Source organism: Actinomadura rubrobrunea NBRC 15275, assembly GCF_001552235.1.
Classification (GTDB): Bacteria; Actinomycetota; Actinomycetes; order Streptosporangiales; family Streptosporangiaceae; genus Spirillospora; species Spirillospora viridilutea.
The window spans coordinates 1-57,671 of the sequence record NZ_BCQU01000032.1 but is presented as its reverse complement, the minus strand read 5'-3'; the positions used below and the strand labels follow the sequence as shown (position 1 = coordinate 57,671).

At 73.4% G+C, this 57,671-nt stretch carries 35 protein-coding genes, 1 other RNA gene and 1 CRISPR repeat array (1 of these 37 running past the window's edge); of the genes, 8 read left to right on the top strand and 28 right to left on the bottom strand.

Annotation, left to right across the window (positions count from 1 at the left end; genetic code table 11):
* From AR3_RS12710 to AR3_RS12695, 4 genes are all read right to left on the bottom strand, one after another.
* Positions 1-386, bottom strand: partial view of an MmpA family trehalose lipid delivery protein gene (locus AR3_RS12710; protein WP_067913493.1) — the 5' end (the start) only. Its footprint begins 1,315 nt before the window's first position; 386 of the gene's 1,701 nt are visible here — the first part of the coding sequence; the start codon lies at positions 384-386; its stop codon lies off the left edge, out of view.
* Positions 387-389: 3 nt separating this feature from the next.
* Positions 390-2,513 carry an acyl-CoA dehydrogenase family protein gene (locus AR3_RS12705; RefSeq protein WP_067913491.1) on the bottom strand — a complete coding sequence of 708 codons (2,124 nt, stop codon included), beginning with the start codon at positions 2,511-2,513 and terminating at the stop codon, positions 390-392.
* Between the two features lie 97 nt (positions 2,514-2,610).
* Positions 2,611-3,840 carry a hypothetical protein gene (locus AR3_RS12700; RefSeq protein ID WP_106258106.1) on the bottom strand — a complete coding sequence of 410 codons (1,230 nt, stop codon included), beginning with the start codon at positions 3,838-3,840 and terminating at the stop codon, positions 2,611-2,613.
* 53 nt (positions 3,841-3,893) lie between these two features.
* A complete protein-coding gene (locus tag AR3_RS12695) occupies positions 3,894-4,787 on the bottom strand; it encodes an EI24 domain-containing protein (protein ID WP_227022934.1) in 894 nt (297 codons plus the stop codon).
* A 143-nt stretch (positions 4,788-4,930) separates the two neighbouring features.
* Between AR3_RS12695 and AR3_RS12690 the strand changes: the two genes are divergently transcribed.
* Together AR3_RS12690 and AR3_RS12685 are read left to right on the top strand one after the other, a co-directional pair.
* Positions 4,931-7,048, top strand: coding sequence for a hypothetical protein (locus AR3_RS12690; RefSeq protein ID WP_146150158.1), 2,118 nt, complete (start codon positions 4,931-4,933; stop codon positions 7,046-7,048).
* Positions 7,049-7,619: 571 nt separating this feature from the next.
* Positions 7,620-7,982 carry a cupin domain-containing protein gene (locus AR3_RS12685; protein ID WP_067913481.1) on the top strand — a complete coding sequence of 121 codons (363 nt, stop codon included), beginning with the start codon at positions 7,620-7,622 and terminating at the stop codon, positions 7,980-7,982.
* An 18-nt stretch (positions 7,983-8,000) separates the two neighbouring features.
* On the opposite strand, the gene AR3_RS12680 is transcribed toward AR3_RS12685, so the two are convergent.
* The 12 genes from AR3_RS12680 to grpE all read right to left on the bottom strand — a co-directional run bounded on the left by AR3_RS12680 (position 8,001) and on the right by grpE (position 27,694).
* Positions 8,001-8,453 (bottom strand): cysteine dioxygenase, encoded by a 453-nt coding sequence (locus tag AR3_RS12680; protein WP_067913479.1) that lies wholly within the window; start codon positions 8,451-8,453, stop codon positions 8,001-8,003.
* A gap of 252 nt (positions 8,454-8,705) precedes the next feature.
* Positions 8,706-9,374, bottom strand: coding sequence for an RES family NAD+ phosphorylase (locus AR3_RS12675; protein WP_067913476.1), 669 nt, complete (start codon positions 9,372-9,374; stop codon positions 8,706-8,708).
* Position 9,375: 1 nt separating this feature from the next.
* A complete protein-coding gene (locus tag AR3_RS12670; RefSeq protein WP_067913475.1) occupies positions 9,376-10,053 on the bottom strand; it encodes a hypothetical protein in 678 nt (225 codons plus the stop codon).
* Positions 10,054-10,073: 20 nt separating this feature from the next.
* Positions 10,074-11,690 (bottom strand): Hsp70 family protein, encoded by a 1,617-nt coding sequence (locus AR3_RS12665; RefSeq protein ID WP_067913474.1) that lies wholly within the window; start codon positions 11,688-11,690, stop codon positions 10,074-10,076.
* A gap of 10 nt (positions 11,691-11,700) precedes the next feature.
* The gene (locus tag AR3_RS12660; RefSeq protein ID WP_067913470.1) at positions 11,701-15,930 is read right to left on the bottom strand and encodes a CHAT domain-containing protein; all 4,230 of its coding nucleotides are present in this window, start codon (positions 15,928-15,930) and stop codon (positions 11,701-11,703) included.
* Positions 15,927-17,135 (bottom strand): VWA domain-containing protein, encoded by a 1,209-nt coding sequence (locus AR3_RS12655; protein ID WP_067913458.1) that lies wholly within the window; start codon positions 17,133-17,135, stop codon positions 15,927-15,929. Before AR3_RS12655 ends, AR3_RS12660 begins: the two co-directional genes overlap by 4 nt.
* A gap of 144 nt (positions 17,136-17,279) precedes the next feature.
* Complete coding sequence (locus AR3_RS12650; RefSeq protein ID WP_067913457.1) at positions 17,280-18,938, bottom strand: TRAFAC clade GTPase domain-containing protein; 1,659 nt, start codon at positions 18,936-18,938, stop codon at positions 17,280-17,282.
* Positions 18,939-19,003: 65 nt separating this feature from the next.
* Positions 19,004-21,394: a GTPase-associated protein 1-related protein gene (locus AR3_RS12645; protein ID WP_067913448.1), complete on the bottom strand. Its 2,391-nt coding sequence runs from the start codon at positions 21,392-21,394 to the stop codon at positions 19,004-19,006.
* Position 21,395: 1 nt separating this feature from the next.
* Positions 21,396-22,604 carry a TRAFAC clade GTPase domain-containing protein gene (locus AR3_RS12640; protein ID WP_067913441.1) on the bottom strand — a complete coding sequence of 403 codons (1,209 nt, stop codon included), beginning with the start codon at positions 22,602-22,604 and terminating at the stop codon, positions 21,396-21,398.
* The gene (locus tag AR3_RS12635; protein WP_067913439.1) at positions 22,604-25,312 is read right to left on the bottom strand and encodes a SaeA-related protein; all 2,709 of its coding nucleotides are present in this window, start codon (positions 25,310-25,312) and stop codon (positions 22,604-22,606) included. Before AR3_RS12635 ends, AR3_RS12640 begins: the two co-directional genes overlap by 1 nt.
* A 56-nt stretch (positions 25,313-25,368) precedes the next feature.
* Positions 25,369-26,994: an Hsp70 family protein gene (locus AR3_RS12630; RefSeq protein WP_067913438.1), complete on the bottom strand. Its 1,626-nt coding sequence runs from the start codon at positions 26,992-26,994 to the stop codon at positions 25,369-25,371.
* 49 nt (positions 26,995-27,043) lie between these two features.
* Positions 27,044-27,694, bottom strand: coding sequence for a nucleotide exchange factor GrpE (grpE, locus tag AR3_RS12625; RefSeq protein ID WP_067913436.1), 651 nt, complete (start codon positions 27,692-27,694; stop codon positions 27,044-27,046).
* Between the two features lie 176 nt (positions 27,695-27,870).
* Between grpE and AR3_RS12620 the strand changes: the two genes are divergently transcribed.
* Positions 27,871-28,899, top strand: a complete 1,029-nt coding sequence (locus AR3_RS12620) for a macro domain-containing protein (RefSeq protein ID WP_067913433.1) — start codon at positions 27,871-27,873, stop codon at positions 28,897-28,899.
* A 10-nt stretch (positions 28,900-28,909) separates the two neighbouring features.
* Here the strand turns inward: AR3_RS12620 and AR3_RS12615 are convergent, their stop codons facing one another.
* Entirely contained in the window at positions 28,910-31,036 is a 2,127-nt protein-coding gene (locus AR3_RS12615; protein WP_067913431.1) for a WD40 repeat domain-containing serine/threonine protein kinase, read from the bottom strand.
* A gap of 838 nt (positions 31,037-31,874) precedes the next feature.
* Here AR3_RS12615 and AR3_RS12610 point away from each other — a divergent pair.
* The gene (locus tag AR3_RS12610) at positions 31,875-33,125 is read left to right on the top strand and encodes an MFS transporter (protein ID WP_067913428.1); all 1,251 of its coding nucleotides are present in this window, start codon (positions 31,875-31,877) and stop codon (positions 33,123-33,125) included.
* A gap of 209 nt (positions 33,126-33,334) precedes the next feature.
* Positions 33,335-34,896: direct repeats of the CRISPR family, unit length 28 nt; unit sequence GGAGCATCCCCGCGTGCGCGGGGCCGAC.
* A 328-nt stretch (positions 34,897-35,224) separates the two neighbouring features.
* On the opposite strand, the gene ssrA is transcribed toward AR3_RS12610, so the two are convergent.
* The 6 genes from ssrA to ftsE form a co-directional block, all read right to left on the bottom strand.
* Positions 35,225-35,596, bottom strand: a transfer-messenger RNA (tmRNA) gene (gene ssrA, locus AR3_RS12605).
* A gap of 345 nt (positions 35,597-35,941) precedes the next feature.
* The gene (locus AR3_RS12600) at positions 35,942-37,882 is read right to left on the bottom strand and encodes a penicillin-binding transpeptidase domain-containing protein (protein WP_227022933.1); all 1,941 of its coding nucleotides are present in this window, start codon (positions 37,880-37,882) and stop codon (positions 35,942-35,944) included.
* Between the two features lie 93 nt (positions 37,883-37,975).
* Positions 37,976-38,449 (bottom strand): SsrA-binding protein SmpB, encoded by a 474-nt coding sequence (gene smpB, locus AR3_RS12595; RefSeq protein ID WP_067913425.1) that lies wholly within the window; start codon positions 38,447-38,449, stop codon positions 37,976-37,978.
* Positions 38,450-38,453: 4 nt separating this feature from the next.
* Positions 38,454-39,689 (bottom strand): S41 family peptidase, encoded by a 1,236-nt coding sequence (locus AR3_RS12590; protein ID WP_067913422.1) that lies wholly within the window; start codon positions 39,687-39,689, stop codon positions 38,454-38,456.
* Between the two features lie 84 nt (positions 39,690-39,773).
* Positions 39,774-40,679: a permease-like cell division protein FtsX gene (gene ftsX / locus AR3_RS12585; protein WP_174545445.1), complete on the bottom strand. Its 906-nt coding sequence runs from the start codon at positions 40,677-40,679 to the stop codon at positions 39,774-39,776.
* 171 nt (positions 40,680-40,850) lie between these two features.
* Positions 40,851-41,540 carry a cell division ATP-binding protein FtsE gene (gene ftsE / locus AR3_RS12580; protein WP_067913419.1) on the bottom strand — a complete coding sequence of 230 codons (690 nt, stop codon included), beginning with the start codon at positions 41,538-41,540 and terminating at the stop codon, positions 40,851-40,853.
* A gap of 834 nt (positions 41,541-42,374) precedes the next feature.
* On the opposite strand from ftsE, the gene AR3_RS12575 reads away from it, so the two are divergent.
* On the top strand, positions 42,375-42,557 hold the full coding sequence (locus AR3_RS12575; RefSeq protein ID WP_067913416.1) for a hypothetical protein: 183 nt from the start codon (positions 42,375-42,377) through the stop codon (positions 42,555-42,557).
* A 258-nt stretch (positions 42,558-42,815) separates the two neighbouring features.
* Here the strand turns inward: AR3_RS12575 and AR3_RS12570 are convergent, their stop codons facing one another.
* A complete protein-coding gene (locus tag AR3_RS12570) occupies positions 42,816-43,895 on the bottom strand; it encodes a DUF8094 domain-containing protein (protein WP_106258104.1) in 1,080 nt (359 codons plus the stop codon).
* 195 nt (positions 43,896-44,090) lie between these two features.
* On the opposite strand from AR3_RS12570, the gene prfB reads away from it, so the two are divergent.
* Together prfB and AR3_RS12560 are read left to right on the top strand one after the other, a co-directional pair.
* Positions 44,091-45,224, top strand: a complete 1,134-nt coding sequence (gene prfB / locus AR3_RS12565; RefSeq protein WP_067913414.1) for a peptide chain release factor 2 — start codon at positions 44,091-44,093, stop codon at positions 45,222-45,224.
* Between the two features lie 90 nt (positions 45,225-45,314).
* Positions 45,315-46,283 (top strand): DUF8094 domain-containing protein, encoded by a 969-nt coding sequence (locus AR3_RS12560; RefSeq protein ID WP_067913411.1) that lies wholly within the window; start codon positions 45,315-45,317, stop codon positions 46,281-46,283.
* Positions 46,284-46,411: 128 nt separating this feature from the next.
* Here AR3_RS12560 and AR3_RS12555 read toward each other — a convergent pair whose 3' ends face one another.
* Together AR3_RS12555 and AR3_RS12550 are read right to left on the bottom strand one after the other, a co-directional pair.
* Positions 46,412-51,250 carry an NAD-glutamate dehydrogenase gene (locus AR3_RS12555; protein ID WP_067913408.1) on the bottom strand — a complete coding sequence of 1,613 codons (4,839 nt, stop codon included), beginning with the start codon at positions 51,248-51,250 and terminating at the stop codon, positions 46,412-46,414.
* 273 nt (positions 51,251-51,523) lie between these two features.
* Positions 51,524-53,248, bottom strand: a complete 1,725-nt coding sequence (locus AR3_RS12550) for a serine/threonine-protein kinase (RefSeq protein ID WP_067913405.1) — start codon at positions 53,246-53,248, stop codon at positions 51,524-51,526.
* 388 nt (positions 53,249-53,636) lie between these two features.
* Between AR3_RS12550 and AR3_RS12545 the strand changes: the two genes are divergently transcribed.
* Positions 53,637-54,308 carry a C40 family peptidase gene (locus AR3_RS12545; RefSeq protein ID WP_067913401.1) on the top strand — a complete coding sequence of 224 codons (672 nt, stop codon included), beginning with the start codon at positions 53,637-53,639 and terminating at the stop codon, positions 54,306-54,308.
* Positions 54,309-54,579: 271 nt separating this feature from the next.
* Here the strand turns inward: AR3_RS12545 and AR3_RS12540 are convergent, their stop codons facing one another.
* A complete protein-coding gene (locus AR3_RS12540) occupies positions 54,580-56,571 on the bottom strand; it encodes an acetoacetate--CoA ligase (RefSeq protein WP_067913398.1) in 1,992 nt (663 codons plus the stop codon).
* Between the two features lie 169 nt (positions 56,572-56,740).
* On the bottom strand, positions 56,741-57,442 hold the full coding sequence (locus AR3_RS12535) for an HAD family hydrolase (protein WP_067913395.1): 702 nt from the start codon (positions 57,440-57,442) through the stop codon (positions 56,741-56,743).
* Positions 57,443-57,671: the final 229 nt, after the last annotated feature.

Here is a 57,671-nt window from a genome sequence, read left to right as displayed (position 1 = left end):
CACTGCCCCAACAGCAGCCGCTCGGCCACGAACGGGTTCCAGGCGTAGCACACCCCGGCCGCCAGCCGCGGCAGCGTCCGCCGCGAGGGGACGAGCGAGGCCGCCGACGTGCACGCCATCACGAAGACGGCGAGCAGGATGAGCTTCTGCGCCGCGTCGTCCGGCAGCACCGCGGCGAGCGCCGCCGCGAACGCGTCGCTGGGGACGTGCCGGGGCACCGTCCCGACCGCGCCGAACGTCACGGCCGTGAACGCCGGGTCCGGCACGAACACCATGTCGTACGACAGGACGAACCCGGGCGCGAGCCCCGGCCCCAGCGCCAGCAGCCCCAGCGCCAGTCCGGTCGCCGCGGGAACCGGCCACCCCGCGCGCCAGGCCGTCGCCATCGCTCAGTCGCGGGGAAGGCCGAGGATGCGTTCGCCGATGACGTTCAGGTTCACCTCGGTCGTCCCGCCGCCGATGGTCATCGCGCGGGACGCCAGCAGGTGGCGGGTCCAGCGGCGCCGCAGGTCGGACTTCCAGCCGCCGGTCAGGGCGCCCTCGTCGCCCAGCAGCGTGAACCCGTACTCGGTGACGCGCTGGCCGTGCTCCATCGCCACCAGCTTCCGGACGTTGGCCGTCGCGCCCGGGTCGGTCCCCGAGATCTGCTTGAGGGTGGCGCGCAGGCCGAGCAGCGCGAACGCGTGCTCGTCGCAGGCGAGGTCCCCGAGCGCGTCCCGCACCACGGGGTCGTCGGCCACGCCCAGCTCGCGCGCCAACTGCACCAGCCCGGGCAGGTCGCCGCCGAGCTGGAAGGTGGTGGTCAGCCCGACCCGTTCGTTGGCCAGGGTGGTGCGGGCGACCCGCCAGCCCTCCCCCGGCTCGCCCACGACCAGCTCGTCGGGCACGAACACCCCGTCCAGGAACACCTCGTTGAAGACGGCGTCACCGGTGCATTCGCGCAGCGGGCGGATGTCGATGCCGTCGGAGGCCATGTCCACCAGGAAGTAGGTGAGGCCCTGGTGCTTGGGACGGTCGGGGTGGCTGCGCGCCAGGCAGATGCCCCACTGCGCGTCCCGGGCGAGCGACGTCCACACCTTCTGCCCGGTGATCCGCCAGCCGCCCTCCGCCTTCTCGGCGCGCGTGGACAGTCCGGCCAGGTCCGACCCGGCGCCCGGCTCGCTGAACAGCTGGCACCAGACGATCTCCCCGCGCAGCGTCGGCGGCAGGAACCGCTCCTGCTGCTCGGGCGTGCCGTACTGGACCAGGGACGGCACCACCCACGCCGCGATTATCAGCGGGACCGGCCGGACGCCCGCCGCCTTCAGCTCCTGCCGGATGACGAGCTGCTCCACCGGACCGGCGTCGCGGCCCCACGGCCGGGGCAGGTGCGGGACGACCCAGCCGCCCTCGGCCATCGCCGCGCGCTGGGCCTTCTCGTCCATCGCCGCCATCTCGGCGATCCGCGGCCGGACCTGCGCGCGCACCCGTTCGGCCTCCTCCTCGGGCAGGTCCACGTCGACCGGGCGGCGCACGCCCGCGACCGCCAGCTCCGCGACCCGCGCCCGCGCCGCGCTCGCCCGCCCGAGCAGCGCGCGCAGCGTCAGCGCCCGCCGGTAGATGAGGTGCGCGTCGTGCTCGAAGGTGTAGCCGATGCCGCCGTGCACCTGGATGTTGCCTTCGGCGCACGTCACGGCGGCGTCGGCGGCCAGCGCGTCGGCGACGCCCACCGCGTAGCCGCGCTGCTCGGGCGCGTCGGCGCCGGCCAGCGCGCGGGCGGCGTCCCACACGGCGGCCCGGGCGCGTTCGACGGCGATGAGCATCCGGGCGCAGCGGTGCTTGACGGCCTGGAACCGCCCGATGGGGCGGCCGAACTGCTCGCGGGTCTTGGCGTAGGCGACGGCGTCGTCGAGCGCGCGGCCCGCGACGCCGCACGCCTCGGCGCCCAGCAGCACGACGGCGATGGCGTGCACGTCCACGCCGGGGGCGAGCAGGCGGTCGTCCGGGACGTCGGCGAGCCCGGCGGCGGCCGCGACCTCCGCGACCGGACGCGTCAGGTCCAGGCACTCCGTTTCCCGCACCTCGACCTGGTCGCGGTCGAGGACGGCCCACCGGTCGCCCGCCGGCACGACGAGCACGTCGGCGGCCGCCGCGCCCAGCGCCGGCCGGCCGAGCCCGCCCAGCGCCACGCAGCCGGCGAGCGAGCCGTCCGCCAGTCCCGGCAGCAGCGCGTCCTTGAGCTTCTCGGAGCCGGCCGCGTCGATGACGGCGGACGCCAGCACGGTCGGCAGGTACGCGCCGGGCGCCAGCGCCCGGCCCAGCTCCTCCAGCGCCACGGCCTGTTCCAGCAGGCCGAAGCCCTGGCCGCCGTACCGTTCGGGAAGGTGCAGGCCCGGCAGGCCCTGCGCCGCCAGGGCCGCGCGCAGCCCGCTGTCGTCGGCGTTCCGCACCGCCTGGGACGAAAGGTGCCGTCCGACGACCCCGCGGACGCTCTCCGCGAGCCGTTCGTGCTCCTCGGTCAGTCCGATCGCCATGCCCGACCCCTCTCCTCGGCGTCGGCCACAGCCTAAAAGAACGCCATTCGGTTGCCGAGGGGTCGCGGACGAACGGCGGCGCGGTCCGCGCGCACGGTCAGGCGGTGCCGGTGCGCGGCACCGGCTTCAGCCCGGACAGGAACTGATTCACGTCCGGCCACAGCTTGCGGTGCGTGTTGGGGATCGACACGAACACCACCGCCGGGGCGGGCCTGCCCGTGTCGATCACGGCGGTCGCGACGACCTCGCCCGTCGCCCGCACGCCCGCCCGCTTGTAGGTCAGGTAGGAGGCGATCAGCCAGCCCTTGCGTCCGCCCACCGGCAGCGCCTGCGACGCCAGCGGCGCGGTCTTGTGCGGGAACTGGTAGTAGACGGCCTCGTGGTTCTTGGCGGCCAGGCCCGCGACGGTCTTGACGCTGTCCGGCCCGTCGTAGGCGCCGCGCAGCGCCGGGGCGAGCGTGCCGGTGAGCAGCTGCCCGTACCAGATCCGCCCGCCGGTGCGCTCGGTGACGAGGATCTGCTGGCCCGACCAGCCGGGCACCGCCAGCCGGTTCTGCTTGGTCGGCACCTGCCACGGCCGCGCCAGCCGCGGGTACGACAGGCCGGCGTGGGGGTCGGCGACCTGCGCCAGCACCTTGCTGGGACGGCCGGGGAAGCGGCGCAGCGGCCGATCCGGGGGCAGGGCGACCGCGGGCTCCTCCACGCCGCGCGTCGTCGCGCCCTTCTCCGCGCCGGACTCGGACTCGTCGCCGCCCCGCTGCTTGACGTAGTAGACGGCGCCCGCCGCGAGCAGCGCGAGGGCGAGCAGCCCGACCCCGCCGTACAGCACCAGCTTGGACCGGCCGCCCTCGTCGTCGGCCGCGTCGGCGGTGCCGTGCAGCTTGGCGTCGGCGCTCTGCTCGTCGGCCATCCAGTCCGGCATCCGCCAGTTGCCGCTGCTGGGCCGCCCCGGCTTGGCCGGGCCGCTCGCGCCCGACGTGGGCGCCTCGTACCGCGGGTCGGCCGCGCCGCCCGCGTCCGGCCCGGCGCCGTCGAACAGCTCGCCCTCCCACCGGTCGCCCTTCTCGGCGCCGTCGGTCGCCGCCGGCCGCTCCGCGGTGTCGCCCACCGCCGCCTGCTCGGCGGTGTCGGACACGGCCGCCTGCTCGGCGGTGTCGGTCACGGCGGGCTGCTCGGCGGTGTCGGTCCCGGTGGCGGCCGGGGCGGAAGGAACGGGCGCGACCTTGACGTCGTCGGCCTCCGGCGGCGTGGCGCCGGAGCGCTCTCCCTTCTCGCTACCGTCGCTCATCTCGGTCCAGCGCGCGTCGCGCTCCCCCTGATCGGACATGCGGCCCACGTTACGCGAAGATCAACACGGTGCACTCCGGCACCTCATCACACTCAGGACACAATCAGTCTCTCGCGCACCATGAGCGTGGCCCCGGCCACGGCCGGGGGCATCATCACCACCGCCGCCAGCGGCACGAGGAACACCACGAACGTCGCCACGCCGAATCCCAGGACCAGCGGCCGGTGCCGGCGCAGCACCGCGAACCGGTCCCGGCGCAGCAGGCCGCGGCGCTCCAACGCGATCGAGGTCAGCTCACCGGCCAGCAGGCAGCCCGACACGCAGGCCGCCGCCACGGGCACGACCGTCTGCCCGGCGACCGGGATGAACCCGCCCGCGAAGAAGACCACGCCGAACAGCAAGGCGATCAGGCCCAGCACGACCGCGTCGCCGATCGCCCGCCCGATCTGGGTGGGCAGCGGCACGTCCGGCTCCGGCGGGGCGCCGCCCTGCGACTCCTCCACCCGCACCGAGATCGCCTCGTAGAACGGGTCGCCCACGAGCAGGGTCACGGCGGTGAACGTCACCACCGCCAGGAACAGCGCCGACCCGTAGATCGCCACACCGGCGATCACCCGTGCGGCGTCCCGCAGCCCGGACGACCAGTCGTCGGCGAACGGCGTCGCCCAGCGGGCCATGTCGCCCAGGTTCCACGCCAGCGCGATCAGCCCCGCCGCGTAGACGGCCAGCACGATCAGCGCGGGGACGAGCCCGAGCAGCCACTGCGCCGGGTGCCGCGCCGCCCACGCCAGCCCCCGGAACAGGTAGCCGACCCCGTTGAACAGGTCCTTGAACCACGACGGGCGGGGCGCGTCCGCGCCGCCCGTCGTGTCCATCTGGCCCATCGGCCCCTGCGGGCCTGCCGGGCCGTGCGGGCCCGCCGACACCGGTCGCCCCGTCCGGCCGGGGGTCGCGCCCGGCCCGTGCTGCTCGTACGGCTGAACCACGCCCCCAAACTAGCGGCCTCGGGATCACTCCGCGATCGGGGCGTCGCGCTGCGCCGTCGACCCGCGCTCGCGGAGGCGCCCCCGGGGGACTTATGCGATCATGGTCTGAATCACATCTCCCCGCGCCGTTGAGGGTGATGCGCATGTCCGGCGCCCTGGACCGACGTCTTGAGTCGCCCTCGGTGGCGTGGGCGGTGGTTCTCACCGCACTCGCGTTCGCCGTGTTCGGGCTGGGTCAGGCGGTCCGCGAGCACCGCGCGGCCGACCGCGCCGCGGCCGGTGACGGACGCGCGGGCGTGTTCGTCGCCGACTCGCAGAGCTGCGGTCGCGACGGATGCCACTGGTACGGGACGTTCACTCCCGACGGCGCCCCGCAGGACGGCGCCTCCGGCGTCCGGCTGCGCGGCGTGGACGCGGACGCCGTCGCCCGCGGAGACCGGATCCCCGCCCTCGACGTGGGGGCACCCGACTCCGTGTACGCGGCGGACGGCTCCCCGGAGCGGGGCGAGGCCATCTCGGCACTGGTGTTCGGGCTGCTGTTCGGCGCCATCAATCTCGTCGCCGCGGCGGTCCTGGCCGTGCGGACGCCGTGGGCCGAGCTGCCCGGGCGCCTGCGGGCCGTCGACCCGGCCGCCGCCATGCGCACCTGGGCGCGTGAGCTGTTCACCGCGGACCGCTGGAGCTGGAGCGCCCGGGGACCGTCCGCGGTGCCGGTGAAGATCGTCCGAGCGCCCGCGCGGACCTTCGGCTGGGCGCTCGCCTACCCGTTCGTGCTGCTGGCGGCGATCGGCTCCGCCGGGACGGGCACCGAGCTGCTGCTGCACGACGACCCCGCCGGTTTCGACGAACTGCTCTTCAACCTGTTCCTCGCCGCCGCGCTGGCGGTGCCCGTCACGTCGGCGGTGCAGATCGGCCGGATGCTGCTGCTGCGGCCGAGGCTGCGGGTGCGCGACGACGAGATCGTCATCCGTGACAGCGTGCTGCTGTGGAAGACGGCGCGGATCCGGCGCGCGGACATCGCCGCCGTCCGGGCGACCGGCGGGAACCCCGGCGGCCGCCTGGGCGCGGACGGGCACGCCGAACTGACGCCGTTCCGGGAACCGCTCAACCTCGACCTTTTGCTCCGCACCGGCGTGCGCCTGCCGGGACGGCGCCGCAGATGGGGCAACTGGACCTGGCTGATCAGCTGGGGCACGGACCGGCGCCTGGCCGACCGCCCCCGGCTGCCCCGGCGCGGCGAGCGGTACCGCCGGATCTCGTTGCGCGTCAGCGACCCGGAGCGGGTGGCGGACGACCTGCGCCGCTGGCTGGGCGTCCCGGAGACGCCGCCCCGCCAGCCGGGCTTCGAGCCCGCCGACCACTTCCTGGACGGCAGGCGCGCCGTCCTCACCGGCACCGGCGACCGGTCCCTCACGATCAAGGAGACGTCGGCACCGCAGCCCGTGCTCGCCGAGATCGCCAACGACGGCGCCGCCCGTGTGCGCGTCCTCGCGGGCCGCTCCGGCCTGCGCGCGGGGGCGCCGCTGGCGTCGGTCCCCGGCGGCGGGTCCGCCCGGTTCGTCGTCGACGGCGGGGCGCGGCTGCGGGTCAAGGCGGCGGGCGCCTGGACGGTGGCGTTCGGCGGCCCGGAAACGGCCCGCGCGTTCGACCGGACGATCTCCGGCCGCGGACGCGACGTGGTCAGGTACGAGGGGCCGCCCGGCATCGGCATCCTCACCGAAGGCGAGGCCGACGAGGTGCTCCTGCGCGGCCCCGACCTGGCCCTCCGGCACAGCGTGGGGCAGGTCGTCCCCGTCGAGCGGCGGGGACCGCAGCCGGCCGCGCTCGCCTCCGTCTGCTCGTTCGCCGTCCCGGCCGGAGCCGTTCTGGAAGTGCGCGCGGACGGCGCCTGGACCATCGACATCCTGCCGCTGTGGCAGATACCGGGCACCCCGGACCTGCTGGACGGGCCGGGCACGGACCATGTGCACCCGTTCGGCCTCTTTTCCGTGCAGGGCGCCCACCCGGCGGTGCTGTTCTACACCGGCCCGGCGGCGCGTCTGGAGACGTCCTTCCTGGGGAAGGGCGGCATCGCCGTGCACCGCCTCACCGAAGGGCTCGCGCCGGCCGCCGACGGCGACGCGCCGATCGACCTGCCGCCGTGGACGCTGCTCCAGGTCAGCACCAGCGGCTCCGGCCGCTGGCGGCTGCGCGCGGCCGTCACGGCGGGCACCGCCCGCCCCGCCGCCTCACAAGCCCGGGAGGACGCGCCCGCGCGGTGATCCGCGCCCGCCGAGCCGGAGCGCGTCACCGGGTCACCACTGCTCGGCGCGCTCCTCGGCCGGCAGCGGGGCTTGGCGATGCGGGCCCGGTAGGGGGCCAGAAGGGCGTTGATCCGCATGGCTCCGTCCCGGTCGTCGAGGTCGCGGCCCGTGGCGTAGCCGTCGCCCAGGACGCCGCCGGGCACCGGTCGCCGAAGAGGACCAGGGCGTCGCGGCCCCCTTTGCGCTCGGAGGGCCAGATCAGGCCCTGCGCCGCGGGCGCCTGGTTCAGGGCGTTGATCGCGGTGTACGGGGCGGCGACAAACGGATCCGCGAACCTCGACCGACGGGCGTCCCGCACGGCCGCGCCGCCCGGGACCGCCCCACCCGCCGGGCCGCCCGGTCCCGGCATGCGCTGCTCGTATGGCCGAACCACGCCCCCAACTGAGCGTCCGACGGCATCGCCCCGCTATCACCGAGGTGCACCGGTTGCCGCGTCTATGTTGACCTGCACAAACATGACCGAGATGACAACTGCCCTCCGCACCGTGCGGACATAGCCTGAAAAAGCGACGGCATTCGGGGGGCCATCATGACGGGCATCGAGGTCAAGAGTTTCGACAAGCCGGACGAAACTCGCATGTTCGAGAGCAAGGGCTACGTCGACATAGTGACGCTGGCGGGCCGTCCCGTCGGCCGCGCGGTGTTCGAACCCGGCTGGCGGTGGTCGGCCGATGTCAGGCCGATCGCCGGCACCGAGCGGTGCGAGGTGTCGCACCTGGCCTACTGCGTGTCCGGGCGGATACGGATCCACATGGCCGACGGCTCCGAGCAGGACGTGACCCCGGGCGAGGCCGTGGCCATAGCGCCGGGCCACGACGCCGAGGTGATCGGCGACGAGGCCTGCGTGATGCTGGACTTCGGCGAGATCTCCCAGTACGCGCGGCGCGGCTGACGGTCGGTCACCGGCCGGTCACCACTGTTCGGCCCGCTCCTCGGCGAGGCGGACCAGTCCGGCGCCGGTGAGCTCGTAGCGGTTCATCACGGCCAGCGGCGGCGAGTACACGTGCACGCTCACGGCGGGCGCCGTCGAGGTGTTGCGCACGTCGTGGATGTAGTCGGGGCCGAACGCGCGCGTCTGCCCCGTGCCGACCCGCCGCGTGCCGCCCAGGTCGTCCTCCTCCAGCTCCCCCAGGGCGACGGCGAACGCGCCGCGCGAGCCTCCGTGGTCGTGCAGGCCGGTGGACTGGCCGGGCAGCCAGCTGATCAGCCACACCTCGTGGTCGTCGTCCCGGTGGAGGCGCTCGTACCACCGCCCGTCGGGGTTCAGCCGCACCCGGCGCAGCCAGTCGTCCGGGGCGGCGGCCAGGGCGCCGGCCATCTCGGCCAGCCTGTTCTCGGCGGGCGCGGTCGTGCTCACGGTCATCTGCGTGCCGTCCTTTCCCTCGTCGCTTCGGCTCGGCTCAACGTCGCTTCGGCTGGCTCAACGCTGGGCTCGGCGACACAGGTCGCTCGCCTGCCGCCCGAAGTCGACGTGCAGGCGCGACCAAAGGGAAGGCCCGGGACGCATGGCGACCAGCATACCGTCTTCCCGACTAAGTCGGTATGGATAGTCCACTACTGTGCGCCCGTCCTCCTCCGCGCGTCCGGAATCACCAGGAATCCCTGGTGAAGGCGGCTATCGCGACGCGGTGTTCCGGGGCTTGGCGATGCGGGCCCGGTAGGGGGCGAGGAGCGCGTTGATCCAGACGGCTCCCTCCAGGTCGTCGAGGTCGCGGCCCGTGGCGTAGTCGTCGGTCAGGACGCCGTCCGGGCACCGGTCGCCGAAGAGCACCAGGGCTTCGCGGCCGCCCTCGCGTCGGGAGGGCCAGATCAGGCCCTGCGCCGCGGGCGCCTGCTCCCTGATCCAGCTCGCCCAGCGCCGGGTGGCGTGGTAGTCGGCCGGATCGGCCTGGACGAGCCAGGTGTCCTGGGCCACCGCGGCCAGCGCCTCCCCCGAGCACAGGTCGACCAGCGTCAGGTCCTCGGTGGTCTCGACGACGCTCGCGCGGCGGTCCTGGACGGAGGCGCGCCTGATCGTCCGGTACCCGCGGTCGTTGAAGGGCACGCCGCGCAGCAGGGTCTCCGCCAGCGCGGTCCCCGCCTCCAGGGCCGCGTAGTAGGTGGAGTAGGGGTCGCGCTCGGTGCCGTCGAAGCGTCCGCCGCCGAAGTTGGGGTCGGCCAGGCGGGGGTTGAAGTCGGTCGCCTTGTGGTTCCGATGGTGCACCCGCCACAGGCGCGTGCCGGCCGGGAGCGTGCGCAGGCGCGGGGTGGCGCGAAAGCGCGTCGGAGGCGGGACCTTGGGCATCTCAGACCTCCGCCTCCGCGCGCGCCGCGGCGATCAGCCGCTCGTCCGGAACGCTGCCGATCAGCCGCGCGGGCACGGCGCCCAGCCATCCGTTGGCGCCCAGCCACCAGTCGGCCGCGCCGAAGGGGTCGCCGGAGGCGTCCAGGATCCGGTTGACGGTCCGGACGACCGGCGGCACGGAGCCGTCGGGGGCGAACTGGAAGTCCGGCCAGCGGACGGAGCCGTCGGCGGCGTCCAGGCGGATCAGGTCCGGATCGCCCGGGTCCTGCCCGCCCGCGCGCAGCTCGTCGGCGCCGAGCGCGGGGACGGCCAGCAGCCGCTCCGCGGCCGCGCGTTCCACCTCGTCGGCCGTCGGCGGCGGATCGGCGCCGACGAGCCGCGCCCGCAGCGGCTCGGCGAGGCGGAACCAGGCGGCCAGGTCCGCCGCGCGCCGCGCCCGGTCGGGCGCCAGGCGCTCCTCGCGTCCGCGCAGGGCCGCGAGGAACGGATGGTCCCCCGGAAGCAGGTCGCGCAGCAGGTCGGCGATCTCCTCGGCGATCTCCTCCGAGGCCGCCCGGTCGCCCTCCCGGGCAAACTCCTCGACCAGGGCGCGCACCTCGGCGACGTCCTCGGCGGACAGCCGGTCGCGGATGTCGTCCCACTGCTCGGCGAGCACCGTCAGCGCGTGCCGCAGTCCCATGCCTCTCCTCCGCCGGTCGGTCAGGAAATGATCTCGTGCCGCGCCACCGCGGCCTTGGCCTTGTCGACGTCTTTGCGGTCCATGCCGCCGATCTGCAGGTCGAAGCGGACGTTGCGGCCCGACCGGGGTTCCACCGCCGCCACGGTGAGCAGCCCGGTCTCGTTCATGGAGAAGGTGATCTGGATGGGCGTGCCCTTCGGCAGCCGCGGCGGCAGGTCGCGCAGCTTCCCCCGCCCGATCAGCGTGTTGTCGGCGAGCTCCTCCGAGCTCTCCGGCCCGTTCTGCTCCCACACCTCCACCTCGAGGCCGGGCTGGTTGTCGAACGCGGTGAAGAAGGTGACCGGCCCGGTGTCGGCGGGCAGCGGCGTGTCGGCCGGGAGGAGATGGACGATGTAGTAGCGCGCCCGCATCGGATCGGTGGCCGCGCGCGGGTCGTTGTGGTCGATGACCTTCACCCCGAAGCCGCGGGGGACCACGGTGGTCACCCGGCGGTTCCGCATCGACTCCGCCTGGGCGGCGGTGATGCCGAGCCTGTCGGCGACCTGTTCGGCGGACCGGTCGGCGCCCTCCTTCTGAACCCGTCTGATCATGGCGAACAGGGCCGCGCCGCGGGCGACCGCCAGGTCCGGCTCGTGCCGCCAGGGCTTGGTGCCGACCAGTTCCTCCAGCCGCGCCGCCACCGCCGGCATCCGGGACATGCCGCCCACCAGGATCACCTCGTCGATCCGCGGCGCCCCCTGGGCGCGCGCCTTCTCCACCGTCCGCTCGGTGATCGTCAGGGTGCGCTCCAGCAGGTCGGCGGTGAGCTCCTCCAGGCGCTCGCGGGTCAGCTCCACCTGGGCGACGGCGCCGGCGAAGCGCAGGTTGCAGCGCCGGGACACCGCGGTGCTCAACTCCCTTTTGATCTTCTCCGCCTTGATCCACACATCCTGCATGAACTCCTCGTCGGCCGTGGGGTCGAGCCGGGGATGGCGTTCGGTGAACGCGCCGACCAGGTAGTCGCGGACGCGGGCGTCCCAGTCGGCGCCGCCGAGCTCCCGGTCGCCGCCGGTGCACAGCACCTGGACGTCCTCGCCGTCCATGCGGATCACGGTGGTGTCGAACGTGCCGCCGCCCAGGTCGTACACCAGCACGTGCCGCGCGCCCTCGACGGGCTTGTGGTCCTGGCGGGACAGGGCGGCGGCGACCGGCTCGGCGAGCACGTCCAGCACGGTGAGCCCGGCGATCTCGCCCGCCCGGCGGGTGGCCTCCCGCTCGGCCACCCCGAAGTACGCCGGCACGGTGATCACCACGTCCTCGACGGGACGGCCGAGGCGGCGGCGGGCGCCGTCCGCCAGCTCCTTGAGGATGAGGGCGGAGACGGTCTCCGGGGTGTAGGTCTCGCCGTGGAAGGGGTACGTCACGTCGTCGCGGCCCATCTGCCGCTTGACCAGCTGCACCGTCAGGTGCGGCGCCAGCAGCGCCGCGTCCTTGGCGGCGTCGCCGACGACGACGCGGCCGCGCCGTTCGAAGTAGACCACCGACGGGGTGGTGTTCTCGCCGACGGCGTTGGGGACGACGACGGGCCGTCCCACCTCCTCGTCGACGTAGGCGATGCAGGAGTTGGTCGTGCCGAGATCGATGCCGAACGCGGTCAACAGGGCCCCCTCAACGGCCTTGGTAGGTGAACGCCGCCCAGGTCTCCGGCTCCGCCAGCGCCGCCGCGTCCAGCCCGGCCAGATCCGCCTCCACGGACGCGGGGACGGACCGCCGCGGGTTGAGCATCCACGACTGGGCCGCGCGCAACGCCACCGCCGGATCCGCGTAACCGGCGTTCAGATAGTGGTGGAACATGGTCATGAACAGCAGGGTCGGCAGGTCGTCCACGGGCCAGCGGGCGCCGACCACGCCCACCGCGCCGGCGGCCGCGAACGCCGTCGCCAACGTCAGCGCCTCGTCGTGGTGGCGGCCGGTCAGGTCGCTGCCGCACGCCGCCAGCACCACCAGGCCGCCCGCGGCGCCGGGCGGACGGGACCGCGCCTGCCGCAGGATCTCCGTCATGCCGAGCACCTCGTCGCCCGCCAGCCGCAGATGCGAGTCCACCGGACGCGGCGCCGACCACGCGTGGCACCCCAGATGCAGCAGCGACGCCCCGGCCGACTCCGGCCCGGGCAGCAGGGCCAGCACATTGGCCGCCGTGGCCGGCCGCGAACGGCGCCCCGACGCGCGGCGGCGGCCGCCGAGCAGCTCCCCGTCCGCGTAATGCCGCCGGTGGATCTGCTCGACCTCTTTCGACGACCAGTACAACCCGCTGCCGCCGACGCGCACCAGCGCCGGAGCGCTCCCCCACGGGCGCGGCTCGGCCCGCCGGGCCTCGACGAACTGCCGCGCCGACGCCGCATACGTGATCAGGGCGTCCTGGCAGGCGTGGCGCGGTGCGCCGTCCGCCACCGTCCGCCGCGCCGCATGCCACGGCACCGCCCCCAGCTCCCCCACCGGCACCAGGACCAGCCGGGGTGCGCGGCCGGGAGCCTCGACGACCGCGTCCAGCAGCGGCTGCATCGCCGCCGTCCACGCCCAGTCGCACAGGTCGCCCAACGCCGAGCGCCACCGGTCGCGGGCCCGCCTCCCTTCGGGCGACTCCGGATCGGCCTGCCAGCGGTCGCGCTGCGCCTCCACGAACGCCTCGACCCGGCTGCCCGGCCCCGTCGCCAGCCGCGGCAGCGCGATCCGCCGCGTCCGCCCGCCGGCGTCGACCACGAGCGCGAATCCGCCGCTTCCGTCTCCGTGGGGGACGAGGTACGCCAGCGCGGCCGCCCCCGCGCCGCGCAACGCCGCGGCGATCTCCGCGGGCACGGCGGGGCTGAACAGCCGGCGTTCCAGCCGCGTGCCCTCGATCGCCGCCATGACGCGTTCCCGCAGGTCGCTGGGGATGGGCGCCTCAAGCAGGTCGCCGAGGGGCGGCCCGGCGAGTCCCGGGGCGAGGGTCTCCCACGGTGCGGGGACGGGCTCGGACGACGCCGCCTCCCACTCGTCGGCCAGGTCGTGCAGGCCGCCTTCGCGCAGCAGGGCGGGAAGCCCCACGTCGGTCGTCGCGGTGTGCAGCACCATGGCCCGGCCCCATTCGAGCGCCTCGACCGCCGTCTCGGCGAGCCCGTCGTCGACGAGGAACCGGGCCACTTCGGCCGCCTCCCCGGAGGCGGCGACGGCGGCGTCGAAGGCGCGTTCGGTGCTGCTCTGCAGCATCACGCCCCGGGCGCGGGCCCGCAGGGAGGCCAGCCCCGTCTCGGCGGCGCGGCGCCGGTCGTCCAGGTTCGCGTCGCCCCGCAGGTGGTAGGCGTGGGCCAGGGAGTTGAGGATGAGCGGCGTCGCGGTGCCGAACATGCTCGTCTCCTCGGACCGCAGCGCCTCCTCCAGCCGGTCGATCGCCCCGTCCAGGTCGGCGCGGTCGCCGCTGAGCGTGTACCGCATGAACAGGCAGGTGCCGAACGTGAACAGCAGCTGCGACCGCAGCGGGGACAGCGCGTCGGCCGCCCGGTACGCGTCGGCCGCCATCGCCAGCCCTTCGTCGACGAGTCGCATGTTCCGGCTTGCGATGCCGTGGAGGACCTTCGCGTTGCCCGCGGCGCTGAACTCGGCGGCATAGAACGGGCTTTCCGGGGAGGCGTTCCGCGCCGAGAGCAGGGCCTCGGTGTGCTCGGCGAGGCGCTCCGCTTGGATCTGGACGGACCGCCCATGCAGACCGAGGCCGTGCGCCGCGGCGTCGACGAGGCGGCGCCAGGACGCCAGCGCGCCGGCGTCGCGCTCGACCCGGTGCCGTATCTCGTCGTCCTCCGGGAGACTCGCGGCGAGCCCTTCGAGCGCCTCGGCCGCCTCGCCTATCCGGTCCGGCTCCGGCAGGTACTGGGCCTTGAACATCGGCGAGGCGGCGAGAAACCACCGCAGGGCGTTCTTCCATCCGCCGTCCTCGGCCAGGTCCTCGTCCTCGACCATCCTGCGCGCGTAGTAGACCGCGGCGTCGAGGTTCTCCAGGCCGCCGCGCCGCGAGAACCGCTGGGCCAGCAGGGGCGTCAGCAGTCCCGCGGCCATCCGGCGGAGCTGGTGACCCGGCGGCAGCAGGGACGAGACCCGCTTCACCCTCTCGATGAGGTCGTTCATCGACGGGGCCTCGTCGCCGCCGAGCATGCTCTGGAAGGCGTCCACGAGGATCAGCAGGAACTGGTTGACCGCCTCGTTCTCCCGGTCCGCCGCGGGACGCGCGACCGCCTCCCGGAGCAGCTCGCGCACCGTGCGCAGCCGTTCCGGGGAATACCGGTGCTCCAGGTTCCGCGCCAGGGTGACGCTCAGCTGCAGCAGGATGAAGGCCCGGTCGGGATGGTCTTCGGGAAGCTCCCGGAGAACGTGCTCCAGGAGCTCCAAAGCGGCCTCGCGGTCCTCCGGGGCGACCGCGTCCGGGGTGGGGCGCGTGGTGGAGGCTCTGTCGAGGAGTTGGGCGGTCACTCCCCGCAGGGCCTCGCGGACCGGGTGCCGCTCATCGAGCGCCTCAACCGTCTGCATGATCCTCTCCGCCGCCGCCTTCAGGTTCTCCGGGCCCCCGTGCCGGATCGCCTGGACGGACCGCAGGAGGTCTCCCAGCCCCCGCAGCTCGTCGGCCCCGTCCTCCTCGCCGGCGACCCGGTCCAGGTGGGCGACGGCCTGGGCGTAGTGCTCGTCGGTCAGCTCCGTGCCCCCGGCCGCCAGCGTGGCCATGGCCCGCAGCGACGGCGCCATCGCGCGGAACATGGGGTCCGATTCGGTCACCTGCTCCAGATGCTCGAGGGCGACGCGGGCCTCCTGCGGGTCGGTGACGCCCCCCGCCGCCAGGACGCGGGCGACGTTGCGGAGGTCGGGCGCATGGCCCCCGCGCCGGAACTCCGCGGGAGCCGAACGGTAGAGCCGGAGGAAGGCGATGAAGAGGTGGCACGCGTTCGCCGCGTCGCCGTCGCACTCCGGTTGGTCGAGCAGGGCCTCCAGCCCCTTCAGCGCCGCGTCGCGGTCGTCCTCGCCGGCGCCCAGGTGGAGGAAGCGGAGCGCGTGCGTCATCGCCTGCCAGTACCGCACCAGCGGCCGGTACGGATCGTCGGCGGGCATGTCCCGCAATCCCTCGTCGAGGGTGTCGAGCACGGCGGCCGAACGGTCGGCCAGGTCCCGCCACGCCTGCTCGTTCCCGGGCGTGACGGGGTCGAGGTCGCTGATGTCCTCCTGCACGCCGGCGGCGAGCACGATCCCGAGCCTGCCGGTCAGCAGGCCAGCGGCGGGGTGGCCGTCGGGCAGCAGGGCGACCGACCGCCGCAGCGCCTCCTCGGCCAGACGCACCTCCGCGCGGGACTCCGCCGGGACGCGAAGGGACCGCAGGAAGTGGCTGATGCCCAGAGTGCAGTACGCCGAGGCGAGGCGGGCGTCGGGTCTGTCCGGCTGCGGCAGCTCGGCGAGGGCGTCGCGCGAGTACCGGATGGCCGCCTCGAGGTCGTCCACGCTCCCGTCGCGTTCGCCGCGGTCCGCCAGGAGCCTGGCGAGCTCCAGCCGGGCCCAGGCGGGCTCGGCTTCCGGGGGAGCGGGCGCGTCGTCGGCCATGCGCAGAGCCGTGATGGCCTCGTCGCGGTCGGCGGCGTCGCCGTCCCGGGCGTACCGCGCGGACAGCAGCGCGCCCAGCTCGACCAGCGCGGCGAAGCGGTGCTCCTCGGGGAGCCCCTGCTCCACGAGCGCGCGAAGCTCGTCGATGAGCTCGTCGATGAGCTCGTCGGGGTCCTCGACGGGCTCGTCGGCCGCGACGCCGTCCTCGACTCGAACGTCGTCGGCTTCGACGTCGTCGCGTGCCGGGCCCACGGCGCCGGGCGCCGGGTGGTCCGCCGCGTTCATCGGCGCTCCAGCCGCTGGCCGGTCAGGGCGGCGAAGACCGAGCCGTAGATCAGGCCGAGCTGGTCGGCGTTCCGGAAGCTCCGCACGGCGGCGTGGCGGAACCACGCGTGCCCGTCCAGCATCGGCGGATGCTCTTCCTCCGGCACCACGAGGGAGATGTGCCCGTAGTGGGCCCGCCAGATCAGCGCGTCCAGCTCGCGGGGCGGGTCGAACAGCTCCCCATCGCTGATCACCATCAGGCCGCACGCCTCGGGCGGGACGGGGGGCCGCTTCGCGCGCAGCCGCATCAGCAGATGGAGCGCCGGCGCCAGAAGCGTGCCCCCGCCGACGTCTCTGGCGGGGCGGTCGGTGACCCGGCGCAGCTTACGGACGTCGACGGGCGGCACCAGCACCGCCGCCCTGTCGGCGAACGCCACCGACGTCAGCAGGTCGCCGGCGGCCATCTCGCGGCGCGCGAAGTCGCGCAGGGCCGCCAGCGCCGCCCGACGCAGCTCGGCGTACCGGTACATGGAGCCGGACAGGTCGACCGCGACTTCCAGGCTGACCGGGCCGCGCGCCGTCCGCTCCCCGACCAGCCGGGCGGACGCGAGGTTCGCCGGGGGCAGCCCCCGGACCGGCCGCTTCCTGGCAGGCTTCGGCTCCCCAGCGGGCTTCGACGTGCCGTCCGGGGCGGCTTCCGCGGCCGTCTTCGAGCCGTCCGACGCTGGCTTCTCGGCGGGTTTCGGACGGGCGAGGGCCGCGCGGCGGCGATGGTGGTCGAGCGCGGCGGGACCGAGCGTCCGGGCGATGGCGGCCTCGTCGGCGAGACCGTAGCCGATCTCGCGGAACCACCAGCCGTCCGCGCGCCGGTAGCACTCGCCGAGCAGGTGCACCGGGTCGGGGCTGTTCTCCCCCGCGGCGGCGCCGGACAGCACGGCCAGGTCGGAGCCGTCGTCGCCGCGGACCGCGCAGCGCAGCCCGCGGACCGCCGACACCGGCCCGTCGGCGACCTCGACCGCCAGGACGACGCGGTCGGTCCCGGCGGGCGCGTCCGCCAGGCCGATCAGGAGCCCGCGGTCGTCCGCGACCGTCGCCAGGCACCGGCCCTCCGCGTCGAGGAACACCGCGACGAGCGACGCGCGGCCGGAAGGGTCCAGCTCGAACGCCGCGGTCGACGTGCGGGAGAGCGGCACGTTCTGCGCCTTGCGCAGACCTGTCCCCGGCATCGCCTCCTCCTCAGGTCACGAGGGACAGCACGAACGACAGCAGCAGGAAGGCGACGTAGAGGGCGGCGACTCCGCAGACCACCGCGAAGATGCCGAGCCGCCAACTGCGGTAGGGGTCGGGCTGCATGAGGGCTCCTTCCACGGTCATGCGGAGTGGTGGACGCGCAGGCCCTCTTTGACGAGGATCCAGCCGGACAGGTCCAGGACGCTGTCGGGTATCTCGCCGTCCGTCAGCCACGACGAGGTCCGGAAGAACCGCACCTCGTCGAAGGACCGGCGCATGGCGCGGACCATGCCGTCGAGCCCGGCCGGGCCCTCCAGCCAGCGGCGGATCTCGTCGCTGCCGTCGCCGACGTCCTCCAGCACCGGGCAGGCGCGCACCAGGTCGTCCTTGGTGAGGGCCACCGCCAGGCGGGCCCGCCCGGTCTGCACGCCGAGGCCCTCGATGTTCTGCACGATCTGACCGAACACGAAGTCCGGCGCCGCGTCCGAGCGCAGCTGCGCGAACCGGGTCCGCTCCGCGGGGTCCAGCGACTCCCAGACCGCGTCGATGGACAGCGGGTCGAGGGTGAACAGGAACGTGCGCGCCGCCCGCATGTAGCGCAGCTCCCGCAGCAGCTCGGACTTGCCCACGAGCTCGCCGGGCGCGTCGAACACGTGCAGCAGCCGGGGCCCGCCCGTGGGCGGCCGCAGGTGCAGCGAGTAGGCGCGCAGCGGCGCGTCCCGCGCCTTGATCGTCTTCCAGGTGTGCACGCCGGCGCGCAGCTTGTCGGCCAGCCCCCGGTAGGCGTTCTCGGACTCCTCGTCGGCGAACTCGGTGGTGGCGCCGTGCCCCCCGGGCCCCTCCAGCAGGCCCATGACCAGCGCCGTCATCAGCCGGGTCTTGCCCGTGGTGGCGGCGCCCAGCACCGGGATCACGATCTCGGGCATGGTGCCCGCGCCCTTGGACATCGTCTCCCCGCAGTGCGGGCAGCGCGCCCGCATCGCGGCGCCGCCGCTCATGATCAGCAGCGTGGGCAGCCGGGCGCCGCAGCCGCACCAGCGCTTGAGGATGCCGTAGCGCCCCGGCCGCACGTCGCGGTGGCGGCGGCCGCACCCCTCCGCGGCGCATTCGAAGGAGGGGAACGGGACGGGCAGGTGGCAGGACTGGCAGCGGGTCCGGATGCCCTTGACGCGCCGCATGGCCCGGTCGACGACGCGCAGCACCTGCCCCGCCGCGAGCACGGTGATCGCCAGGGCCAGCACGACCGTCACCTGCAGGACGCACAGCATCCCCACCGCCATGACCCCGGCCATGACGCCGAACGCCATGCTGATCCACACCATGATGCCGATCGGCACCATCAACCACGGCGGCTCGCGGTCCTGGAAGGCGCGGCGGATCCACAGGTCGTAGGCCCTGGCGACCTCGGCCGGGGCGGGGAGGGCCGTCTTCGCCGCGTGGCGCAGGTCGACCAGGGCCGGACCGAACAGGTAGTGGGTGTACGCGGGCTCGGCGCGTCCGGACGGCCGGTCCGGCGGCGGGGGTATGGCGGCGGGGGCGGCCCGCGGTCCGATGCCCATCGCCGAGGCGAGCCGCGACAGGTAGGCGTACAGGCAGTGTCCGGCGGCTGCCAGGCCGGTCAGGGCCATCGCCGGGACGATGAGCCAGGACAGCAGCACCGCCGCGACCAGGAGGACGAGGCAGCCGCAGCCCACCGCGAACCCTTCGCCGGGAGGGACCGGGTTGGTCCGGTAGCCGTAGGGCGGGGGCGGGTAGCCGCCGCCCGCCCCGTACGGAGGTCCCCCCGCGTAACCCGACATTCTCAGTCCCTCCCGGACGTGGCATCGACGGACGAAGACGGCGAACGAAGACGGCGGTGCACCGGTCAGTGCGGTTTCGACCAGACCGCGAGCCAGCCGCGGCGGGGGCGGCAGTGCCGCGACCGCCAGCGTTTGAACTCCTCGGCCATGCGGACGGACCTGCGGCGCACCTCGCGCTCCACCGCGTTCAGTCGGCGTTTGCGCCAGTCGGGCAGGCGGTGCAGCAGGACGGCCTGGAGGCCGTCGGCGACCTTCTTTCCGTCCTTCCGGCGCGCCGCGGCGCACAGGGTGGTGAACGCCGCGCCGGCGACCGCGACGGCCGCCGCCTCGTCGCCGTCCAACCCGCGCTCCACCTGGGCGAGGTGGTCGCGGACGACCTCGTCCGGAGCGCGCACGAGCAGGGCGGCGCGCAGGTCGTGCGGCAGCGTCGGCAGCAGCGCGGCCAGACGGATGCGCAGGTAGTCCCGCGCCGGCTCGACGACGGGCGCGTCGTACGCGGCCAGCAGCGCCTCGCCCGCGGCCAGGCTCTCCGCGTCCCGCCGCTTCCGCACCGCCTCGGCGAACCGCCGTTCGGCCTCGCGGATCGTCGTCATCGCCTTCAGGCGGTCCCGCAGTCCGGTCTTCAGCATCGCGGCCAGGGGCAGTTCGGCCAGGGTGTCGCACAGGGCGCCGTAGGCGTCGGCGTCGCCGGGGGTCAGCCGCTCGTGCGGCAGCCGCTCCACCCACGGCACGAACACCGAGTCGCCGGCGCACCGCTCAGGAAGCCGCGCGAGGAGGGCCCGCGCGTCGTCGAACGACCATCCGTCCGGCCACAGCGCGAGCAGCAACGCGTTGTCGATCCGGCCGGACGGCCCGCGCATCGACAGCACCTCCAGCGCCGTGTCCACGCGCCGTTCGGGGTGCCGCCGGGCGCGCGCGACCAGCCGGGCCTGCAGAAGCGACGGCATGCCGGCGAGTTCGTCCGCGGGGACCGCCCGCTCGAAGCCCGCGTCGAACAAGGCGAACAGGCGGGAATCGCCCGGGAACCGGCCGAGATGCTCCAGCGCGCCCGTCCGCAGCTCCGACCACTGCCGTACGGCTTCGTGCAGACCGGTGTCGGTGGGGGTGCTCAGCAGCTCGGGGCCGACCACCCGCAGGCCGCAGTCGTGCAGCACGAGCGGATCGGGGCTCACGCCGTGGGCCTCGGCCATGCCCAGCAGCCGCACGACGGCGTCCGCGTCGGCGTCGGCCAGCAGTTCGGTGTAGCGGCGGGCCGCCAGGTCGCGCGCCGCCGCCGAACGCAGCGTCGCCACCTGCCGCGCCGTCGTCGGCGCCGCCGCCAGCTGGTCGGCGACCAGCCGCTTCTCCGCCAGGGCGAGCAGCTCGCCGACGCCGCTCGCGGCCGCCGCGTCGGCGAGCCGGGACAGGTGCGCGGGCGAGGCGGCCTCGTGGTCGAGGGCGGCGGCGCCGACGCGGCCGACGACGTCGCGGCCGAGGCGCGGCGCGTGCTCGCTCAGCCAGGCGCAGACCGCGTCGAGGTCCGCGGGCCCGATGCCCAGGCCCCCGTCCAGCAGCGCCGCGGCGACGACCGGCGGGTACCAGTCCGCGAGGCGGAGCTCGTCGCCCGCCGCCAGCCGCGCCGCCGTGCGCCACAGCGGCTCGGCGGCCGCCGCGCCGGTCGCGGCGAGCAGCTGCGCCGGCGGCCCGGCCTCCACATCGGACGCGCCCCCGGAGGCGAAGTCGAACAGGTAGAACGCCTCGAAGGAGCGCTCGTCGAGGGCGATCTCGGCGCCCGGGACGGTGCCGATGACGTGGTGCCGGCTGTAGGACGGCCGGAACTGGTAGGTGGCGAACGACATCCGCGCGGCCAGCGGCGGCGGCAGCAGGAACGACAGCGCCGCGATCCACCGCGCGACCTCGTCGGCGTCGCGTGCGTAGATCACCACGGACCGCTCCTGGTCGAGGACGGCGCGCTCGGCCGCCGCCAGGAGGGCGGGCAGCCGCGCCCGGCCCGCGGCCCGGTCCAGGAAGTCGTCCACGGCGCCGCGGTCCAGGGGGCCCGTGGGCAGCGGTCCGCGCAGCGGCGGCAGGTCCGGATGCGCCGCGGTCTCCTGCGTCCACAGGGGCGCCCGCCATAGTTGGATCGGCGGCGGCCCCTCCCAGACCGTGCCGTCGGCGGGGACGAGCGCGTGCGCGAAGTAGTTGCCGAACCGGCCGGAGTAGTCGGTCCCGGTGAAGGCGACGTTCGCCACGATGGGCCGCGGCCCCGGCACGAAGCACAGGTTGACGGGGCAGGCCGCGATCTGCTCGGGCGTCGGCGAATGGCCCAGCGTGGCGGGCGGCTCGTACGAGCTGAGCGCCTCCACCTCGTTCATCACCTCCGGGGACACCCCGGGGGTCACCGCGTTGAACTGGTAGCCGGCGTAGCCCGACAGGCCCGATCGGCACGAGGTGTAGTAGAGCTGCTGGAACTGCATGTCACCCCTTCGTCGACGGGACGGCGCCGAACCGGCTCAGCAGCCACAGGAACGGGTCGGCCACCCGGTAGGGGTGGATGCCGCGGGGGTCGACGCGGTTGTCCGCGGTCGGGCTGCCGCCCAGCGACGACAGGCCGAAATAGCGGAACGCCGCGTAGTTCCGGCGCATGATCTGGTCGATCTGCGCGCCGTCCCACTCGTGCAGCAGCGCCCGCACGTGGTCGTGCACGGCCAGGCTGTCGGTCTGGTCGAACACCGGCCGGTCCTCGGGCGGGTCGCGCAGCAGCGGGCTGTCGGGCGGGAAGGCGTGCCGCAACGCGTCGATCTTCGAGAACGCCACCGCGACCGGCACGTCGATCCGCCGGCTCGGCCCCAGCCCGTGCGCCTCGTGCAGCACCTCGGTCACCCGGGTCAGCACGTTGACCGGGCTGTCGGTCCGCTCGTCCAGCTCGGGCAGCGGGGTGCCCGGCCGCACGCCCGCCCGCGCGCCGCGCATCTGCAGCGGGTCGAGCAGCAGGATGATCCCGTCCGCGGCGCGCAGGTACCGGACGTTGAGGTCCACGCTCCGGCGGGAGATCAGGTCCTCGCCCGCGGTGTCGAAGAAGGACGTGATGGTGTGCCGGTCGCGGGCGCGCAGCAGCCTCCGGCCGCCGTCGAGGGTGACCTTGAACACCAGGGGGCGCCGCAGCTCGGCCTGCCCCGGCCGGGTCGTCCCGGGCAGGACGTTCCGCCGGTACAGGGTCTCCTCGTACTTCTTGGAGAACTCGCTGCGGGTGTGGTCGTCGGAGCCGACCACGGCGGCGTCGAAGCGCCGGCCGACCGAGTGCATCAGCTCGTGCAGCAGGACGGTCATGTAGACCGTCTTGCCGCTGCCCTTGGCGCCGATCAGCGCGATCAGCCGGCTGTCCACCCGGCCGAAGTGCACCGGCAGCTGGCTGTGGCAGTGCGGGCAGACCCGCAGCGTCGACTCGCCCCCGCAGCGCGGGCAGCGGGCGGCGGTCCGCAGCGCGTTGACGACGGGCAGGCGGCCGCCGAACACCGGCGGCAGCGGCTCGTTCATCCCGAACCGCCGCGACAGCGCCGGGTCGCGCGCCGGCGCGCACCGCTCCCCCTTCGGCCCCAGCAGCCCGGTGCAGCGGAACAGCACCTTGCGCGCCGGGAACGGCTGGTAGCAGTACGGGCAGATCAGGTTCGACGCGAAGGACGGCATCACCAGGCTCCGGGCAGTCGGATCAGGGTCACCGCGTCGGCGGCGTCGGCCGCGGCGAAGCACGCCAGCCGGGCCGGACCCGGCGTGGCCGGGACCTTGAACCGGACGACGAGCGGGTCGTCCGGGTCGAGGTCCCGGGCCGGAATCTTGTGGATCACCTCGCCCTGCTCGGGGCGCAGCGGCAGGACGTCGCCGGCGCGGTGCACGACGACCAGCGGCGGGATCCGGCAGGGCCGGTCCGCGGTGAGCACGAGGACGGCCGACGGCGAGCCGCGCCGCGCCAGCCGGCGCCGGCGGAACTCGTAGCGGACCTTCGGGCCGGTCCCCGGGACGAACGCCGTCACCGGGCGGGAGCACAGCTCGTCGGCGCCGTCGCGCACCACCGCGCGCACGGTCACCCGCGCCGCGCCGGGCCCGACCGTCAGGCGGCAGCCGTCGTCCTCGTACGCCCGGCGCCTGATCTCCACGGCGTCCTCCGGCTCGGGGGCCGGTCCGGCCGCCTCGTCGTCGACCGGCGCCCACGCCACCCGCACGAGCTGGGCGTCGGACGGCCAGATCCAGCTCAACGCCACCGTGTCGCCCTGCCGCCGGGCGGTCAGCTCCCGCACCGGCTCGACCAAGGCCAACGCGGCGGAGGCCCCCACCACCGCCAAGCCCGCGCCCAGACTCACCGCGACGAAGTGGCTGCGGGCCGCGGTGTCGACGCGCGTGGTCAGCGTCATGCGTCCGTCGGCGCCGCGCGCGGCCGCGCCGGGGACCTCCCGCCCATACCGCTCCGCCTCCTCCTGCGGGATGCGCGTACCGGGAGGCCAGGGCGGTCTCTCGTCACAAGTGCGGATCACCACGCGGCCGCGGGACGGCGCGATCCACGTGATCCGGGCGACCGGCGGTCCGTCCCCCTCGGTGAGGTCCACCGCCAGGTCCCGCACCGGCTCCGGCGGCGCCTCGGGCAGCGCGGTGACGACGACGCCCCGCGACAACCTGCGGGAACCGTCGGACCGCACGTACGCCACGCGGATGCGGTAGCGGTGGAGCCGTCCGGGGGTCACCTCGGTGTCCGCGAATCCGCCCCGGTCGGCGGGCACCGTCCGGGACGGACGCCCTTCCGCCCGCTGGTCGGCGCCCTCGTCCAGCCGCGTCACCACGGCCTCGGCGGCGCCCGCGGGGAACCGCCACGTCACCGCCACCTGCCGCTCCTCCGCCCGGACGGACACGTCGCCGACCTCCGGCAGGACCGTCACCGGGCGGCCCGCGGCAGGCGCCGACCAGACGCCTTCCGCCCGGCCGGCGAACACGCTGTAGTACAGCTCCTCGGCGGGCGGCGGATCGCGGTCGACCAGCTCGTTGGCGTCGGTCTCCCCGATCGCCGCGCCTGCCGAGGCCCCGCCCGCGGGCGCCCCGACGGTCCGCACCACCCGGTACCGCACCGGCCCGACGCGCACCGCGCCGGGCGTCCACGCCACCGACACGCGGCCGTCCTGCACGCCGACGCGCACGTCGCCGGGCGGGGGCGGCGGCAGCGCACGCAGCCGGTCGGCGATCGCGTCGTCGTCGGCGGCGACGCGCGACGCCCGGTCCAGCAGCTCGGCGGCGGCCTCCGTCCGCCCGGCCGCCCGCTCCCGGGCGGCCTGCTCGGTCCACGCCGCCACCTGCCGCGCCTTCTCCTCCACCTCGGCGCGCAGATCCCGCTCCTCCTCGGCGGGCAGCGCGGACAGCAGGCGCTCGGCGGCGCGCAGCCGCCCGTCCTGGAGCGCCTCCCGGACGCGTCCCGCCGCACCGGCCGGACGGCCGCCGCGGTCCAGCATCGCCAGCGCCAGCTCGTCGGCCTCCTCGCGGACCAGCCCGAGCTCGGCGGCCCGCGCCGCGAGCACCTTGGCGGGCAGCCCCGCCTCCGCCTGCGGCCGCAGGATCTCCATGACCTCCCACAGCAGCAGCGCGTCCAGCCGTCCCGGCTCGCGCGCCGCCTCGGCCAGCACGGACAGCACGCCGTCGGTCGCGGCCTTGCCCTCGTCGCGCGCCCGCCCCGCCGACCGCCGGATCGCCGCGGCGATCATGTCCTCGGTCAGCGGCCCGGCGGGGCCGGCCGCCGACGCGGTCGTCAGGCGGAACCCGTCGCGCAGGCGAAAGCCCCGCCGGACGGCGTCCGCCCCCACCACCGCCTCGGCCGACAGCCGCAGGCCGAGCTTCCCGAGGGCGTCGCGCAGCGTGCGGTACGCCGGCAGCGGGCCGGCGTCCGGCAGCTCCCAGGACCGTTCGGCGACGCCGACGCCGTGGTCGGCCAGCACCTTGCGGACCCGGGCCTCGGAGCAGGCGCCGCCGGTGTCGGCCACCAGGTGGTCGAACGCGGCGCGGCTGATCAGCGAGGTCGTCGTGGCCAGCCCGCGGACCGTCTCGGCCAGGCGGTCCTCGGCCGCGGCCACCCGCCGCCGCGTCTCCTCGTTCAGCCCCTCCCAGGTGAGCAGACCGGCCCTCGCCAGCTCGCTGTGCCCGGCCAGCAGGGCGTCGACGAGCTTGGCGTAGGTCCGCTTCTGCTGCTTGAGGGTCCGCCAGTACGCGACGACCTGCGCCAGGTGCTCGTCCAGCTCCGCGGGCCCCGGACGCGGCGACCCGCGCAGCCCGTAGCGGACCAGAAGGTCCGGCGGCGGCGTGTTGCCCAGCGCGCGGGCCGGGTCGAGCACCGCGCGCCGATAGGCGTCCTTGTCGAACACGGCGTCCCTCGTCCGTCATCCGCGGGCCGGCGGCCGGCCGTCGTCGGCGGGCGCGGTCACTCCGAGACCGAGTACCGCGCCACGGCCTGCTTCGCCTGGTCGACCTGCTGCTCCGACAATCCCTGGATGCGCACCTCGATGTTCAGGTCCTTGCCCGTCTGCAGCTCGACGGCGTGCACCTTGAGCGTGCCGAGCTCGTCCATGGCGAAGGTGATGTCGATGGGGGACCCCTTGCGCAGCGGCGGCAGGCCGGTGATGACCCCCTCGCCGATCTTCGCGTTGTCCGCCAGGTCCTCCGACTCCACCGCCCCGGCCTGCTCCCAGATCTCCACCTTGATCTCGGTCTGGTTCTCGTAGGCGGTGGCGAACCGCTCCGGCCCCGGCTCCGCGGGCAGCGGGGTGTTGGCCTTGAGCACGTGGCTCACCGAGAACACCTCGCTGCCGTCGTCGGCGAAATCGACCGTCTTGACGCCGAACGCGCGGGGCACCACCGTGGTCACCCGCCGGCCCGCCAGCATGCGGACCTTCTCCGGCTCCATCCCGAGCTGCTCGGCGGCCTCCGCCACCACCCGCTCGGCCTCGGGACCGGACGCCGCCGCGCCGTCGCCGTCCCCGGGCAGCCGCACCTTCACGGCCTCGATCTCCGCGTACCGGGCGGCGCCCTTGGCCACCGCCAGGTCCGGGTCGTGCAGCTTCGGCTCGAACCCGAAACGCTCGCGCAGGCCCTCGGCCACCGCGGGCATGCGCACCGCGCCGCCGACCAGCAGCACGTCGTCGAAGCGGTCGATGCCCTGCGCGGCGGCGGCCTCGATGGTGCGCCTGGTGATCTCGAAGGTGCGGCCGAGCAGGTCCTCGGTGAGGCGTTCGAACGTCTCGCGGGTCAGCTCCACCCGGGCCGTGCCGCCGTCGAAGCGCATGTTGTACCGCCTCGACACCGTCGAGCTGAGCCCCTTCTTCAGGTCCTCGGCGGCGATGGCGAGCTCCTGCAGGAAGTCCTCGCTGTCGGCCGCCGACGAGCCGGGGTTCTCCGCCAGGAACGCCTCCAGCAGGTGGTCGGAGATCCGCTCGTCCCAGTCCGCGCCGCCGAGCCGGTGGTCCCCGTCGGTGCACACGACCCGCACGTCGTCGCCCTCCAGGCGGATGACCGTCGTGTCGAACGTGCCGCCGCCCAGGTCGTACACCAGGATCGTGGACTCCCCCTCGCGGGACAGCGCGTCGTAGTGCAGCGCCGCGGCCACCGGCTCGGGGATCAGGTTGAGCACGTTGAGCCCGGCGATCCTCCCCGCGTTGCGGGTGGCCTCCCGCTCGGCCACGCCGAAGTAGGCGGGCACGGTGATGACGACGTCGCGCACCTCCTCGTGGGTGTGCTCGGCGGCGGCGCGCGCCAGCTCCTTGAGGATCAGCGCGGAGATCGACTCGGGGGTGTGCGTCGTGCCGTGGAAGGTCAGCTCGAACTGCTGCCCCATCTGCCGCTTGATCAGCGAGACGACCTGGTCGGGGAACAGCTTGGCCGAGTTCTTGGCGTCCTGCCCGACCACCACGTTGTCGGGGGTCTCGAAGTACACCACCGACGGAGTGGTGTCCTGCCCGAGGGCGTTCTTGGCGACGACGGGCCGGCCGGTCTCGTCGACGTACGCGATGCACGAATAGGTGGTACCGAGATCGATACCGAAGGTTGGCATGTGCGGTGGTCCCCTCGTTCCGTCCGGGTAACGCTGTCGGGCGCCGCCGTCAGGACGCGTCCGCGACCGCGTCCGCGTCCGACGTCCCGCCGCCGGCGCCGTCGCTCTCGGAGGCCGTCGGCTCGGCGGGCGTGAAGCGGTGGAAACGGGCCCGCACGGGACGGCGCACCCGCCCCGTCTCCCGCTCGACGAAACCGGTCGCCACGACCTCGGCCACCGTGTTGTCCAGCGCCTCGTCGTCCACCGGCACCACCGCCGCCGCGGCGTGCCGGCCCACCTCGAAAGGGTCGCCGGGCTGCGCGGTGAACTCCTCCAGCCCGCAGCGCTCCAGCATCAGCAGCGTGTCGTCGGCGAAGCTCTCCAGCAGCCGCCCGACCGCCGGGTCCCCCTCCTCGGTCAGCCGGTCGGCCTCCCGCCGCAGGGCGTCGTACATGCGCATCAGGTCGGTCACGACCGGGTCGAGGATGGTGCGGTACAGGCCCCCGCGCAGCCGCTGGTTCTCCTCGTGCAGCCGGTCGATGACCGACTCGCGGTGCGCCGACCTGCGGTGGAACTCCGCGACCGCGCTCTCGATCGCCGCCAGCCGCTCGGCCAGCTCGGTCGGCGAGACCCCTGGCGGCGCGGCGTCGGTTTCGGCCGGTGCCGCCGACTGCGCGCGCTCCTCGTCCCGTTCGGAGGTTTCCGACTCGTCGACGGCCATGGAGCCCTTCCTCCCAGTAGCGCCTACACGGTTACCGCGCTGCGAGGCGGCCCCCGTTACAGTCGATGTCGGTAGTCAGTCTCACATCCAACAGCAAAGGCGTCTTTTTCTTCCGGAAATTCCAGCCACCGACCAGGATCCGCCCCAAAGCCGACCACGTTCCGCCCATCGCAGCCATGCAGCCCCCACGCCACGACGAACTCGCCGCCGACCTCAGGACTCTGCGCGAACGGGGGCTGACCCGGCTGCGCGACAGCCGGCTCGGCGCGCTGCAGGCCGCCGCCCAGCTGTGCGGCCTGGACGCCTCGGCCGACGCCTACCGGCCCGCGGCGATCGAGGAGGTCCTGCGCCGCGCCGTGGCCGACCTGGGCGGAAACCTCGCCGCCGCGGCCGCCTACACCTTCGGGCTCGCGGACGGCACCCGCGACTGGCCGATCGGCGAACGCCGCAGGAAGGCCGCGCAGATCTACGGGGTCAGCACCGAGCGCTTCCGCAAGCACCACGAACAGGTCGTCGTGGACGAGACGGCCGAGGCGATTTTGCGGCTGTGCCTGCCGTCCCGGGTTTCGCGCCACGCCCGCGTTCCCCGCAGCCCCGCCGTGCTGCCTCTCGGCCCGGTCACGCTGAACTACATGCCGGTGGAGATGATCCAGGGCGTCGACGTAATAGTGTCCTCAGAAAACATCTATTTGGAAGCGTCCAAAATCTTCCGGAACTCGCTGTCGGCCGCCCTCCGCCGCGCCTGCGCCGAATACGGCGAAAGCGGCGAACTTCTCAACGACGTCATCCAGGCGGAGCTCACCCGCTGGAAGCAGACCCACGGACGCCTCGGCCTTCCCGTCGCCCCCGGCACGGTCGCGGCGACCGACCCGGGGCGGCTGCGCGAGGCCGGAGTCCGCCGCGTCTACCACGCCGCGGTGGCCGTCCCCCGCCCCGACGGCGACGGCTACGAGTTCTCCCCGGAGGCCATGTCCCGCGCCGTCCACAACGTCTTCCGCCTGGCCGAACGGGAGAAACTGCGGTCGATCGCCTTCCCGCTGTTCGGCGCCGGCCGCGGCGGCCTGGACCCGGCCGAGAGCCTGCGCTGGCTGTGGTCGGCCATCGACCGCGAACGCGCCGCCGCGTCCCGCTGGGACCTCCACCTCATCACCCACACGCCCCGCGACGCCGAAGCGATCATCGAGCACTTCACCCGGTCGACCTAGCGCATCGATGTCACTCGGTGCCGGAGCCGACCTGCCACAGCCGCACCGTGTGGTCGACATGGCCGGTGGCCAAGGTCCTGCCGTCCGGGCTGAACGCGAGCGACTCGACCGTCATGACGCGGACCTTGTAGGCGGTGGGCCGGTTGGTGGCCAGGTCCCACACCCAGGTCGTGCCGTCGGCGTCGCCCGCGGCCAGGTACTTGCCGTCCGGACTGTAGGCGAGCGACTTGATCCAGTTGGCGGCGTTGTCGAACGTGCCGATCATGCGCTTGGTCGCCACGCTCCACAGCCGCACCTTGTTGTCGCCTCCGCCGGACGCCACGGTCTTGCCGTCCGGGCTGAACGCCACCGCGAAGGTGCCGTCATCGTGGCCGCCGAGGTTCGCGATCTCGCGCGCGGACGCCACGTCCCACAGCGTCACCGGGTGCTGGTTGCTGCCGATCGCCAGGATCTTGCCGTTCGGGCTGAACGCGACCGACTCGGCGTTGTAGGCCAGGCCCCTCAGCTCGGCGCGCACGCGTCGAGTGGTCATGTCCCACAGCCGCATGGAGGGCCCGCCGCTGTCGGCGACGGCCAGGATCTTGCCGTTCGGGCTGAACGCCAGGGACGCGATCCTGGTGCCCTCGTCCTTGAGGACGGCGAGGGCGCGCCTGGTCCTGGCGTCCCACAGCTGCACGCCGTCGCCCATCCCGGCGCCGGCGAGGATCCGGCCGTCCGGACTGTAGGCCACCGCGTCGATCTCTTTTCCGTAGTCGTCCAGGACGGCGACCGCGCGCTCGCCGTGGACGTCCCAGAGCCGCACGGTACCGTCCTGGCCGCCTGAGGCCACGGTCCTGCCGTCGGGGCTGAACGCCACCGCGAGCACGTTGTCGGTGTGCCCCTTGAGAGTGACGTTCTCGGGCTCCTCGGAGGTCAGCATGTTCGCCGCCCACCAACCGCCTCCCGCGGCCGCACCGAGCAGGACGACCCCGCTGATCAGGAACGCGCGGCGCCCCGTCTTCGTGGGCGGCGGAGAGCCGCCCTGCGGCACCCCGGCCGCCGGCGGGGTCATCGGTCCGACGCCCGCCGCGGGCACGGCTCCCGCCGCCGGGGGGACGTTCGGGGCAGGTGCGGCACCCACGCCCGGCGGGACGCTGGAGGCGGGGACGGCGCCCACCGGCCACGGCTGCGGTGTCTGCACGCCGGGGGCGGGTTGGACGGGCTGCGGCGCACCCGGGTACGGGGCGGCGGGGGCCGGATTCACCGGCGGGGGCACCGGAGCCGCGTTCGGGCTCGGAGGCGAGGACGGGTGCTGTACGGGCGGCACGGGACGGCCGGAGGCCAGGGCCCGCAGCCGCTCGGCCACCTCCTCGGCCGAGCCGGGCCGGTCGGCCGGGTTCTTGGCGAGCAGCCACAGGACGAGCCGGTCCAGCTCCGGCGGGATGTCGGGTCGGTGCCGCGACGGCGGCACCGGTGCGACGGTCAGGTGCTGCCGCATCAGCGCGGGCACCGTCTCACCGTCGAACGGCGCGTCGCCGGTCAACAACGCGTACAGGGTACAGCCGAAGGCGTACAGGTCGGTGCGGGCGTCCGCGGGCCGCCCCTCGTACTGCTCGGGCGCCATGTAGGCGGGCGTGCCCAGCATCCCGCCGGTGGCGGTGAGCTGCCCGGTGGCGTCGACCGACCGCGAGATCCCGAAGTCGCAGATCTTCACGCCGCCCTCGGCGAGCTCCATCAGATTGGCCGGCTTGATGTCGCGGTGCACCACGCCCCTGCGGTGCGCGTAGGCCAGCGCGTCCGCCACCGCGGCGCCCGTCTCCAGAACCCGGTCGACCGGCAGGCCGCGGGGGTTGCGAGCCAGCATCTCGGTGAAATCGGTGCCGTCCAGCAGCTCCATCACGAAGAACGGGTGGCCGTCGTGCTCCCCGATGTCGTGCACGACGGTGATCCCCGGGTGCTGCAGCTGCGCGGCGTTCTCGGCCTCCCTCCGCAGCCGCGCGACCACCGCGGACGAGTCGGACATCGCCGCCAGGACGATCTTCACCGCGACCCGCCGCCGCAGCTGCGTGTCCTCGGCGGCCCACACCTCTCCCATGCCGCCCCGGCCGAGCCGCTTGGTGAGCCGATACCTGCCGGCGAGCACCGATCCGGATTCCACGCCCGTGTCCCTCCCTGGCAAACCGCCCCCGTCGCCGGGCGGGATAAATCACACCATCGGCCGCCGACGTTCCGCAAACACAACGCGGCCGTGCATTCATGCCATCACGCCCCCGTCGCACATGTTCTACACGGCACCGGCGACGAAGAAGCAATCACCCTCCGAAAGGAGAGACCCAATCCAGTGGTGACCTGCACCATTTCCGTTATGATCGCCCGATCACCGAACTGCAATGGTTCGTCAGAACACCCACTGAATCTGACGCTTTCACCGACCAATGAGAGCGCCCCTGCCATCCATGCAGTTCGTCACCGAAACAAACGCGACTGGACGAACGACAGCGCATCGAGAGGTCGGCACCACCGGGTCCTGCCTAGCACACTCTGCCCGTCTGGACCGACGCGGTGAAGAGGCGGCGAAAGTCACGGCGGGCTCTGCGCCAGTCGCTCTCTCCAGCTGAGGGTTCACGCTGCTCACGTTCAACCGCATGGCGCCGCGCCAGCTCAATCCTGGAGGCCATCCTCGCCGCAGACTTCCTCGACATCGCCCCGCGCAGATGCTCGTGGACGTCGCGCACGACCTAGAGACCGGCAGCACCAGGCAGGACTCGCCACCGCGTCCCTTGATGGACGGTTGCACGAGAGACCCGCGACCGACGTCACCGCGACGCTTCGCCCTCCCTCGCCGCCATGCCGGGCTGCCGAGCCGGGCGACCGCGCCCTCACTGATCGTTACGAAGTCCCTTCCATTCACCGGAAGGCGATCCGCGGCAGCACGCTGACCTGCGGAGAGCATGGACGCCACCCCATTTCATGAGGCAGTTCACAGGAGGTCGTGCATGGCGTCCCCGTCCCACCCCGCTCGTTCGTGGGCGCTGCCGCTCTGTTGGGCAGCCGTGCTCCTGGACGGCTTCGACCTGGTGGTGCTCGGCACCGTCCTGCCCGTGCTGCTGCGCGAGCACGTCTGGGACCTGACACCGGGCACCGCGTCGGCGGTGTCCACGGTGGGCCTGGTCGGCATGACGATCGGCGCGCTGGCGATCGGTGCCATCACCGACATCGTCGGTCGCCGCAAGGCACTGATCGCCTCCGTGATCGCTTTCTCGGTGTTCACCGGCCTGTGCGCGGCCGCGCCGTCGGCCGCGGTGTTCGGCCTGCTGCGCTTCCTGGCCGGTCTCGGGCTGGGCGGCTGCCTGCCCACCGCGATCACGCTGGTCGGCGAGCATGCCCGGCGCGGCCGCAGCAGCAGCGCCACCACGACGATCATGACCGGCTACCACGTCGGAGCCGTTCTCACCGCACTGCTGGGCATAGCGGTCATCCCGTCGCTGGGCTGGCGCACCATGTTCGTGGTCGGCGCCCTGCCCTCGCTGGTGCTGGTGCCGCTCATGGTGCGGTACCTGCCCGAGTCCACCTCGTTCCTGGCGGCCCGCACGTCTGGTGCGGCAAAGGCGACCACCGGCGTCACGGTGGGAGCCCTGTTCAAGGGCGGCCTGCTGCGCACAACACTCGCGTTCTGGGTGGCCTCCTTCATGGGGCTGCTGCTGGTGTACGGCCTGAACACCTGGCTGCCGGAAATCATGCGGCAGGCCGGCTACCCGCTCGGCGCCGCGCTGGGTCTGCTGCTCACCCTCAACGTCGGCGCCGTCGCCGGTCTGCTCCTTGCCGGATATGTGGCCGACCGCAGGGGCGTCCGGCCGGCCACGATCGCCTGGTTCGGCGCCGCGGCGGTGTTCCTGGCGCTGCTCAGCGTCAAGCTGCCGAGCGTCGGCCTGTACGCGGCGGTCTTCCTGGCGGGCTGCTTCGTGTTCAGCGCGCAGGTGCTGGTCTACGCCGCCGTCGGCCGCGCCTACCCGGTGGCGAGCCGCGCGACCGGCCTGGGCGCCGTGGCCGGCGTCGGACGCATCGGCGCGATCTGCGGCCCGCTGCTCGGCGGCTCCCTGCTGTCGGCAGGTCTCGCCTACCCCTGGGGCTTCTACGCGTTCGCCATCATCGGCGCCCTCGGCGCGGCAGCGATCTCCCTCACGGTGATCCGCTCCGACGACACAGCCACAGAACCCCACCCCACCCCGGCGACCGCCCGCTCCTAACCGCAATCACACACCCCGGCCGTCCCCCACACCGACGGGGGGCACTCTCCCCCGCCACAAGTTCGCCTCCACACATTCGCCACATGCAAGGAGAACTCCGCATGCGCGAAGTCGACCAAGACCGGTTCGTCGCGGCGGTCTACGCCCGGTGATCATCCCGCGTGCACGGGGCCGACACCGTAAGCGCCGTACGTTGACTCGGTGGCAGCGAACCATCCCCGCGGGCGCGGGGCCGACGTGGCCCGAAGGGCCATCGCGAAGCGACGCCGCGGACCATCCCCGCGTGCGCGGGGCCGACTCAAGACCGCGTTCACGGCGGCGTGGGCGGTCAGGACCATCCCCACGTGCGCGGGGCCGACGTGTCACCGAGCGGCGGCCGGCCCGCCGAGGTGGGAGCATCCCCGCGTGCGCGGGGCCGACAGCTTTACCGGCGCCCGGCAAGGCCCGGCAGGAGGAGCATCCCCGCGTGCGCGGGGCCGACATGTCGCCGGAGCGCCTCGGCTCCGCTCGTCAGGGAGCATCCCCGCGTGCGCGGGGCCGACGCAGTCATCGCCCTGACAGTGCTCTCGATGCTGGGAGCATCCCCGCGTGCGCGGGGCCGACGTGGAGACGTCCACCCGCGAGGCCGCGCAGGCGGGAGCATCCCCGCGTGCGCGGGACCGACTCGCCCAGGATGTTCCAGGCGCCGCCGATGCTCGGAGCATCCCCGCGTGCGCGGGGCCGACCGTGACATCGGTGGGCGGGGCGCTTTCGCTGTGGAGCATCCCCGCGTGCGCGGGGCCGACCGCTCGCACCCCGCCCGGCAGTAGATCAGCAGCGGAGCATCCCCGCGTGCGCGGGGCCGACAATTTGAAATTCGCGCTACTCTCCGCAACGAGAGGAGCATCCCCGCGTGCGCGGGGCCGACGATCCCCATTTCCGAGAGGACACAGAGGAGTCGGGAGCATCCCCGCGTGCGCGGGGCCGACACCGCTGGCGCCGACGATGAGGGCTCTGCGGCGGGAGCATCCCCGCGTGCGCGGGGCCGACCGGCAGTAGCCATGGGACAGATGATGGCGCAAGGGAGCATCCCCGCGTGCGCGGGGCCGACCGGCACGATCCCGAGACGCCCGACAGTGATCGAGGAGCATCCCCGCGTGCGCGGGGCCGACTACTCAGCGGATAGGGCCCGGTAGTCAGGGAGCGGAGCATCCCCGCGTGCGCGGGGCCGACCCGGACATCGGGGACGCGATCGACATGACGAAGGGAGCATCCCCGCGTGCGCGGGGCCGACGGAACGCGGCACCGAGAACCGTACGCAGAACGGGGAGCATCCCCGCGTGCGCGGGGCCGACCCCGAGCAGCGGGTCCTCGGGTATCTCGCCCTCGGAGCATCCCCGCGTGCGCGGGGCCGACGCGGCAGACGCTAGGCCGAACCGGTGATGCCGGGGAGCATCCCCGCGTGCGCGGGGCCGACGCAGGCTCAGTGACGTTGATGCACACAGCCCGCGGAGCATCCCCGCGTGCGCGGGGCCGACGTGACAACGATGCCGGAGGTCGGGTCCCACCAGGGAGCATCCCCGCGTGCGCGGGGCCGACACTTGCTCCCCAGCGCATGGGCGGTCGCCTGCATTTCGGCGAGGGAGCATCCCCGCGTGCGCGGGGCCGACACCTCATCCTCGGTCACGCCCGACCCGATGATCGAAGCATCCCCGCGTGCGCGGGGCCGACGAGGACCCTGCGCATAAAAGCCGGTGTCGTTGTGGAGCATCCCCGCGTGCGCGGGGCCGACACTTGCTGACCTGCGAGTCTATGACGGCGGAGTCGGGATTTCATTCAGTTGGATTCGTAGACTCTGGCGGCCGGTCGGCCTTTCACCCGTCGGCGACCTTAGGCTGCACGACACACGCAGGTGGCGCACCAGCCTGGCCAGCAGTTGCACCGCGGCGAACCGTGGCTACCGTCCACGGGCCGGTCGGCGCACACCGCCGTCACCACAGGCGCGATCGCGGACCGACGCTGTCGTGTCTGCCCGAACGGATGAGGTGCTCGGCCGGCGGGAGGTGGGTGGATAGCAAAAAGCCGCTGGCCAGAGCGTGTCTGGCCAGCGGCTTGTGGAGTTGTGGAGGTGGCGGGAATCGAACCCGCGTCCTTCGGTGATGAGCCAGGGCTTCTCCGGGCGCAGCCTGCTAGGCGGTTTCTCGGCCCCGGCGCTCTCGCAGGCAAGTCGCCGACGGGCTCAGTCGCTGTGCGCTGTCCCTACGCACCCCGCGACCGGGCGCGCAGGTGGAGTCTCCTCATGATGCCGGATCCCGGGTCGGAGACGCTCCCGGGCCGACAGAGTCGCTCCTCGCTCAGGCGGCGAGGGCGAACTCGGACTGCTTCTGGTTGGCAGTTATTGGTTCGCGGTCACGGGATTTACGAGGTCACGACCGCAACCCTCGGCCCGCTTCCCCTGTCTCGACCAGCCGAAGTCGAAACCGGTCACCCCCATGTTCAGTTGTCAACCGGGACACGTCCCGACGATGACGCTACAAGGATAACGCGGACGGCGCCACGGAAAATCCCCCCAGACAGTGTGATGCCCCGGTGGGCGGCGAGAACCGCTCGCCCACCGGGGCCGACCGGCAGGGTCGGGCCGGTCCGGACAGCAGAGCCTCCCCCGAGACGAGGCTCTGGTCTCATCACGGCGACTGAGTCCGCAACCCCCCAAGCGGTTCCTCAGTCACCCATAAAGACGAGCGGGAGCCCCCGGATGGTTGCGCCCCCAGAGTAAAGAGATAACAAAGCTGCAACGACCATCCGCGAGGCCGTAACACGGGCCCGCGGCCCGGCGATCAGCGGGCCGCGGCGCCGCCCACGGGCGTCGACGGGATGCCGCCCCGCAGGAACGTGGCGGCGAGCTGGGCGGCGTTGTACTGGCCCTCCACGGCGATCGCGAAGGCGGTGTCGGCGCGCGAGCCCACGAACCACGAGACGACCTTGTCACGGCCGTTCTCCTTGTACGTGACCGTGGCGGCCACGCCCGTCACCTTGCCGCCGCCGGGCACGTTGGCGGCCCGGGCGGTGCCCTCGAACACCGAGCGCCGCACCAGGTCCTTCAGGTCGGACGTGGCGACGGGCGGCAGGGTCTGCGGGGCGGCCATCGTGGGGTCCTGCGGCTCGCGCAGCAGGTACGGGGGCCGCCAGGTGCCCGTCTCCACCGCTCCGGCGACCAGGGCCATGGCCAGCGGGCTGACCCGCACCCCGCCCTGCCCGATCGCGACGGCGGCCTTCTCGGCGTCGTTGCGGGGGCTCGGGACCGTTCCGGTGAACGCCGGCACGGTCAGCCCCCAGTCCTTGCCGAGCCCGAACCGGCCCGCCTCGGCCAGCAGCGTCGCCGCGTCCAGCCGGGTGCTGAGCTGGGCCAGGGTGGTGGCGCAGGAGTAGGCGAAGTTCTTCTGCAGGGGCCGCTTGCCGCCGGCCTTGCCGCCGGGGTTGGTGAACGTCTGGCCGCCGACGGTGGCGGAGGCGGGGCAGTCGGTGGGCGTGTTCTTGGTCAGGCCGCGCTGCAGCAGCGCCTCGGCCGAGACGATCCCGAACGTCAGCCCGGGCGGGTAGCTGCCCTCCATCGCCAGGTTGCGGCCGCCCGTCAGCTTGTTGTTCGCCACGGCCAGCACCTCGCCCGTGCTGGGCCGCAGGGCCACCATGGACGCCGGCGCCGGCACCCTGGCCAGCGTCCGGTCCGCGCTGCGCTGGAACGCCGCGTCGAGGGTGGTGCGGACGGGCTGCGGCTCCTGGCCGACCCACGAGCGCAGCTCCTGGACGTTCCGGCCGGACGGGTCCTGCGCGACCACCCGGACGGTGGGCGTGCCGGCCAGCCGCCGCTGCAGCAGCAGCTGGATGCCGCTGACGCCGATGGTGTCCCCCGGCTGGTAGGGCGCCCCGACCTGCTGCAGCCGGTCGGCGGTGGCCGGGCCGAGCTCGCCGACCAGCTCGGGCGCGGCGGCGGAGGCGATCGGCGCCCAGACCGTCTGCACGCGCAGCCCGGCGCCCTGCGGCATCCGCTGCGCGATCGCCACGCCCTGCGGGTGCCGCAGCGTCAGCAGCGGCAGGAACCGCTCCGGCGGCGCCGAGTTGACCCGTCCGACCAGCCGCTCGGTGTCCAGCTTGCGCCCGCCGTCGATCTTGGTGACGCGGGTGAGCTGCTCGAGCATCTTCTCCGGGTCGCGCAGCTGCCCGGGGTACACGCCGACGATGTCGGTCCGGACCTTGCGCAGCATGCGCCGGTCGTCGGCGTCGTAGATCGGGGCGCGCGGCGACACCTCGGTCAGCACCGCCAGCCGCATGCCGTCCCGCAGCCGCGGATGGATGATCGACGGGTCCCAGATCACCTTCCAGTCGCCGTCCACCCGGCGCAGCCGCATCCGGCCCTCGTAGGTCCACGGCTGGCCGTTCTCCCCCAAGTCGATCTTCACCGCGAACCGGGCGACCGCGTTGTCGCCGTTCTTGGTGATCGCCTTGGCGGGCGTGCCGCCGGGCGGCACCGGCAGACCGAGGCCGAGCCGCAGGGACGCCGCGTCCAGCTGCCGCCGCAGCGAGCCGAGCTGCTCGGCCACCGCCTTGCGGTCCGCGCCGATCGTCTTGCTCGCCGCGGCCTCGTAGTTGCCGACCTCCCAGGCGATCAGGAAGTCCCGCACCGTGGGCATGGCGGACGGCTCGGCGAAGCACCCCGACGTCATGCTCGCGACCAGCAGGCCGCAGCCCGCCACCGAGACCACCCGGCGCGGCCTGGACATCCCGGGACCCCGCCGGCCCCATCGCCTGCCGCGCGCGCGGAAACGCCGTCCGGACCCGCGCGACGCGCTACCCGGGCTGTTCATCGACACCCTTCACCGTCTCCTGAACCGTGCCGCGGCCGCCCGCCGCATCTCCCGGTCGGCTTCGCGCTTGGCGATGGCCTGGCGCTTGTCGTAGGTCTTCTTACCACGGGCCAGACCGATCTCGACCTTGGCCTTGCCGTCCTTGAAATACAGCGACAGCGGGATCAGCGTCCACCCCGCCTCGGCCGCCTTCCCGGCCATCTTGTCGATCTCTCGCCGGTGCAGCAGCAGCTTGCGCGGCCGGCGGGGGGCGTGGTTGGTCCAGGTGCCCTGCAGGTACTCGGGGATGTGGACGTTCTCCAGCCACACCTCCCCGTCCTTGATGTGGGCGTAACCGTCGGCGAGCGAGGCACGGCCGGCGCGCAGCGCCTTCACCTCCGTGCCCATCAGCACCAGGCCCGCCTCCCACGTGTCGTCGATGTGGTAGTCGTAGCGGGCACGCTTGTTCTGCGCGATGAGCTTGCGCCCTGTCTCGCGTGGCACGTGATCAGCCTCGGTCCTTGTCCAGCACGCTGCCCGCCGCTGGTCTGGGCAGCGTGGCGAGCAGCCCGCGCAGCACCTCCTGGGCGCGCCGCTCGGCCTCCTTGGGGGGACGGTTCGCGGAGACGGCCACGTCCGGCTCGATCCCCACGCCATCGAGGTTACGGCCGCTCGGCGTCCGGTAGCGACCGACGGTCAGCTCGATCGCCGAGCCGTCGGCGAGCCGGATCGGCTCCTGCACCGACCCCTTCCCGTAGGTACGGGATCCTACGATCACCGCGCGGTCGCGGTCGCGCAGCGACCCGGCGACCACCTCGGCGGCGCTGGCGGTGCCCGCGTCGACCAGCACGACCAGCGGCGTCTCGGCGTCGCCCGGCCGGGTGACGTCCCGCCGCTCGCTGATCATGCCGTGCTCGCCGCGATGCTCGTAGATCACCACCGGTCCGCCGGGCAGGAACGCCGACGCGGTCTCCACCGCCTCGTCCAGCAGCCCGCCGGGATTGCCGCGCAGGTCCAGCAGGAGGCCGCCGCGGGGCGGGCCGGCGGCGCCGGCCACCGCGCCGCGCACCTGGCGGCCCACGCCCCGCGTGAACGCGCCGACGCGGATCAGGCGGGTGTGGTCGGCCAGGTCCGCCACGGTGACGTCGTTTCCGGCGACCGGGGTGCGCACGAGCCAGAACCGCTGCGGCGCGCCGTCGCGTTCCACGGTCAGGGCGACGCCGGTGCCCGGCCGCCCGCGCAGCTGCGCCGCGATCCGCGCGGCGTCCCAGCCGGTGACGTCGGTGGAGCCCACGTGCGTGATGAGGTCGCCGACCCGGACGCCGGCGCGCTCGGCCGCCGAGCCGGGCTGCACGCTGGCCACCCGGACGCGCCGGTCGGCGTTCCGTCCCGCGCCGCCGTCCTCGACCGTGCCCAGCCACAGCCCGACGCCGCTGTAGCGGCCGTTCAGCCTGCCCTGGAAGTCGTCGAACTCCTGCGCCGAGTAGTGGCGGGCCCACTTGTCGCCGAGGGAGCGCAGCATCCCGTCGATGGCGGCGCGGTCGAGCGTGCCGCGATCGACCGGATGCGCCGCCGCGCGGCCGATCCGCGTGGCCGCCTCGTCCAGCAGCGACGGCGCGGCCGACTCGTCCGCGCGGCGTTCCACGGGCGGCCCGCCGCCGGTGATCATTCCGGCGGCGTAGGCGCACACCACCGCGACCACGACGGCCGACACGCGCAGCACGCGACCGGTCAACCGGAACATGCGGCCAGTGTAAGCATCACGCCTCCGGCGGGTCGGCGGTACGGGGCGGGCGGTGCGGAGCGGCGGCCTGCGGCCCGGAGCCGGTCAGATCTTCAGGTAGCGGCGCAGGGTGAGGAACGAGGCGATCGCGCACAGCAGCACGCCGAAGCAGATCGACACGATGGTGACGGCGATCACCGTGCCCCAGCCGAGCTTGCTGGCGAACTGCATCTGGCTGGCCACCCGGTCGATCAGCATGAACTTGCTGGCCACCAGCAGCAGCGAGGCGAACATGCCGCCGATCAGGCCGGCGATCGCGCCCTCCAGGATGAACGGCATCTGGATGTAGGTGTTGGACGCGCCGACCAGCCGCATGATGCCGGTCTCCCGCCTGCGGTTGAACGCCGACAGCCGGACCGTGTTGCCCACCAGCAGCACCGCCGCGACCACCTGGATCAGCGCGATCACCAGCGCCGCCCCCTGCAGGCCGCCCAGGATGCGGAAGAACCGGTCCAGGATCTGCTTCTCGTTGATGACCTGGTCGACGCCGGGACGGCCGAGCATCGCCTGCGCCACCGACTTGTAGTTCTCCGGGTCCTTCAGCCGGATCCGGAACGAGTCGGGGATGTCGCCCTCGCGGGTGCTCTGCACGAACCCCGGGGTGGTGGAGAAGCGCTCCTTGAAGCGCGCGTACGCCTGCTGCTTGCTCTCGTACTCGACCTTGGCCACCTCGGGCAGCTTCTCCAGGTCCGCCTTCAGCGCCTGCTTCTGCTCCTCGGTGGCGTCCTGCTTGTTGCAGGCGGGGTTGGAGCTGGTCTGGGCGCACAGGAAGACCGAGACCTCGATCTTGTCGTACCAGTAGCTCTTGGACGCCTCGACCTGGGCCCGCACCAGCAGGCCGGTGCCGAAGAGCGCCATGGCGATGGCGACGGTGATGATGAGGGAGACCGTCATCGTGAGGTTCCGGCGGAGACCGATCCAGATCTCCTGGAGAACGAACTGTACGCGCATGCCTCGCTGTCCTTGCTCGCCTGTGCCCCGCCGGGAGCGTGCGTCCGGTCAGGCTCTGTCAGTCTCTTCGGTCGGTCCGGGTGGGTTCGGTCTCGTCGATCGAGGCGGGCCCATCCCATGCGACGGGGGGTACGCCGCGGGCCGACGGCGGGTTCACGCCCGGTCGGCCCGTCAGTACGCCTGGCCGTAGACGCCCCGCGACTGGTCGCGGACGACCCGGCCGTCCTCGAGCTCCACGACGCGCTTGCGGAACGCGTCGACGATGGCGGCGTCGTGGGTGGCCATGACGACGGTGGTGCCGGTCCGGTTGATGCGGTCCAGCACCTTCATGATGCCGATGGAGGTGGCCGGGTCGATGTTCCCGGTGGGCTCGTCCGCCAGCAGGATCATCGGCCGGTTGACGAACGCCCGGGCGATGGCCACGCGCTGCTGCTCGCCGCCCGACAGCTCGTGCGGCATCCGGTGCGCCTTGCCCTCCAGCCCGACCAGGTCGACCACCTCGGGCACGACCTTCTGGATGAAGCGCCGCGGCTTGCCGATGACCTCCAGGGCGAACGCCACGTTCTCGAAGACGTTTTTGTTGGGCAGCAGCCGGAAGTCCTGGAACACGCAGCCGATGCGGCGGCGCAGGTGGGGCACCTTCCAGTTGCTGAGCCGGTTGAGGTCCTTGCCGGCCACGTGCACGTGCCCCTGAGTGGGACGTTCCTCCTTGAGGATGAGGCGCAGGAAGGTCGACTTGCCGGAACCGGAGGGGCCCACCAGGAAGATGAACTCACCCTTTTCGATGGCGACGTTCACATGCTGGAGTGCGGGCCTGTTCTGGTTCTTGTAGACCTTGGTGACGTTGTCGAAGTGGATCACGGCGGTTCAGCACCATTCCTGCGAGGGACCCGCGCGGTCGCGAACGGGAGGAATCGCGTCTTCCATCTTGTCGCCGCACGAAGCGGACTGTAGTTTGTCGGTAGCAATTCGTGAGCGGAGGCCGCGAACACCCGCGGGCCGTTGCGCCTGCGGGGCCGCGGAGCCGCGGCGTGCGCTCCGCATCATCGGGCCACCGGTCGAACGCCGGTCGAGCCTGCCGCCCTCCGGGCCGTCCGTCAACCCGCCTGCGGCCGCATGATACTCCGCCGGAACCCGCCATGGTCGCATACCGAAGGCAGGCTCCCCGGGACGCACCGCCCCTTTTCCAGGAGGAGGACCCCCTGGAGCCTGCGCGGCGCCGACCCGGCACGGGCGCACACCGAAAGCACGAGGCCCGGCACATCTCCCGAGGGGCGGCCGCCGGAGCCTCCGCCGCCCGTGGCGAGGTACGGTCGTGCGTCTTGTTCGACTCACTCCCCACCTCATCTCGGTCTCGCCCAGGGACGCCCCCTAGGCCCCGCTGTCGTGCGAATGCTGCGGGCGCGAGCCTCGGACTCACTCCCCACCTCGCTCCCGGCAGTCCCGCCCGCGGGACGGCTCCGGGAGGACGCGCCCGCCCGGGGTCTCGCCCGCGCCGGCCGCGTCCGGTGCGGGTGGCCCGCCAGGCGGAGGGACGTCACGGCCCCGACGTCGGACCGTTCGGTCCCCGTGCAGTGTAGGGGCGGGAAACGATCTCCTCGACCGGTCTGCGCCCTGGCACGCATAGGGACTTTACAGTCGGGATAGGCTGAATGTTGGCGAACAAGTGCTTTGGTTCTCAAGAGAGGCAGCCGGATGAGCTGCGAACATCTGATCTGCGCCCGCTGCTCGGGCCCGGTGGTCGAGGGCCGCTGCCCCACCTGCCGGACCGCCCGCGCGGAGATGCACCGCCACGGCGGCGCCTCCTCCCCCACCGTGGTCCTCGCGGTGCTCGTCCTGCTGTTCTGCCTGGCCATGGCCCTGCAACGCCTGTACTGAGCACCCAAGGCCGCGCTCCCAAGGCCACTCAGCCTCGGCCGCTCACCCCGCCCCCAGGCCGTGAGATTTCCCGCGAAGCACCCACGCCCGACCCCGCGTCTCTACGGCACGAGCCCGGACGCGGGAGCCGCTCTCACACGCACCCCGCTGCATCGACCGCAGCACGGCGCACCGTAGCCGCCCAGCAGACGACACTCCTGCCACTCCCCCCGGATCGCTCGACGTCGCTCTAAAACGCGCGTGGTTCCACGACAACCTTCAGGAGTTGCGGGGTGGGGGGGTGCTGGCCTTGGAGATGCTTCCGGCTTGGGCGATGATGTCGGCCTTCGCCTTGCCCTTCTTGGAGCGCGGCGGGTCGATGGCGGCGAACTGGTAGAGCTCCGCCATGGTGATGTCGGTGCCTTCGACGGTCCCGTCGAGCAGGTGGGCGGCCTCGGGCGGGATCGGCGGCTTGGCGCCGCTCTTTTTGTCCTTGACGGTCAGCAGGCTGTTGCGCGCCAGGGAGTACAGGATCAGGCCGCCGTCGTCCTGCGTGCGCAGCGCGAAGATGGGGAACGGCGTGGCGACCGTCACCTTCTGCAGGGACAGGTCCTTGTCCTCGGCCTTGCGCTTGGCCTTGCGGACCTCGCTGTAGTAGCCGGTGGTGTACTTGCCCGCCTTCATCACCTTGCGGGCCACGCTGCGGGGGCCCTCGGAGGCGATGGTCGCCTGGATGCCGGGCACCTCGCGGGGCCGGATCAGCATCGAGGTGTCGGCGACGTTCAGGGCGGTGGCGTAGCCGTCGTCGTCCACCGTGATCTTGGGCAGTTCGGCGTCCGGCAGCAGCTCGGCGGTCATGCAGAGGCGCCAGCGGTCGCCGGGGCCGCGCCGGATGAACGTCATGAGCGCGGTGCGGGTGCTCTTCGGCTTGCCCTGGACGCTGCGCGGCACGACGGCCACGAACCAGTGGGGGTAGATGTCCAGCTTCAGCTTCGGCACCAGCAGCCGGGGCTCGCCGTACTGGTAGCGGGCCACCGGGTCGCCGTCGTAGGCGGCCTTGCGGAACTCGGCGGCGGTGAGCTGCGACTGCCCGTCGGACGTCCAGGTCAGGGCGAGCCGTTCGTCGCCGGCGGCGCGGGCGACGTCGTCGTTGGTGATGAACGCGCGGAACTCGCGTTCGGCCACCTCGTGCGTCAGCAGCTCCGGTTCGGGCGTGGTCGCGGTGACCAGCACGGTGGGACGGGCCTTCGGTTCGCGTCCGGCGCAGCCGACCGCCGCCAGCGCGGCCGCGGCCACGGCGAGCGAGCGGAAGGCGCGCGAACGGGAGCGGAACGGCCTGCCCACCGCGTTCGCCGTCACGCCTGCCCCCGGCTCCTCCGAGCGGTCCGTTCCGCTGATCCGATCCGCCATGCTGATCCGTGATTCTGCCATCCGCGGCCCATTGATCGGACTCGTTGATCGAATCCGCTGATCGAATCCGCTGATCGAATCCGCTGATCGAACCGGCGGGCGCGGTCGCCCGGGGCACTGCCGGGACGGCGATAAGCTCTCAGTGTGGCAGCCATCGACCCCGAAGACCGGCTCAAGGAGCTCGACTCGACGCTGACCGGCATCGAGCAGGTCCTCGACCTGGACGGCATGCGGCGCGACATCGCCGACCTGCGCGAGCAGTCCGCCGATCCCGAGCTGTGGAACGACCAGGAGCGCGCGCAGAAGGTGACGCGCCGGCTCTCGTACCTGGAGGCCGAGCTGGGGCGGGTCGAGGGGCTGCGGCAGCGGCTGGACGACGTGGCCACGCTGTACGAGCTGGCCGCGGAGATGGACGACGCCGACACCCGCAAGGAGGCCGACGAGGAGCTGGCCGCGCTGGGCAAGGAGATCCAGCAGCTCGAGGTCCGCACCCTGATGTCGGGCGAGTACGACGAGCGCGAGGCGCTCGTCACCATCAACGCCCAGGCGGGCGGGGTGGACGCGGCCGACTGGGCGCAGCAGCTGCAGCGGATGTACCTGCGCTGGGCGGAGCGGCACGGCTACCCGACGGAGATCTACGAGACCTCCTACGCCGAAGAGGCCGGCATCAAGTCGACGACGTTCGCGGTCAAGGCCCCCTACGCCTACGGCACCCTGCGCGGCGAGCACGGCACGCACCGGCTGGTGCGGATCTCCCCGTTCGACAACCAGGGGCGGCGCCAGACCTCGTTCGCGGGGCTGGACGTGGTGCCGGTGGTCGAGCAGAGCGACGACATCGAGATCGACGAGAACGAGCTGCGCATCGACGTGTACCGCTCGTCCGGGCCCGGCGGCCAGGGCGTCAACACCACCGACTCGGCGGTCCGGATCACCCACCTGCCCACCGGGATCGTGGTGTCCTGCCAGAACGAGCGCAGCCAGCTGCAGAACAAGGCCACCGCGATGAGCGTGCTGAAGGCCAAGCTGCTGGAGCGCAAGCGGCAGGAGGAGGCGGAGAAGATCTCCTCGCTGCGCGGCGAGAGCACCACCAGCTGGGGCACGCAGATCCGCAACTACGTGCTGCACCCGTACCAGATCGTCAAGGACCTGCGGACCGGCGTGGAGGCGGGCAACCCGGCCGCGGTGCTGGACGGGGAGATCGACGAGTTCATCGAGGCGGAGATCCGCTGGCTGCGGCAGCGCGAGGCCGAGGCGGAGGCCAAGGCCGACCAGGAGTAGGCCCCCCGATCCTCCGATTCGCTGCGTGATCTTCCGATCACTCTGCGATGATGGCGGGCGGTTCTGCAGTCGTCCTCATGGGGGCCTGCCATGCGCGTCCGCCCTGCCGTCGCCCTGTCCGTCCCGGTCGTGCTGCTCGCCGCGGCGTGCGGGGGCGGCGACTCCCGTCCCGGTCCCGCGCTGACCAAGGACGAGGCGCGCCGAGTCCTGGCGCGGTACGCCGACGCGGCCAACCGGGCCGGGCAGCGTCTCGACGGCGCCGCGCTCGCCGCCGTCGAGACGGAGCCGCAGCTGTCCATGGACCGCGCGGCGTTCAAGCTGGGCCGCGCCGCCCGGCAGCCGTTCGTTCCGGTCCGGTTCGTCAAGTCCACGTTCTATATCCCGCGGATGGACGGGTACCCGCGGTGGTTCGCCGTCGACGCGACGACGTCCGCGACGCCGCCCGGCGACACGCAGCCGCGCCAGACCCGGCACGCGCTGGTGTTCACGAAGGCCGGGCCGAAGGCGCCGTGGCTGCTGGCCGCCTCCCCGCGGCCGGGCGGCGACGAGCTGTCCTCGGTGCGGCTGGACAAGGAGGGCTACGCCTCGACGGTGGCGCCGAGCGCGTCCGGTCTTGCGGTCGCCCCGTCCGCGGTCGGCGCGGCGCACGCGGCGCTGCTGACCGAGGGGCCGCGGGCGCCGGGAGCGTCGGTGCTGGCGCCGGGTCCGCAGACCACGCAGTCCTATGACGCGCTGCGGCAGGTGCGGGCCGGTCTGCGCAAGAACGGCGTCACGCTGCGAAGCCGTTTCGTGCCCGACTCCTCGCCCGTCTACGCGCTGCGCACCAAGGACGGCGGCGCGCTGGTGTGGTACGTGCTGCGCCAGCACGAGAGCTACCGGTCGCCCCGGCGGGGCAAGCTGGCCGTCACCGGGGACCTGACGGGCCTGGCGCCCGCCAAGGCTGCCCGCACCCGCCTGGACGCCACCGTTCTGGTGCAGTACCTGGCGACCGTGCCCGCGAAGGGGCACGCCGCCGTCGGCGGCATGTACCGCAAGGCCGTCGCGGCGCACGCCTCCTGAACACCGTCGGGCGCCGGGGCGGCGCCCCTCGTCATCGACCGCTGCTGTGGATCCGCACCGGCGCCCGACGGTCACCATGCCCGCGTCACGCCCCGGGGCGCCCCCGCACGGGACGCCCCGGGCGCCGTTCACGCCTCCGTGGACGGCAGGGCGCTGGTGGTGACGAGGGTGCGGATGGCGCCCAGGGCGACCGACAGGGTGGCCAGGTCGAAGCTGTCGCTCTCCCAGATCTCCGACAGGGTCTGCTGGGCGCGGCGCAGCGCGACGCCGTTCTTGTCGGCCCACAGCGCCAGGCGCTGCTCGGGCGGCGTGCCCGGCCCGCTGGTGACGAGCACGTCGCGGGTCAGCGCGGCGTGCGCGGCGTACAGGTCGTCGCGCAGGGCGGAGCGGGCCATGGAGCGCCAGCGGTCGTCGCGCGGCAGCGCGATGATGCGCTCGCGCAGCCGGGACAGCTGGAGCCGGTCGGCGACGTCGAAGTAGACCTCGGCGACCTCCTCGACCGGACGCCCGGTCTCGTGCGCGATCTCCACCAGGTCGAAGGTGGAGAAGGCGGGCACCATCATCGCGGCGGCCTCGGCGACCTCGTCGGGCACGCCGCGTTCGGCGAAGTCGTCGCGGCGCTGCTCGAACGCCGCCAGGTCGAGCCCGACCAGCACCTTGGGCAGCAGCGCGCCGAGCGTGCGGGCCCCGTCGGCGAAGAAGTCGATCGTCTCGCGGATGTCGTACGGGGGCCGCCGGTTGTACAGCAGCCAGCGCGCGCCGCGCTCGGTGAGCTTGCGGGCCTCCAGCCGCATCTTGATCTGCGTGGACTCGTCGACCTGGTGGGTGAGCGCCTCCACCGCCCGCCAGAACCGCGGCATGTCGAACACCTCGCGCGACACCAGGTAGGCGCGGGCGATGTCGGACGGCGACGCGCCCGTCTCCTCGTTCATGCGGAACATGAACGTGGTGCCGGAGTTGTTGACCAGGTCGTTCACCACCGCCGTGGTGATGATCTCGCGGCGCAGCGGGTGCCGGTCCATGTACGGCCGGAACCGCTCGCGCAGCGGCGTCGGGAAGTACCGGACCAGCCAGGACTCCAGGTACGGGTCGTCGGGCAGGTCGGAGGCGTTCAGCTCGGCGTCCAGCGACAGCTTGGCGTAGGCCAGCAGGACGGCGAACTCCGGCCCGGTCAGCCCGTGGCCCGCCTGGCGGCGCTCGGCCAGCGCCTTGTCGTCGGGCAGGAACTCCAGGTCCCGCTTGAGGTGGCCGTCGCGTTCCAGCTTGCGCATGTACCGGGTGTGGACGTGCAGCATGGACTGGGCCTGCGCGCGGGAGGCGGCGAGCACCACGTTCTGGGCGTAGTTGTCGCGCAGCACCAGCTCGGCGACCTCGTCGGTCATCTCGTACAGCAGCTGGTCGCGCTGCTTGCCGGTCAGCTCGCCGTCCCGCACCGCCTGGTCCAGCAGGATCTTGATGTTGACCTCGTGGTCGGAGGTGTCCACGCCGGCGGAGTTGTCGATGAAGTCGGTGTTGACCAGGCCGCCCCGCCGGGCGAACTCGATGCGGCCGAGCTGGGTGACGCCGAGGTTGCCGCCCTCGCCGATCACCTTGCAGCGCAGGTCGCAGGCGTTCGCGCGGACCGCGTCGTTGGCCTTGTCGCCGACGTCGGCGTTGTTCTCCGTGGACGCCTTGACGTAGGTGCCGATGCCGCCGTTCCACAGCAGGTCCACGGGCGCGCACAGCACGGCGCGGATCAGCTCGTACGGGGTCAGCCGGGTCACGCCGGGCTCGAGCCCGAGCGCCTCGCGCACCTCCGGGGTGATCTTGATGGACTTGGCGGTGCGGGGGTACACGCCGCCGCCCGGGGAGATCACCTCGGGGTCGTAGTCGGCCCACGAGCTGCGCGGCAGCTTGAACAGCCGCTGCCGCTCGGCGTACGAGCGCTCCGGGTCGGGGTTCGGGTCGAGGAAGATGTGCCGGTGGTCGAACGCGGCGACCAGCTTGATGTGCCGGCTGAGCAGCATGCCGTTGCCGAACACGTCGCCGGACATGTCGCCGATGCCGACGACGGTGAAGTCCTCCCGCTGGATGTCCTTGCCCAGGCTGCGGAAGTGGTACTTCACCGACTCCCAGGCGCCGCGGGCGGTGATGCCCATCGCCTTGTGGTCGTAGCCGACCGAGCCGCCGGAGGCGAACGCGTCGCCGAGCCAGAACCCGTAGGAGGCGGCGACCTCGTTGGCGATGTCGGAGAACGTGGCGGTGCCCTTGTCGGCGGCGACGACCAGGTACGGGTCGTCGCCGTCGTGCCGCACCACGTCGGGCGGCGGCACCACCTTGCCGTCGACGAGGTTGTCGGTGATGTCGAGCAGCCCGGAGATGAAGTCCCGGTAGCAGGCGATGCCCGCCTTCATGTACGCCTCGCGGTCGGACGCGGGCGGCAGCTGCTTGCCGACGAACCCGCCCTTGGCGCCGGCCGGGACGATCACGGTGTTCTTCACCGCCTGCGCCTTGACCAGGCCGAGGATCTCGGTGCGGAAGTCCTCGCGGCGGTCCGACCAGCGCAGCCCGCCGCGCGCCACCGACCCGAACCGCAGGTGCACGCCCTCCACCTTCGGCGAGTACACGAAGATCTCGTAGGTGGGGCGGGGCTGCGGCAGGTCGGGGATGCGCGCCGGGTCGAACTTGATCGACAGGTACGGCTTGTTCTGGAAGTGGTTGGTGCGCAGGGTGGCCTCGAACATCGCGAGGTAGGCGCGCAGGATGCGGTCCTCGTCGATGCTGTCGACCTCTTCCAGCAGGCCCTGCAGCTCCTCGTGGATGGCCTCGCTGCGCTCCTCCTCGCCGCCGGCCAGCGCCGGGTCCAGGCGGCTCTCCCAGAACCGCACCAGCAGCCGGGTGATCTGCGCGTTGCGCAGCAGCACCTGCTCGATGTAGCGCTTGGAGAAGTTGGTGCCGATCTGCCGCAGGTACAGGGCGTAGGCGCGCATCACCATCGCCTGCCGCCAGTGCAGCCCGACGTGCAGGACGAGCGCGTTGAACCCGTCGTTCTCGATGTCGCCGCGCCACAGCGCCATGAAGGCGTCCTGGAAGAGGTCCTTGACGTCCTCCTCGGGCACGCCGTCGGACGGCTCGTAGCGCAGCCCCAGGTCGTAGATCCAGGCGCGGGGGCGGTCGGCCGGGCGGATCTCGTACGGCCGCTCGTCGATCACCTCGACGCCCATGTTGTGCAGCAGCGGCAGCACGCGCGACAGCGAGATCGGCGGGCCCTGCCGGTAGATCTTCAGGCGGCGCTCGCCGGGCTCGGCGCCGTACGGCTCGTACAGGTTGATGGAGATCTCGCCGTCCTCGGTGAGCTCCTCCAGGCGGCGCAGGTCGGCCACGGCGGTGCGGGCCGGGAAGTCGGCCTTGTAGCCCTCGGGGAAGGCGTCGCCGTACCGGCGGGTCAGCGCGCCGGAGCGCTCCTCGCCGCACTGCTCGACGATGGCGTCGGCCAGGTCGTCCGCCCACGCGCGGCAGGCGCCGGCCAGCCGGGCCTCCAGCTCGTCGACGTCCACGTCGGGCAGCTGGGCGCCGCGCTCCACCCGCACCACCACGTGCAGCCGGGCCAGGATCGACTCGGTGACGTTGGCGCTGTAGTCGACGGTGACGCCGTTGAAGGCGCTCTTGAGGATCTCCTGGATGCGCAGCCGCACCTGGGTGGTGTACCGGTCGCGCGGCAGGTACACCATGCAGGACATGTAGCGGCCGTAGGCGTCCTTGCGCAGGAACAGCTTCAGGCGGCGGCGTTCGCGCAGCCGCAGCACGCCCAGCGCGATCGTCAGCAGGTCGTCGACGGAGATCTGGAACAGCTCGTCGCGCGGGTAGTTCTCCAGGATCTCGATGAGGTCCTGGCCGTCGTAGCTGTCGGGCGGGAATTCGGCGCGTTCCAAAACCTCGGACAGCTTGCGCTTCAGGACGGGGATCTGCGCGATCGACGCGCTGTAGGCGACGTGGGTGAACAGGCCGAGGAAGCGCCGTTCGCCGACCACCCGGCCGTCCGCGTCGAACTTCTTGACGCCGATGTAGTCCAGGTACAGCGGCCGGTGGACGGTGGAGCGGGAGTTGGCCTTGGTCAGCACCAGCAGCTGCTTGTCGGTGGCGCGCTCGCGCACCTCGGGCGGCAGCGCGGCGAAGCTGTCGGACTCCTGCTTGTCGGCGCGCAGGATGCCGAGGCCGGTGCCGGCGACGGGGAGCAGCGCCGCGCCGTCGTCGCTGAGGGTGTACTCGCGGTAGCCGAGGAAGGTGAAGTGCCCGTCGGCGAGCCATTCCAGCAGCTCGACGCCCTCTTCCCGCTCCTTGTCGGGCAGCGGCGGCGGGTCCCGGCGGATGTCGGCGGCGATCTCGCCGGCCCGCGCGCGCATCTTCGGCGCGTCCTCGAAGGCGACCCGCACGTCGTGCAGGACGCGCAGCAGGTCCTTCTCCAGCTGTTCCAGGACGGCCCGGTCGCTGGTGCGGTCCACCTCGATGTGGATCCACGACTCGTCCAGGTCGGCGGGGCTGTCGGCCTTGCGGCGGAACGCCTTGAGGTGCCCGGCCACGTCGCGGTCCACCCCGAGCAGCGGGTGGACGATCATGTACGTGGTCAGGTGGTGCCGGTTCAGCTCCATCGTGACCGAGTCGACCAGGAACGGCATGTCGTCGGTGACGACCTGCACGACGGTGTGCCCGGGGTCCCAGCCGTACTCGTCGACGGTGGGGGTGAACACCCTCACCTTCGCCCGGCCCTGCGGCCGCTCCTCGCCGAGCAGCCGGTGCGCCATGGCGGGACCGAAGATGTCGACCAGGTCGCGGTCGAGCAGGTCCTCCGGCGCCACGTGGCGGTAGTAGAGCCGGAGGTACTCGACCGCGTCGTCGAGGTCGATCCCCTTGCTCCCCGGCCCGTTCACGTAGGTTTCCGCCGCGCGTCTGAGCAGGTCGTCCTTTGCCTTGTCGAGCTTGCCGCCCATCGACTCTCCCCATTGAGACTCTCGTCCCCCGGCCCCGGAAGGTCGGGGGCGTGGGAGGGCGTCCCCCCACGAGCACGCCACCTCGTTGTGGCGCCGCTCACTGCGTCAGCGTAACGAGGAAAAGCCGCAAAGCCGACCTGCGATTCCAGGACCGCACCGTGGCCTTCCCCACGTCGTCCTGGCGGTTTCGATGCCCTCTCAGGGCGCGTTTCACCATGCCGGGCGGCCGTTTTCCGGAAACGGCCGCCCGACTCCGCCCGGTCGGCGCCCCGGTCAGTCGCCGGAGCCGCCGCCGGAGCCGCCGCCGGTGCCGTCGCCGGGGCCCGGGTCGGTCGGCTTCGGCTCGGGTTCGCTCGGCCCCGGATCGGTGGGCTCCGGGTCGGTCGTGCCCGGGTCGCTGGGCTCGCCGGTCGGCGTGTCGGTCGGGGTGTCGGTCGGCGTGGGCGCGGTCGGCGTGCCGGTCGGCTCCGTGGTCGGCTCGTCGGACGGCGTGCCCGAGTCGGTCGGCTTGGACGACGGCCCCGTGTCGGTCGCGGTCTTCTCGGGCGTGGGCTCGGCGGTCGTCGGGCCGACCTTCGGGGCGGACGGCGTGACGCCGGCGGGCGACGGCCCCTGGTCGTTGTCGCCGACGGTCTTGCCGGTCTTGTCGCCGCCGCCGAACGCCAGCACCGCCGAGGTGATCAGGATGGCGACGAGGGCGGCGGCCGCCCCGGCGAGCGCGGCGAGCCTGCGGCGGCCGCCGTGCAGCACGGCCGGCCCGCGGCGCGGTCCGGGGTGCGCGGCGGGCGGCAGCGTGTCCTGCGTCGCCCATTCGGCCGGCGTGGGCAGCCGTCCGGCCCCGTCGCCGTCCGTCTCCGCGGAGGCCGCGCCGACCGCCTGGGTGCGCGCGGACGCCGGGTCGCGATCGGCGGTGCGGTCCGGGGCGTCCTCGGCGTCGCCGGCTCCGTCGGCGGCTCCGTCGGCGGGGCCGTCGGCGGTTCCGTCGGCGGTTCCGTCGGCGGGGCCGTCGGCGCGGGCGCCCTCGGCGTCCGCGACGTCATCCGCGTCGTCGGCGTCGTGGGCGAGCTCGGCGGCCAGGACGCTGCCCGCGGCCAGGATCGCGGTCTCCTCATCGTGCCGGTCGGGCACCGAGGGGTCGTCCGCGGCGGCCGCCTGCGACGGCCGCGGCGCCGCGGCCGTGCGCCCGGCGCGCTCCTCGTGCCCGAGCAGCCGCATCAGCACCTGCCGGGCGTCGGGCCGTCCCGCCGGGTCCTTGTCCAGGCACTCGGCGACCAGATCGCGCAGCGGCCCGGCCAGGTCGCCCAGGTTCGGCTCCTCGTGCAGGATCCGGTTGATCACCGCCGGGATGGTGTCCTGGCCGAACGGCGGCTCGCCGGTGGCCGCGAACGTCAGCGTGGCGCCCCAGCAGAACACGTCGGCGGCGGTGCCGACCTCCTCGCCCTTGAGCATCTCGGGCGCCATGTACGACGGGGTGCCGATGACCTTGCTGGTCAGCGTGGTGGAGCCGCTGACCGCCCGGGCCACCCCGAAGTCGATCACGCGCGGGCCGTCCGGGCCGATGAGCACGTTGTGCGGCTTGAAGTCGCGGTGCACCACCTCGGCCCGGTGGATGGCGGCCAGCGCGGTGGCGGTGCTGACCGCCAGCCGGTCCAGCGCCGCGCCCGACAGCGGGCCCTTCTGGGTGACGTACTGATTGAGCGACGGGCCGGGCACGTACTCGCTGACGATGTACGGCCGGTCGCCGTCGGCGTCGGCGTCGATCACCTGCGCCGTGCAGAACGGCGCCACCCGCTTGGCGACCTCCACCTCGCGCAGGAAGCGCGCCCGGGCCTTGTCGTCGGAGGTCAGCTCGGCGTGCAGCAGTTTGATCGCCACCTGCCGGCCGTCCGGTGACTCGCCCAGGAAGACGCTGCCCTGGCCGCCCTCGCCCACCCGGCCGATCAGGTCGTAGGACCCCAGCCGCTTCGGGTCGCCGGCCCGCAGGGCACCAACTTCCATGCGCGGAACCGCCCTCTCTCGTCGCGCTGTTCACCCGTCCCGTGGTTCGGCGACGCCGGCGTACGCCGGTCCGCCGGACCGGCCGCAGGACGGGACCTCGGGGTTCGAATCGTAGGGAATGTACGCGTCGGACTTCGACCAATGGGACGCCCCACGCCACCGGGGAGTTGACCCGGACGCGATGCGCACCGCTGTCCGGCCGCGGTCTCCGACAGGGCTCGGGGCGGGTCCCTACCTTAGTCCGATTCGTGCCGTCACATAGGGTGCACAAGCGAAAACGCTGACATTTCCGCAGGTCACAAGTTGTTTTCTTAGTGATTTCAGGAGTGTGGGGACGGCGTGCCGGGTAGACAGCGGCTTGACGATCTTCGTGAGGAGGTACATCGGCATGTCGCTTCCGTTAAGGACCGCGTGCTGCGCGACGACGCTCGCCCTGGCTCTCACCCCGGGCACCGCCGTCGCGCAGCCGCTGAAGAACCATGACCGACCCGAGAAGATCCAGAGCGAGCAGGGGCCGCGGGCCTCGCGGTGGGCCGCGATGCAGAACCGCCGCGTCAGGACCCACGGCAAGGCGCGCGGCGTCCACGGCCGGGACCGGGCCGGAATGCTCGCCGCGCTGCAGCGCTCGGTGCGGCTGCGCCGGGCGCAGATGGTGGCGAAATGGCAGCGCCGCGCCGACCGCGCGGTCGCCTACGCACTGCGCCAGCGGGGACGCCCCTACGTGTGGGGCGGCACGGGCCGGTACGGGTTCGACTGCTCCGGGCTGGTGCAGCGGGCGTGGCGGCGCGCGGGAGTGAAGATCCCGCGGGTGGCCGCGTCCCAGTACCGCGCCATCAACCCGAAGATCAAGCGTCACGACCTGCGTCCCGGCGACCTGGTGTTCTTCAACCGGTTGAACCACGTCGGCATGTACGTGGGCCGGAACCGGTTCATCCACGCGCCGCGACCGGGCCGCCGGGTGACGATCGAGCGGCTGCGCGGCTACTACCGCTCGCGCTATGTCGGCGCGGTGCGCCCGGCGTGGCGGCCGCTGCCGCCGGTGCCCTCGCGGCTCTACTGAGCCGCCCGTGCCCGACTCGGCGCACGCCGACGACGACGCCGTCTGCGGCGGCCGAGGGGCGCCCGCAGGACGGGGACGCGGGGGCGGTTCCCGTCGCGATCACCTCACCCGGATCGCGTCCTCGCCATGGACGCGATCCGGGGCCATTGAAGGGCCGGTGCGCGGGCGCGGCGGCCTCAGGCCACGGCCGGAAAGGCGGCCGGGAGGGCGGCCCGCAGAGCGCCCCTCAGAGCGACCCGCAGAGCGACCCTCAGAGCGACCCTCAGAGCGACTACGACGCCGACTGCGGCGTGAAGTGCTTGAGCACGTCCGGGTTGGCCAGCGAGTCGGGGTTGGCGGCCTTCTCCACCGGCGTGCCGAGGAGGATCTTGCGGACCGGGACCTCCAGCTTCTTGCCCGACAGGGTGCGCGGGATCCCGGGGACCTCGTGGATCTCGTCCGGCACGTGCCGCGGCGACAGCGCGCCGCGCAGCGCGGAGCGCAGCCGGGACACCAGGTCGTCGTCCAGGACGGCGCCGGGCGCGAGCTGGACGTAGAGGATCAGGCGGCCCTCCTGCCCGAGGCGGCCGGTGTCGATGACCAGGCTGTCGGCGATCTCGTCGAACGACTCGACCACCCGGTAGAAGTCGGCGGTGCCCATGCGCACGCCGCCGCGGTTGAGGGTCGAGTCGGACCGGCCGTAGATGACGCAGCCGCCGTCGGGGCGGATCTTGATCCAGTCGCCGTGCCGCCACACGCCCGGGTACATGGAGAAGTACGACTCGCGGTAGCGCTCGCCGTTCTCGTCGTTCCAGAAGAAGACCGGCATGGACGGCATCGGCTCGGTGATGACCAGCTCGCCCACCTCGTCCACGACCGGCGTCCCGTCGTCGCCGTAGGACTCGACCTTGGCGCCGAGGCCGCGGCACTGGATCACCCCGGCGCGCAGCGGCAGCAGCGGCGACGGGCCGACGAAGCCGGTGCACAGGTCGGTGCCGCCGGAGAACGAGCCGAGCAGCAGGTCCTTGCCGACGGCGTCGTACACCCACGCGAAGCCCTCGGGCGGCAGCGGCGAGCCGGTGGAGCCGATGCCGCGGATGCGCGACAGGTCGAGCTCCTCGCCGGGGCGGCGGCCCTCCTTCGCCGACGCCATGATGTACGGGGCGCCGACGCCGAAGTAGGTGACGCCGGTGTCGGCGGCCAGGCCCCACAGGTCGGAGGGCGCGCCGTCGTACATCACCACCGTGGCGCCGACGAGCAGGCCGCCGATGAGGTAGTTCCACATCATCCAGCCCGTGGTCGTGTACCAGAAGAACACGTCCTCCGGGCCGAGGTCCTGGTGGAACGTCAGCGCCTTGAGGTGCTCCAGGACGACCCCGCCGTGGCCGTGCACGATCGGCTTGGGCAGCCCCGTGGTGCCGGACGAGTACACCACCCACAGCGGGTGGTCGAACGGGACGTCCTCGAACTCCAGGTCGTGGCCGCTGCGGGGCAGGTCCCGGTAGTGCACGCCCGCGCGCAGGCCCTCGGGCGCGGCGGCCGGGTCCAGGTACGGGACGAGCACGGTGGCGCGCAGCGACGGCAGCGCCGCCTCGATCTCGCGGACGACGTCGCGCCGGTCGAACCGCTTGCCGTTGTAGGCGTAGCCGTCCACGGCGAGCAGCACCTTCGGCTCGATCTGGGCGAACCGGTCGACCACGGAGGAGGACCCGAAGTCCGGGGAGCACGACGACCAGATCGCGCCGAGCGAGGCGGCGGCCAGGAAGCAGATCAGCGCCTCGGGGATGTTGGGCAGGTAGGCGGCCACGCGGTCGCCGCGGCCCACCCCGAGCGCGGCGAGCCCGGCGCGGACCTCGGCCACGTGCCGGGCCAGCTCCCGGTAGGTGAGCACCCGGTGCCCGCCCGCTTCGGAGCGGAACACCACGGCGGTGTCGTCGGGCGCCTGCTCGGCCCGGCGCAGCGCGTTGGCGGCGTAGTTGAGGGTCGCGCCGGGGAACCAGCGCAGCCCGTCGACGGGCATGGGCCCGCCGGACCGGACCGGGCCGTCGCCGCGGCGGCCGACCACGTCGAAGTACTCCCAGATCGACTCCCAGAAGGCGTCGATCTCGGTGACCGACCAGCGCCACAGCTCGTCGTAGCTCTCGGTGGCCACGCCGCGGTCGCGCAGCCAGCGCTGGTAGCGCGTCACCTTGGCGTCGGCGACGACCTTTGCGGACGGTTCCCACAGCGGGGCCCCCTCGGGGGTCAGCCCCGGGGAGCCGTCGGACGCTCCGTCGCCTGCCATCGCAGCGGCCTCCTCACGTTTCGCACGTCGTCCGCCTGCCGGACGCTCCACAGGATCGGACCCGCCGACCCGCCTTGGCAAGTTCGTCGATCGTACGCCCCTGGTCCGCGGCCTCCCCATGGGGGCCGCCCACGTCCCTCGCGCGGCGGGGACGTGGCCCGCCCACACCTCAGGAGCCGGTGAGGCGGGTGACGGCGGCGACGACGGCGTCGGTGTCGGACAGGTCCGGCAGGACGACCTCGGCGCCCGCCGAGCGCAGCTCCGCCTCGGTGGCGCTGCCGGTGGCGACCGCGATGATCGGCGACCGGGCGATGTGCGCGGCCTGCACGTCGCGCGGCGAGTCGGCCACGTACACGGTGTCGGACTCGCCGAACGTCACGCCGCGGGCCTCGCCGGCGCGGCGCCGCACCAGCTCCAGCGTGGCGGCCTTGCTGTAGACGCCGGTCTCGTAGCCGCCCGCGTCCAGGTCCAGGTGCCGGGCCAGGCCGAGCTCGGTGACCTTGATCCGGGCCACCGGCTCGATCGAGCCGGTCAGCACCGACTGGACGGTGCCGGGCAGGCGGCCCAGCGCGGACAGCGCCTCGGCCGCCCCCGTCAGGATGCGGCCGTGCGTCCGCAGGTCGGCGCGGCGGGTGTCGAACGCGGCGGCCAGCGCCTCCATGAACGCGGGCAGGTGGTCGTCGGTGGTGACGATGTCGTTGAACGCCAGCGTCTCGAAGATGATCTCCGATTCGGTGCGTCCCGGCATCGGCGCCAGCCGGACCATGGGCCGTCCGGTGGTCCGCCGGAACGCCTCGGCGTAGCACTCGCGGGCGACGCGGCCGACGTCCACGAGCGTGTGGTCGATGTTCCACAGGACGAGACGGTTCATGCCGCGTCTCCGGCCGGACGCGGAGCGCCGTCACGCGGTGCCGTGCGTCCCGCCGCCGTGAGCACCGCCGCCGTGTGCACCGCCGCCTTGCGTGTCGCCGCCTTGTGTGTCGTCATCCCGTTCCCTGCACGTCCCGAGGGGGCCGCGCCGCCGTCGCGCGGGCGATCGGCCCCGCGCGGCGCCCGGCCCCGCCCCACCGCCGACGGTCGGGCGAGCATATCGTCGGCCC

What these genes read in the sequence shown, in the direction of transcription:
- AR3_RS12705 (WP_067913491.1), bottom strand. Translation starts at nt 2,513, where the DNA reads ATGGCGATCGGACTGACCGAGGAGCACGAACGGCTCGCGGAGAGCGTC.
- AR3_RS12700 (WP_106258106.1), bottom strand. Translation starts at nt 3,840, where the DNA reads ATGTCCGATCAGGGGGAGCGCGACGCGCGCTGGACCGAGATGAGCGAC.
- AR3_RS12690 (WP_146150158.1), top strand. Translation starts at nt 4,931, where the DNA reads ATGTCCGGCGCCCTGGACCGACGTCTTGAGTCGCCCTCGGTGGCGTGG.
- AR3_RS12685 (WP_067913481.1), top strand. Translation starts at nt 7,620, where the DNA reads ATGACGGGCATCGAGGTCAAGAGTTTCGACAAGCCGGACGAAACTCGC.
- AR3_RS12680 (WP_067913479.1), bottom strand. Translation starts at nt 8,453, where the DNA reads ATGACCGTGAGCACGACCGCGCCCGCCGAGAACAGGCTGGCCGAGATG.
- AR3_RS12675 (WP_067913476.1), bottom strand. Translation starts at nt 9,374, where the DNA reads ATGCCCAAGGTCCCGCCTCCGACGCGCTTTCGCGCCACCCCGCGCCTG.
- AR3_RS12670 (WP_067913475.1), bottom strand. Translation starts at nt 10,053, where the DNA reads ATGGGACTGCGGCACGCGCTGACGGTGCTCGCCGAGCAGTGGGACGAC.
- AR3_RS12660 (WP_067913470.1), bottom strand. Translation starts at nt 15,930, where the DNA reads ATGAACGCGGCGGACCACCCGGCGCCCGGCGCCGTGGGCCCGGCACGC.
- AR3_RS12655 (WP_067913458.1), bottom strand. Translation starts at nt 17,135, where the DNA reads ATGCCGGGGACAGGTCTGCGCAAGGCGCAGAACGTGCCGCTCTCCCGC.
- AR3_RS12650 (WP_067913457.1), bottom strand. Translation starts at nt 18,938, where the DNA reads ATGTCGGGTTACGCGGGGGGACCTCCGTACGGGGCGGGCGGCGGCTAC.
- AR3_RS12645 (WP_067913448.1), bottom strand. Translation starts at nt 21,394, where the DNA reads ATGCAGTTCCAGCAGCTCTACTACACCTCGTGCCGATCGGGCCTGTCG.
- AR3_RS12640 (WP_067913441.1), bottom strand. Translation starts at nt 22,604, where the DNA reads ATGCCGTCCTTCGCGTCGAACCTGATCTGCCCGTACTGCTACCAGCCG.
- AR3_RS12630 (WP_067913438.1), bottom strand. Translation starts at nt 26,994, where the DNA reads ATGCCAACCTTCGGTATCGATCTCGGTACCACCTATTCGTGCATCGCG.
- grpE (WP_067913436.1), bottom strand. Translation starts at nt 27,694, where the DNA reads ATGGCCGTCGACGAGTCGGAAACCTCCGAACGGGACGAGGAGCGCGCG.
- AR3_RS12620 (WP_067913433.1), top strand. Translation starts at nt 27,871, where the DNA reads ATGCAGCCCCCACGCCACGACGAACTCGCCGCCGACCTCAGGACTCTG.
- AR3_RS12610 (WP_067913428.1), top strand. Translation starts at nt 31,875, where the DNA reads ATGGCGTCCCCGTCCCACCCCGCTCGTTCGTGGGCGCTGCCGCTCTGT.
- AR3_RS12600 (WP_227022933.1), bottom strand. Translation starts at nt 37,882, where the DNA reads ATGTCCAGGCCGCGCCGGGTGGTCTCGGTGGCGGGCTGCGGCCTGCTG.
- AR3_RS12590 (WP_067913422.1), bottom strand. Translation starts at nt 39,689, where the DNA reads ATGTTCCGGTTGACCGGTCGCGTGCTGCGCGTGTCGGCCGTCGTGGTC.
- ftsX (WP_174545445.1), bottom strand. Translation starts at nt 40,679, where the DNA reads ATGCGCGTACAGTTCGTTCTCCAGGAGATCTGGATCGGTCTCCGCCGG.
- AR3_RS12575 (WP_067913416.1), top strand. Translation starts at nt 42,375, where the DNA reads ATGAGCTGCGAACATCTGATCTGCGCCCGCTGCTCGGGCCCGGTGGTC.
- AR3_RS12560 (WP_067913411.1), top strand. Translation starts at nt 45,315, where the DNA reads ATGCGCGTCCGCCCTGCCGTCGCCCTGTCCGTCCCGGTCGTGCTGCTC.
- AR3_RS12555 (WP_067913408.1), bottom strand. Translation starts at nt 51,250, where the DNA reads ATGGGCGGCAAGCTCGACAAGGCAAAGGACGACCTGCTCAGACGCGCG.
- AR3_RS12550 (WP_067913405.1), bottom strand. Translation starts at nt 53,248, where the DNA reads ATGGAAGTTGGTGCCCTGCGGGCCGGCGACCCGAAGCGGCTGGGGTCC.
- AR3_RS12545 (WP_067913401.1), top strand. Translation starts at nt 53,637, where the DNA reads ATGTCGCTTCCGTTAAGGACCGCGTGCTGCGCGACGACGCTCGCCCTG.
- AR3_RS12540 (WP_067913398.1), bottom strand. Translation starts at nt 56,571, where the DNA reads ATGGCAGGCGACGGAGCGTCCGACGGCTCCCCGGGGCTGACCCCCGAG.
- AR3_RS12535 (WP_067913395.1), bottom strand. Translation starts at nt 57,442, where the DNA reads ATGAACCGTCTCGTCCTGTGGAACATCGACCACACGCTCGTGGACGTC.